The organism is Psychrobacter sp. TB20-MNA-CIBAN-0197 (genome assembly GCF_040309765.1).
GTDB lineage: Bacteria > Pseudomonadota > Gammaproteobacteria > Pseudomonadales > Moraxellaceae > Psychrobacter > Psychrobacter submarinus.
This window is the reverse complement of record NZ_JBEOPC010000001.1, coordinates 115,344-170,299: the sequence shown is the minus strand read 5'-3', so window position 1 is coordinate 170,299 and position 54,956 is coordinate 115,344. Positions and strand designations below refer to the sequence as shown.

The 54,956-nt window shown below is 45.4% G+C and carries 44 protein-coding genes, 2 tRNA genes and 2 riboswitches (1 of these 48 only partly in view); of the genes, 22 read left to right on the top strand and 24 right to left on the bottom strand.

Annotated elements, in window-relative coordinates; all coding sequences use genetic code 11:
- Nucleotides 1-72: 72 nt before the first annotated feature.
- From AAEY83_RS00710 to AAEY83_RS00700, 3 genes are all read right to left on the bottom strand, one after another.
- Entirely contained in the window at nucleotides 73-276 is a 204-nt protein-coding gene (locus tag AAEY83_RS00710; protein WP_351058251.1) for a hypothetical protein, read from the bottom strand.
- Between the two features lie 190 nt (nucleotides 277-466).
- Complete coding sequence (gene gyrA / locus AAEY83_RS00705; protein WP_025647097.1) at nucleotides 467-3,283, bottom strand: DNA gyrase subunit A; 2,817 nt, start codon at nucleotides 3,281-3,283, stop codon at nucleotides 467-469.
- 402 nt (nucleotides 3,284-3,685) lie between these two features.
- Nucleotides 3,686-5,398 carry an alpha/beta hydrolase family protein gene (locus tag AAEY83_RS00700; protein ID WP_025647098.1) on the bottom strand — a complete coding sequence of 571 codons (1,713 nt, stop codon included), beginning with the start codon at nucleotides 5,396-5,398 and terminating at the stop codon, nucleotides 3,686-3,688.
- A gap of 330 nt (nucleotides 5,399-5,728) precedes the next feature.
- Between AAEY83_RS00700 and AAEY83_RS00695 the strand changes: the two genes are divergently transcribed.
- Together AAEY83_RS00695 and AAEY83_RS00690 are read left to right on the top strand one after the other, a co-directional pair.
- Complete coding sequence (locus AAEY83_RS00695; protein ID WP_025647099.1) at nucleotides 5,729-6,004, top strand: hypothetical protein; 276 nt, start codon at nucleotides 5,729-5,731, stop codon at nucleotides 6,002-6,004.
- A gap of 82 nt (nucleotides 6,005-6,086) precedes the next feature.
- The gene (locus AAEY83_RS00690; protein ID WP_025647100.1) at nucleotides 6,087-6,965 is read left to right on the top strand and encodes a methyltransferase domain-containing protein; all 879 of its coding nucleotides are present in this window, start codon (nucleotides 6,087-6,089) and stop codon (nucleotides 6,963-6,965) included.
- 35 nt (nucleotides 6,966-7,000) lie between these two features.
- Here the strand turns inward: AAEY83_RS00690 and AAEY83_RS00685 are convergent, their stop codons facing one another.
- The 7 genes from AAEY83_RS00685 to AAEY83_RS00655 all read right to left on the bottom strand — a co-directional run bounded on the left by AAEY83_RS00685 (nucleotide 7,001) and on the right by AAEY83_RS00655 (nucleotide 17,301).
- Nucleotides 7,001-8,104 (bottom strand): ABC transporter ATP-binding protein, encoded by a 1,104-nt coding sequence (locus AAEY83_RS00685; protein ID WP_037059882.1) that lies wholly within the window; start codon nucleotides 8,102-8,104, stop codon nucleotides 7,001-7,003.
- A gap of 492 nt (nucleotides 8,105-8,596) precedes the next feature.
- On the bottom strand, nucleotides 8,597-10,261 hold the full coding sequence (locus AAEY83_RS00680; RefSeq protein ID WP_025647102.1) for an ABC transporter permease: 1,665 nt from the start codon (nucleotides 10,259-10,261) through the stop codon (nucleotides 8,597-8,599).
- A gap of 46 nt (nucleotides 10,262-10,307) precedes the next feature.
- Entirely contained in the window at nucleotides 10,308-11,417 is a 1,110-nt protein-coding gene (locus tag AAEY83_RS00675) for an extracellular solute-binding protein (protein WP_025647103.1), read from the bottom strand.
- 178 nt (nucleotides 11,418-11,595) lie between these two features.
- Nucleotides 11,596-12,348, bottom strand: a complete 753-nt coding sequence (locus AAEY83_RS00670) for a 16S rRNA (uracil(1498)-N(3))-methyltransferase (protein ID WP_025647104.1) — start codon at nucleotides 12,346-12,348, stop codon at nucleotides 11,596-11,598.
- Nucleotides 12,345-13,847 (bottom strand): 3-deoxy-D-manno-octulosonic acid transferase, encoded by a 1,503-nt coding sequence (locus AAEY83_RS00665; protein WP_413771583.1) that lies wholly within the window; start codon nucleotides 13,845-13,847, stop codon nucleotides 12,345-12,347. The genes AAEY83_RS00670 and AAEY83_RS00665 overlap by 4 nt, the downstream gene beginning before the upstream one ends.
- A 220-nt stretch (nucleotides 13,848-14,067) precedes the next feature.
- On the bottom strand, nucleotides 14,068-15,618 hold the full coding sequence (locus tag AAEY83_RS00660) for a tetratricopeptide repeat protein (RefSeq protein ID WP_025647106.1): 1,551 nt from the start codon (nucleotides 15,616-15,618) through the stop codon (nucleotides 14,068-14,070).
- A gap of 36 nt (nucleotides 15,619-15,654) precedes the next feature.
- The gene (locus AAEY83_RS00655) at nucleotides 15,655-17,301 is read right to left on the bottom strand and encodes a cardiolipin synthase (RefSeq protein ID WP_025647107.1); all 1,647 of its coding nucleotides are present in this window, start codon (nucleotides 17,299-17,301) and stop codon (nucleotides 15,655-15,657) included.
- Between the two features lie 244 nt (nucleotides 17,302-17,545).
- On the opposite strand from AAEY83_RS00655, the gene AAEY83_RS00650 reads away from it, so the two are divergent.
- The 7 genes from AAEY83_RS00650 to AAEY83_RS00620 all read left to right on the top strand — a co-directional run bounded on the left by AAEY83_RS00650 (nucleotide 17,546) and on the right by AAEY83_RS00620 (nucleotide 24,595).
- Nucleotides 17,546-18,622, top strand: coding sequence for an RNA-guided endonuclease InsQ/TnpB family protein (locus AAEY83_RS00650; RefSeq protein WP_351058244.1), 1,077 nt, complete (start codon nucleotides 17,546-17,548; stop codon nucleotides 18,620-18,622).
- Nucleotides 18,623-18,972: 350 nt separating this feature from the next.
- A tRNA-Val gene (locus AAEY83_RS00645) sits at nucleotides 18,973-19,048 on the top strand.
- Between the two features lie 50 nt (nucleotides 19,049-19,098).
- Nucleotides 19,099-19,175, top strand: a tRNA-Asp gene (locus tag AAEY83_RS00640).
- 367 nt (nucleotides 19,176-19,542) lie between these two features.
- Entirely contained in the window at nucleotides 19,543-21,279 is a 1,737-nt protein-coding gene (locus AAEY83_RS00635; protein WP_025647109.1) for a BCCT family transporter, read from the top strand.
- Nucleotides 21,280-21,824: 545 nt separating this feature from the next.
- Complete coding sequence (locus AAEY83_RS00630; protein WP_025647110.1) at nucleotides 21,825-22,643, top strand: DUF5020 family protein; 819 nt, start codon at nucleotides 21,825-21,827, stop codon at nucleotides 22,641-22,643.
- Between the two features lie 230 nt (nucleotides 22,644-22,873).
- On the top strand, nucleotides 22,874-23,863 hold the full coding sequence (locus tag AAEY83_RS00625) for a D-cysteine desulfhydrase family protein (RefSeq protein ID WP_025647111.1): 990 nt from the start codon (nucleotides 22,874-22,876) through the stop codon (nucleotides 23,861-23,863).
- A gap of 117 nt (nucleotides 23,864-23,980) precedes the next feature.
- On the top strand, nucleotides 23,981-24,595 hold the full coding sequence (locus AAEY83_RS00620) for a DedA family protein (protein WP_025647112.1): 615 nt from the start codon (nucleotides 23,981-23,983) through the stop codon (nucleotides 24,593-24,595).
- 42 nt (nucleotides 24,596-24,637) lie between these two features.
- Here the strand turns inward: AAEY83_RS00620 and AAEY83_RS00615 are convergent, their stop codons facing one another.
- Both AAEY83_RS00615 and AAEY83_RS00610 read right to left on the bottom strand, forming a co-directional pair.
- Nucleotides 24,638-24,937 carry a DUF4298 domain-containing protein gene (locus AAEY83_RS00615; protein WP_025647113.1) on the bottom strand — a complete coding sequence of 100 codons (300 nt, stop codon included), beginning with the start codon at nucleotides 24,935-24,937 and terminating at the stop codon, nucleotides 24,638-24,640.
- Between the two features lie 134 nt (nucleotides 24,938-25,071).
- A complete protein-coding gene (locus AAEY83_RS00610; protein WP_025647114.1) occupies nucleotides 25,072-26,055 on the bottom strand; it encodes a glutathione S-transferase family protein in 984 nt (327 codons plus the stop codon).
- Between the two features lie 492 nt (nucleotides 26,056-26,547).
- Here AAEY83_RS00610 and AAEY83_RS00605 point away from each other — a divergent pair, with 492 nt between their 5' ends.
- From AAEY83_RS00605 to AAEY83_RS00590, 4 genes are all read left to right on the top strand, one after another.
- Nucleotides 26,548-28,212 carry a glycosyltransferase family 2 protein gene (locus tag AAEY83_RS00605; RefSeq protein WP_025647115.1) on the top strand — a complete coding sequence of 555 codons (1,665 nt, stop codon included), beginning with the start codon at nucleotides 26,548-26,550 and terminating at the stop codon, nucleotides 28,210-28,212.
- Between the two features lie 127 nt (nucleotides 28,213-28,339).
- On the top strand, nucleotides 28,340-29,653 hold the full coding sequence (locus AAEY83_RS00600) for a glycosyltransferase (protein WP_025647116.1): 1,314 nt from the start codon (nucleotides 28,340-28,342) through the stop codon (nucleotides 29,651-29,653).
- Between the two features lie 38 nt (nucleotides 29,654-29,691).
- Nucleotides 29,692-30,915, top strand: coding sequence for a hypothetical protein (locus AAEY83_RS00595; RefSeq protein WP_025647117.1), 1,224 nt, complete (start codon nucleotides 29,692-29,694; stop codon nucleotides 30,913-30,915).
- Between the two features lie 21 nt (nucleotides 30,916-30,936).
- Nucleotides 30,937-32,028 (top strand): glycosyltransferase family 2 protein, encoded by a 1,092-nt coding sequence (locus AAEY83_RS00590; RefSeq protein WP_025647118.1) that lies wholly within the window; start codon nucleotides 30,937-30,939, stop codon nucleotides 32,026-32,028.
- A gap of 227 nt (nucleotides 32,029-32,255) precedes the next feature.
- Here the strand turns inward: AAEY83_RS00590 and AAEY83_RS00585 are convergent, their stop codons facing one another.
- The 5 genes from AAEY83_RS00585 to AAEY83_RS00565 form a co-directional block, all read right to left on the bottom strand.
- On the bottom strand, nucleotides 32,256-33,566 hold the full coding sequence (locus tag AAEY83_RS00585) for a lytic murein transglycosylase (RefSeq protein ID WP_025647119.1): 1,311 nt from the start codon (nucleotides 33,564-33,566) through the stop codon (nucleotides 32,256-32,258).
- Nucleotides 33,567-33,788: 222 nt separating this feature from the next.
- Nucleotides 33,789-35,030 (bottom strand): vWA domain-containing protein, encoded by a 1,242-nt coding sequence (locus tag AAEY83_RS00580; RefSeq protein ID WP_025647120.1) that lies wholly within the window; start codon nucleotides 35,028-35,030, stop codon nucleotides 33,789-33,791.
- Between the two features lie 81 nt (nucleotides 35,031-35,111).
- Nucleotides 35,112-35,969: an AAA family ATPase gene (locus AAEY83_RS00575; RefSeq protein WP_025647121.1), complete on the bottom strand. Its 858-nt coding sequence runs from the start codon at nucleotides 35,967-35,969 to the stop codon at nucleotides 35,112-35,114.
- Nucleotides 35,970-36,306: 337 nt separating this feature from the next.
- Complete coding sequence (locus AAEY83_RS00570) at nucleotides 36,307-36,966, bottom strand: hypothetical protein (RefSeq protein ID WP_025647122.1); 660 nt, start codon at nucleotides 36,964-36,966, stop codon at nucleotides 36,307-36,309.
- Nucleotides 36,967-37,321: 355 nt separating this feature from the next.
- Nucleotides 37,322-37,642, bottom strand: a complete 321-nt coding sequence (locus tag AAEY83_RS00565; protein WP_025647123.1) for a YcgL domain-containing protein — start codon at nucleotides 37,640-37,642, stop codon at nucleotides 37,322-37,324.
- A 268-nt stretch (nucleotides 37,643-37,910) separates the two neighbouring features.
- Nucleotides 37,911-38,032: riboswitch (glycine riboswitch) on the top strand.
- A gap of 63 nt (nucleotides 38,033-38,095) precedes the next feature.
- Nucleotides 38,096-38,235: riboswitch (glycine riboswitch) on the top strand.
- Nucleotides 38,236-38,503: 268 nt separating this feature from the next.
- Between AAEY83_RS00565 and gcvT the strand changes: the two genes are divergently transcribed.
- From gcvT to gcvP, 4 genes are all read left to right on the top strand, one after another.
- The gene (gene gcvT / locus AAEY83_RS00560; protein ID WP_025647124.1) at nucleotides 38,504-39,688 is read left to right on the top strand and encodes a glycine cleavage system aminomethyltransferase GcvT; all 1,185 of its coding nucleotides are present in this window, start codon (nucleotides 38,504-38,506) and stop codon (nucleotides 39,686-39,688) included.
- A 120-nt stretch (nucleotides 39,689-39,808) separates the two neighbouring features.
- On the top strand, nucleotides 39,809-40,189 hold the full coding sequence (gcvH, locus tag AAEY83_RS00555) for a glycine cleavage system protein GcvH (protein WP_025647125.1): 381 nt from the start codon (nucleotides 39,809-39,811) through the stop codon (nucleotides 40,187-40,189).
- A gap of 313 nt (nucleotides 40,190-40,502) precedes the next feature.
- On the top strand, nucleotides 40,503-41,273 hold the full coding sequence (locus AAEY83_RS00550) for a nitroreductase family protein (protein WP_037059828.1): 771 nt from the start codon (nucleotides 40,503-40,505) through the stop codon (nucleotides 41,271-41,273).
- 136 nt (nucleotides 41,274-41,409) lie between these two features.
- Nucleotides 41,410-44,310, top strand: coding sequence for an aminomethyl-transferring glycine dehydrogenase (gcvP, locus tag AAEY83_RS00545; protein ID WP_025647127.1), 2,901 nt, complete (start codon nucleotides 41,410-41,412; stop codon nucleotides 44,308-44,310).
- 70 nt (nucleotides 44,311-44,380) lie between these two features.
- Here gcvP and AAEY83_RS00540 read toward each other — a convergent pair whose 3' ends face one another.
- On the bottom strand, nucleotides 44,381-45,688 hold the full coding sequence (locus AAEY83_RS00540; protein WP_025647128.1) for an RNA-guided endonuclease InsQ/TnpB family protein: 1,308 nt from the start codon (nucleotides 45,686-45,688) through the stop codon (nucleotides 44,381-44,383).
- Nucleotides 45,689-45,762: 74 nt separating this feature from the next.
- Here AAEY83_RS00540 and tnpA point away from each other — a divergent pair, with 74 nt between their 5' ends.
- Nucleotides 45,763-46,161 carry an IS200/IS605 family transposase gene (gene tnpA, locus AAEY83_RS00535; RefSeq protein ID WP_025647129.1) on the top strand — a complete coding sequence of 133 codons (399 nt, stop codon included), beginning with the start codon at nucleotides 45,763-45,765 and terminating at the stop codon, nucleotides 46,159-46,161.
- Nucleotides 46,162-46,521: 360 nt separating this feature from the next.
- Here tnpA and orn read toward each other — a convergent pair whose 3' ends face one another.
- The gene (gene orn / locus AAEY83_RS00530) at nucleotides 46,522-47,109 is read right to left on the bottom strand and encodes an oligoribonuclease (protein ID WP_025647130.1); all 588 of its coding nucleotides are present in this window, start codon (nucleotides 47,107-47,109) and stop codon (nucleotides 46,522-46,524) included.
- Nucleotides 47,110-47,259: 150 nt separating this feature from the next.
- On the opposite strand from orn, the gene rsgA reads away from it, so the two are divergent.
- The 4 genes from rsgA (at nucleotide 47,260) to secB (ending at nucleotide 49,995) form a co-directional block, all read left to right on the top strand.
- Entirely contained in the window at nucleotides 47,260-48,363 is a 1,104-nt protein-coding gene (gene rsgA / locus AAEY83_RS00525) for a ribosome small subunit-dependent GTPase A (RefSeq protein WP_025647131.1), read from the top strand.
- Between the two features lie 121 nt (nucleotides 48,364-48,484).
- Nucleotides 48,485-48,937, top strand: coding sequence for a rhodanese-like domain-containing protein (locus AAEY83_RS00520; protein WP_025647132.1), 453 nt, complete (start codon nucleotides 48,485-48,487; stop codon nucleotides 48,935-48,937).
- A 283-nt stretch (nucleotides 48,938-49,220) separates the two neighbouring features.
- A complete protein-coding gene (grxC, locus tag AAEY83_RS00515; protein WP_025647133.1) occupies nucleotides 49,221-49,484 on the top strand; it encodes a glutaredoxin 3 in 264 nt (87 codons plus the stop codon).
- A gap of 58 nt (nucleotides 49,485-49,542) precedes the next feature.
- Nucleotides 49,543-49,995 (top strand): protein-export chaperone SecB, encoded by a 453-nt coding sequence (gene secB, locus AAEY83_RS00510; RefSeq protein WP_025647134.1) that lies wholly within the window; start codon nucleotides 49,543-49,545, stop codon nucleotides 49,993-49,995.
- 119 nt (nucleotides 49,996-50,114) lie between these two features.
- On the opposite strand, the gene adk is transcribed toward secB, so the two are convergent.
- From adk to AAEY83_RS00485, 5 genes are all read right to left on the bottom strand, one after another.
- Complete coding sequence (adk, locus tag AAEY83_RS00505) at nucleotides 50,115-50,768, bottom strand: adenylate kinase (protein WP_198013365.1); 654 nt, start codon at nucleotides 50,766-50,768, stop codon at nucleotides 50,115-50,117.
- A 252-nt stretch (nucleotides 50,769-51,020) separates the two neighbouring features.
- The gene (gene ccmI, locus AAEY83_RS00500) at nucleotides 51,021-52,301 is read right to left on the bottom strand and encodes a c-type cytochrome biogenesis protein CcmI (protein ID WP_025647136.1); all 1,281 of its coding nucleotides are present in this window, start codon (nucleotides 52,299-52,301) and stop codon (nucleotides 51,021-51,023) included.
- The gene (locus AAEY83_RS00495; protein ID WP_413771584.1) at nucleotides 52,298-52,828 is read right to left on the bottom strand and encodes a cytochrome c-type biogenesis protein; all 531 of its coding nucleotides are present in this window, start codon (nucleotides 52,826-52,828) and stop codon (nucleotides 52,298-52,300) included. The genes ccmI and AAEY83_RS00495 overlap by 4 nt, the downstream gene beginning before the upstream one ends.
- Before the next feature lie 32 nt (nucleotides 52,829-52,860).
- Nucleotides 52,861-53,454: a DsbE family thiol:disulfide interchange protein gene (locus AAEY83_RS00490; protein ID WP_025647138.1), complete on the bottom strand. Its 594-nt coding sequence runs from the start codon at nucleotides 53,452-53,454 to the stop codon at nucleotides 52,861-52,863.
- A gap of 1 nt (nucleotide 53,455) precedes the next feature.
- A protein-coding gene (locus AAEY83_RS00485) for a heme lyase CcmF/NrfE family subunit (protein WP_025647139.1) crosses the window boundary here: on the bottom strand, nucleotides 53,456-54,956 show its 3' portion. 527 nt of this gene lie beyond the right edge of the window; the window shows 1,501 of its 2,028 coding nt (coding positions 528-2,028); its start codon lies off the right edge, out of view — the gene reads right to left on this strand; its stop codon occupies nucleotides 53,456-53,458.

Here is a 54,956-nt window from a genome sequence, read left to right as displayed (position 1 = left end):
TAAAAACTTTGATGCTAGCGCATCTAGGTCTTTTTTTCACCTTGCATTTGGTATTGCACTTCATGTGTTAATCTAAGAATCAAAAACATGCTGCCACTGCTTCGTTAAGCTGACCAATATTGTTAGGCTGATCAGCATCATGATGACCCGCCATGACGCTACTTGCGTGCCCGTTAAAGGCTGCATCAATAAACCAAATAAGAATAATAGCGAGAATAAAAAACTCGCAGACGCGCCAGCTACCGTTCCTTGAAAAGTTTGATTGTTAGTTAGCATAACAACAGCCTTTTAGATTTACCGTCCTTATTAAAGCGATGACTTAACGCTTTAGAACATCGAATTAAAGAGTATTAAAAATACAAATAAGAAAGTTAAAAACCTCTAACGATAACGTTAGAGGTTCTATGTGAAATGTGAAAACCAGAATGACCCTGTTTAGATTGGCGACTTAACTCTCGCCCTTAACTTAGCTATCTCCATCGACACCAGTTTTTAAGTCATAGTCATTAGCGATATCGACCGTATCACTGATATCATCGTTTGCGCCGCTTGCGGTAGTGGCATCGATATCTATCTGCTCCTGAGCTTCAGCGCCAAAGGTACCATCCTCACGCATGGCTTCAATCAGCTCATTATCGTCCTCTTCGTGCTCGACCCTTGCCATAGCGACTAGCGTCTCATCTTTAGACAGACGAATCAAGGTTACGCCCTGCGTGTTACGACCAGCACTTGCGACGTGCTCGACTGGCGTACGCACTAAAGTACCTTTATCAGATATTAAGATAATATCATCTTCTGGATCGACCTTAGTTGCGCGTACCAAAGCGCCATTACGCTCACTGGTTTTGATAGCGATAACCCCGCCGCCGCCGCGATTTTGGGTATTAAACTCTTCAATGAAAGTACGCTTACCAAAGCCGTTTTCACAAGCAATCAAAATCTCGCGGACGTCATCTTCGATAACGACTAAAGATTTAATAAACTCATCATCTTTTAGACGCATACCGCGCACACCTTTAGCGGTACGGCCCATAGCGCGAGCATCGTTTTCATCAAAACGGATAGCTTTACCGCTTGAAGCAAATAGCATCACCTCTTGACTACCGCTAGTGATACGCGCGCTCACAAGCTTATCACCTTCTTCTAAGCTTACAGCAATCAAGCCATTAGAGCGAATATTGGCAAACTGCTTGAGCTCTACCCGCTTCACCGTACCATTCGCCGTTGCAAAGAACACAAAAGGCGGCTCGGCAGTCGTGCTGCCTTCTAACGAGTCATCGTCTGTCTCGTTTACAGTCAGCTCACTTGTAGCGGAGGACTCTTCTACCATCTTTGGAATAGGCAGTATCGTCGTCACTGACTCATCAGCACTGAGTCCAATTAAGTTCACCAAAGGACGACCGCGCGAACCGCGACTGGCAATCGGGACTTCAAAGCCACGTAAGCTAAAGACGCGGCCAGTATCTGTGAAGCACAATACGGTCGCATGAGTAGACGTGACAAGCAGATGATCGATAACATCGTCTTCTTTCATCGCCGTCGCTGACTTACCTTTACCGCCGCGTTTTTGTGCGACATAATCATCGATAGGCTGAGTCTTGGCATAGCCGGTGCGCGAAACGGTCATCACCACCGTCTGCTCTGGGATTAAGTCTTCGCGGCTAAAGTCACTGCGCGAATCGATAATATCAGTACGGCGCTCATCACCGAAGTTGTCTCGAATCTCAATCATCTCATTAGAGATAATAGTCATCAGCTTATCAAAATCCCCTAAGATAGCTTCTAGGTTAGCAATCTCACGTAACAAGTCTTGGTATTCTTCAGTCAGTTTGTCTTGCTCAAGGCCAGTCAAGCGATGCAACTGCATCTCTAAAATCGCATTGACCTGCTCAAGTGATAAGCGATAACTTTGCTCGCCTTTAGTCGTATCATCGATAAGCCCGAATGGCGCTTTAGGGTCTTCGCCTTCGATATACTCAGGACGTACCGATTGGCTACCGGCGGCCTTTAGCATAGCGACGACACTACCTGAGCCCCAAGTATTACCAAGTAAGCTCTCACGCGCTTCACCGCGGCTAGCAGATGCTTTTATCGTGGCGATAATATCATCGATATTAGCGAGCGCTACCGTCAAACCTTCGAGTAGATGCCCACGAACCCGGGCTTTGTTAAGCTCATATATAGTACGGCGCGTCACCACTTCTTGACGATGGCGCACAAAGGCAGCAATCAGTTGACGCAAGGTTAATAGCTTGGGCTGACCGTTATCAAGCGCCACCATATTGATACTAAAGCTGGTCTCAAGCGGCGTCTGCAAAAATAAATTATTAACGATGACTTCAGCGGTCTCACCGCGGCGCAAGTCGATAGCGATACGCATACCGTCTTTATCAGACTCATCGCGTATTTCAGTGATACCGTCGATCTTTTTATCACGAACCAGCTCTGCGATACGCTCAATCAGCTTGGCTTTATTGGCCTGATATGGCACTTCAGTGAACACAATGCGCTCGCGATCACGGTTGACACCGGTAGTACTCATTGGCTCAATATGATAGCGACCACGTACGTGTAAGCGGCCTTTGCCCGTGCGATAAGCGTCTTGAATACCCGCGCGGCCATAGATGATACCGCCCGTCGGGAAATCAGGACCTGATATATGCGTCATCAGCTCCTCACCCGAGATTTGCGGGTTCTCAGCGTAAGCCAAGCAAGCATTGATCACTTCGGTTAAGTTATGCGGTGCCATATTGGTCGCCATACCGACCGCAATACCGGTTGTGCCATTGACCAAAAGGTTGGGCACGCGCGCAGGCAATACGCTTGGCATACGCTCAGAGCCATCGTAGTTATCTTCCCAATCGACGGTATCTTTATCCAAGTCGCCAAGCATCTGATGGGTCAGCTTGGTCATGCGTACTTCGGTATAACGCATCGCCGCCGGTGGATCATCATCGATTGAGCCAAAGTTACCTTGACCATCTACCATTGGGTAACGCAAACTAAAGTCCTGCGCCATACGTACGATCGCATCATAGACCGCGCTGTCGCCATGCGGATGGTATTTACCAATGACGTCACCGACGACACGCGCTGACTTCTTATAAGGCTTGTTGTAGTCGTTAGAGAGCACATGCATAGCATACATAACGCGGCGATGCACCGGCTTGAAGCCATCACGGACATCAGGTAGTGCACGCGAGACAATCACACTCATCGCATAATCTAAGTAGGACTGTTTTAATTCATCTACAATGCCAATAGGACTGACCGACTCGCTCATATACACTCCTTCACTCATATCCACTTTATTAATTTTGCAGGCTTTATAGATCGCTCACCACACTAAGCTGACTTTGATAACCATCAAAGAATTAGCCAGTAAAGCAACACCATAAAGCATGAAAAATCTTGGGAAAATGATGATCGTTTTAGTAGTAAATAAAGAGGACTATTTTAGCACAAATCTGCAAGCTTAGGGGTATCTATATACCAATAAAATCAAGCAAAACAGCTGATTAGCGGGCTTTATTTTTACTTGACAAAACGCTAGTAATATTACTCTGATAACCTGTCTGTTTTTCTATATTTATAGCTGCTTTATCAACAAAAAAACTGCACCTTTTCGGATGCAGTTTTTTTTGTCTACGCTATTTAATAATTACCAACCACTATCTTTTTTAGCTTAAGAGCGCTCAAAGTCTTGCTTAAAGAATTCACGAGCCGCTTGCGTACAAGCAGTGCTAACTAGTTCACCGTGATAATTACTCAGGAATGCAGCTCCCGCTGCACGAGTTGCTGACTCAACCGCCAATGCATTAGCTTGAGCCTGGTCATTGCCAGCTTGAATTGCTGTGGCATAGGCTGCTTTATAAGCATTAGTGTAAGCAGTAGTCTGAACTGACTGCACTTTAGTAGCGAATCTACTTTGAATATTATCAATAATATCGGTACTCATCCAAGCGTTACTCATAGCACTACCGATTGCTGTCACTGTATTTTGATCGCGGTCATCATCATTGGTTGTATCTACATCTAAGACTGTGATATTTAAATTAACTGATGGCGAGGCGTTTGCCTGTTGCAATATGGCAGACATAGACCCTGTATTTACATCATAAAACACGGTTGGATCGTTATTACCGCCACACAGGAGCGTTGGCATTTTTGGTATATATCCACGCAAGTCGTTATCCTTTAACGCCTTACGAAGGTTGTTTTGCGGGTTTTGTGCTGGTAGAGCATTGGTAATTGTCGGAACTAAACCATCAGGATTCTGAATCGCGTCTGCGACAAAGGCCGCTCTAAAATCAGTTTTGATAAGATAGTCGGTATTATCGAAACCTAGTGCGGCGAATGGTAGTTCAGATGGCGGTAAAGCAACTAAAAGCGGGTTGCTAGGACTTCTTTCAAACAAGGCAAATTCAGGAAGTTTATCGGCTTTTACTAATTGATCAAAGCTCAATAAATTTGGTAATTTAGTACTAGCATATTGGGCAGTAAATATCTCTGAGGTATCATTATATATATTGTATTTCTCTTGCAACCCTATCGCTAATAATGGTGCAAAGCGCGTAGCACCAAGGTTAACATTGCCAGCAAAGATAGCATCACCAAAAGCTGCTAGAGCATAAGGCCCTGATAGCGGCGCGATTGCCGTTACTGTTTTGTTTTGCGACTCTAGTAATCTCGCAGTTGCCATAGCGACATGACCGCCTTGTGAGTAGCCTGAGAGGTATAATTTACCTGAATCATCGATGTTGGTGTAATTGTCATTGTTCGCCAGCTTTTGCTTGTCAATCACTGAGCGAGCACTCTCTAGCGCATCGACCATGTCATTCGACTGCTGTTCAGCGACTAGATACGGATGATAATCAAGCTCAGAATCATCGTAGCCAGCATAGTTTGGCGCGACAACGATATAACCTTGGGCGGCAAAGTTAGCGGCTATGAGTGTTGACTCGCCGACTGCTGGATTATTGACATTACCGACTTGGGTAAAGTCATAGCCTCTATCGGTAGTCGTACCATGAGCGTACAGCAGCACCGGACGCTCGCCTTGACATTCATCGCTATCGCCAGTGGGTAACATTAACGCTGCCGTCGCGTTAGTCGCCTCACCTGCAGCGCCAACAGTCGGATAGCTGACCTTTTCAATGGTGACGCCGCACTCAGCATCAGGAGTGTCAGCAGTATCGCCAATAAGAGTATCTATTTGATCTTGGCTAAAGGCATTTATAAACTCTGAAGTAGTTGGAGATTCTGTTGATATTGACGCATTAAAATCATTATCATCATCGCCGCAAGCCGTTAGTAGTAAGCTACTAGCGACAGCTACCGATAATAGACAGCGCGACATCGTTGGGATTTTAGACAGATTGGCATGGGGAATGGTCATATTCGCTATCCTTAGCATTGAGTGACAGGGTTTTAATGTTAATTTTAGAATATTAATACAGCGCAATAGCCACTTTATCAAAAACAGCTTTAGTGATTAATAATCTATAATGCATACACCTTACTGTTTATACCGTAAAAGAGCATAAAAAGATACTTCAAATCGATAATTCCGGCTCTTGTATAAGCTCTTGAGCTCTAAGCACTCTAATATCATTCATTCTAATATAATCATAGACAAAATATTCTTAATCGCTAAACTGACTACGGGTTTTGCCTAGGGTCTATTAAAGCTCAACCCTTAAACTATTATTTTATAGGTCAATATTTTATGGATATCGTTTTAGCTATTGTTTGGATTTTGGCAATGGTGCTCTATAGCTTCTCTAGTGATTATGCCCAGTACTTTCCTGATCATAATAATCGCGCACTGCCTTTTGTGCGTTGGGGTTCGCTATTAGTCGCGATGGGCTTATCTGCATACCTTGCTCAAGCCTATCAACAACACTTACAAGGCACTGGTATTTGGGTCTTTGTCATTGTCGTCTTCGTTATTATCATATTATCTAAACTCGTCTTTAAATGGGTGCTCAAACGCCGCCGCTAAAGTACAAAATAAAGCTCTAATAAAAGTAAACTAAACATAACTACGCAGCGGTAGTAAATTTAATAATAAAGAAAATCAATTTATGACAGACAACAAAAAAGATAACTCACAAAACCAGCAGAGAGCGACACGTACCGATCGTAGCTTTGAGCCGATTGCTGATCATTTTGAAAAAAAGGTCTACGGCGGTTTAAAAGGAGAGATTCGGCTTGCGGTATTGCGCCGCGATATTTTTGCTCATGTCAATGAGCACAGTCGACGCTTAGGACGTCCGCTGCGCATATTAGATGTCGGAGCCGGCTTAGCGCAAATCGCTATAGAGCTGGCAGCGCAAGGTCACACGCTTGTCATCAATGATATCTCTGCCGCTATGTTAGACAAAGCGCAAACTCATGCTGCCGCCCTTGAGACAGGCACCAAAACCAAGCTAAATATCAGTTGGCTGGTTTGCCCTTATCAGGAGCTTGCATCCAAGCTTGCTGCAGACAGTGCTGCAGAAAACAGCGATACTAAGTTTGATCTCATCCTTTGTCACGCGCTGCTCGAATGGCTGGCCAAGCCGGCTGAGGTAATGAGATTTTTTGATACTCAGCTACGCCCTCAAGGCGCATTATCACTCTGCTTTTATAATCCAGCGAGCTTCGATTATCGCAACCTAATTATGGGTAATTTTAATCTGCTAGATAGACAGCTTGAAGGCAACTATGCCGCCGACAATAAAAAAAGCCTAACGCCCAATCATCCAGTCGCCAGACAAGAGGTAGAGGCGTGGCTACAACAACATCATTATAAAGTAGTGCTTGAGAGCGGGCTACGTGTCTTTCATGATTACGCGCCGCTTAAGCGCGGCGGTCATAACGACCCTGAAGCAGTGATAAAAATGGAGCTACGCTATTCTCAGTTAGAACCGTACAAATGGCTAGGACGCTACTTGCATATCTTAGCGACTGCGAACGGCTGATATTGACTGATATGTTTACTCCTGTTTAAGCGCGCTCAATGTAATCTATCGTACTCTGACCACGTGGTGGCATTGACGTCTTTTTCATCGAACACCACCACATGCTCAAGTAACGGCAAGATACCGATATGGCTACCAACTGCGTGGTTATGGTGGCTCGCGACTAACGACAATACCGTCTGACCACTGTCTAATTGCAGCCGATACAGATAGTTAGCACCGCGAAACACTCGTCCAACGACTAATGCAGTTTGCGGGCTATCATCATCATGAATGATATCATCAGGACGTACGAGTACTTTGATGGGCGTGCCATTAGGATAGTCATACTCGCAGTATTGCGGCTGCCCTGAGGCATCGTACACCTCCATGCGCCGATAAATATCGCCAAGTGCCGTCTCGACATGACCTTCTTTGATAATGCCATCTATCATCGCGCCCTCGCCGACGAACTCAGCGACAAAAGGACTAACCGGCTCATGATACAGCTCGCTTGGCGTTGCCCACTGTACCAGCTTGCCTTGATGCATAACCCCGACTTTATCTGCGAGAGCAAACGCTTCGTTTTGGTCATGAGTCACTAAAATAGCAGTAGTATTGGTGCGTTTTAGAATATCACGCACGCTCATCGCTAATGATTCGCGCAGCACCACATCAAGGTTAGAAAAAGGCTCATCAAGTAATAGTAACTTTGGCTTAGGAGCCAGTGCTCGAGCTAACGCCACGCGCTGCTGCTGACCACCCGATAGCTCAGCGGGACGTTTATCAGCGTGCTCGCTCAGTCCCACCAGCTCTAACATCTGCGCCACGCGCGCTTTTTTATCAGCGCTAGACCATTTATTAAGACCAAATCCAATGTTTTTGGCAACGCTGAGATGACCAAATAGCGCATAGTCTTGAAACACCATACCCATACCGCGCTTGGCAGGAGCCACCGCAAAGGAATGGCGGTTATCTTGTTCGGTTAGACGCTGATGATTGAGCTCAATTTTGCCCTGGCGGATAGGCTCAAGCCCAGCAATAGCTCGCAGCGCTGTGGTTTTTCCGCAGCCGCTATACCCCAAAAAACAACCGATCTCACCTTGTTGCAGGCTCAATGACAAGCCATTGACAATAGTCACATCATCGTAGCCCACGATTAAGTTTTCTACTTTTAAAAAAGGCTCAGTATCGCTCTTTGAGGCGCGCGGGTCACGGTAGTTACGTTGCTCGTCGCTCTGCTCACTGCTGCTATCGCTACCCGTATCCGCTTCACCAAGCGTTTGCGTATTTTGCATAGTTTGGCCTTTTTGCGGTAACGCTGATACCGGGAGCACAGATGATTTTTTGCTCACTTCTAGCCTAGCTTTGGCTTTGATAAGCTTTGGATCTAGACCTTTTGTAAGGGATTGACGGTCTTTAGAAGAAGGCTGTTTTGCATAGCTCTCCTCGGTATCTAAAGTATCATTAGTCAAGTTGGTATACATAGAAGGTTCTCGTAAGCGATAAATAAATGAGACGGGCGATAATAAATATTAGGGATACTCAATATTAGAGGTGCTCGCTGCTATTTAAAGGTGACAAAATTAAAGGAGAAATCTAAAAGTGCTCATACTAACATGTTAATCATGAACGATTACCATTTATGCAGATTAGCTATGCTTTTCACTTTGGCGTAGTAATATCCATACAGGTATTAGCCCCACCAACACAATCAGCAAACTCGGTAGCGCCGCTCTCGCCCACATGCCTTCGCTTGTCATCTCAAACACTCGTACCGCCAGCGTATCCCAGCCTTGCCGACGCGTCATTAGGGTGATTGGCATCTCTTTCATCACCTCCACAAAGCCCATTAGCAAAGCCGTCAGCACTCCCGGACTAAGTACCGGCAATACCACTTGTCGCCAGCGCTGGAACGGACTACTGCTTAACAGTTCAGCGGCGGCTTCTTGATTGACCGTCAGTCGCTGTAATTGACGATCGATCGGCTGAAAGCTCACCGTCATAAAACGCGTTGAGAGTGCTAATAGCATCACAATGACGCTACCTGATAATACTTGCTTAGTGGTAATACCAAAAGCGATCAGCTGATTGTCTAGCCAAGCAATAGGAATAAACACGCCAACAGCAAGCACGGTGCCTGGTACCACATAGCCCAAATTAGCAAGCGTGGTCATCAGTTTCGTGCTCTTATCGGCATACTGACGCTTAATCCAAGCAATGATAATAGCGAGAAAGGCAATCAGCACTGTGGTCATGCTCGCAATAAGCAGACTGTTAGTGACAAAATCGATATAGCGCGCATCAAAGTCTTGGCGGTAGTTCATCGCCGTCCAATACAGTAGCTGCAAAAACGGTACTAAAAATGCCAATAAAAATACCAGACTACAAAGCAGCGTCATGCCCCATTTAGCTGCTGCGTTACTCGTCAGGCGCTTATTACTGCTTTGCGCGGTTATCGAGCCGCGACGTGCCTGCCAATACTGCTCAAATATCACCACGATAAACACTACGCCAATAAGTAAAGCCGCCAGTTGCGCGGCAGTAGTCAGGCTAAAAAAGCCAAACCAAGCCTTATAGATAGCAGTGGTAAAGGTATCGACATTAAATACCGATACCGCACCAAAATCCGCTAGCGTCTCCATGCTGGCAAGTAAAAGTCCACCAATAATCCAAGGCAGTGCTTGCGGCAGCGCCAAACGAAAAAACACGCGGCTACGACTGAGCCCAAGCATCTGCCCCGCTTCGATCGCGCGGTGACCTTGCGACAAAAAAGCTTGCCGCGCTAATAAGTAAACATAAGGATAAAAAGCAAGCGACAAAATAAAGCCTGCGCCCCAAACGTTGCGCACTGAGGGAATAGCAGTGGTCACGCCCAGCTCTCGCAAGCTCGTCTGCAAAGGCCCACTAAAATCAACCATACCGACAGTGACAAAGGCGAAAACATAGGCGGGTATTGCAAGCGGCAACATCAGAGCCCAAGAAAAAAACCGCTGACCTGGGAAGCGGTACATACTCGTAACCCAAGCCAGCGAAGTACCCACGCTACCCGAGATGACCGTCACCATCGCTAATAAGATAGCGGTATTTTTTAGTACTTGCGGCAGCACATACTCGCCCATATGTGGCCAGATATCAGCCATCGGCTGTGTCCAAGACAGTAGGACGATCAAAATCGGTATCAGCATAAACAACGAAATCAGTCCTAAGACTGATTTCGATAAAACACGTTTAAGAAGGGTGCGATCCTTAACGACGATAAGGTCTGGAGCCCCTATATCGTCTGCATGTTCGCACGCTTTTGGTATCGTTACCATATTACTACCATCTTCTACCCTCTATAGCGACGCTAATGAACAAGCCTTACTTATAGCCTGCTTTGTCCATCATTTGAATCGCTTGAGTTTGTAGCGAGCCAAATTTTTGAACATTGATATCATCTTGTTTAAAGCTGCCCCAAGATCTGAGCATCTCTGACTCATCAACGCCCTGTTTTACTGGATACTCTTTATCGGAGCTGGCATAGATACCTTGCGCTTCATCAGACGACAACCACTCCATCAATTTAAGCGCGCCATCTGGGTTGTCTGCTGCCGCAACTACGCCCGCGCCAGAGATGTTGACATGGGTGCCAGTTGTGTCTTGATTGGCCCAAAATATCTCTACTGGAAAATCAGGGTTTTCATCAAGGATGCGGCCATAGTAGTAGCTGTTAGCGATACCCACTTCACACTGACCAGCCGCAATAGCTTCTAGCATACTCGTATCATCGCTGAACACATCAGTGGCTAGATTATCTACCCAGCCGCGAATCACTTCTTCAGTTCTTTCAGCGCCCAAGTGCTCAATCATACTAGCGACTAATGACTGGTTATAGACCTTTTTTGAAGTGCGCAGGCATAGCTTGCCTTTCCACTTTGGATCAGCCAGATCAGCATACGTCGATAGCTCCTCAGCATCGACTTTGCTAGGGTCATAAAAGATAGTACGAGCGCGTAGCGACAGACCTGTCCAATTACCCGCTGGATCACGGTACTTCGCCGGAACGTTAGTATTTAGAGTTTCTGATGCTATCGGCTGCAATAAGCCCTGCTCTCCTGCTTGCCATAAGTTACCGGCATCAACGGTTAATAGCATATCAGCTGGGGTGTTATCACCTTCTGCTTGTAGACGCGCCATCAGTGGGCCTGTTTTATCAGTTACCAGCTCAATCTCAACGCCAGTCTCTTCGGTATAGCGATCTAATAACGGCTTAATCAGCTGCTCATTACGCGATGAATAAATCGTCACCGACTGATCGCTATTGGCCGTTGCCGCTTCAGTTGTTGATGCCTCGTCTTCAGCCGTCTGTTCAGGTGTCTGGCTTTGATTACAACCGACCAAACCTAACATCATACTAAACATAGCCACAGATAACGTGGTCTTTATGGGCTGACTTACCGCAACTGAATCATTAAGCGCTTGTAACGACATGGCTTTCTCCAAAGCTGGATTATAAACAAAAGAACATCGATAGGGGGTTATAAATAACGAGATAAACGGCTTAAAACGAGCAAATACATACTAATAGAGATGATATTAATTATCAATAACTTTATGCGACTCGCTCATAAGAGCAGAAGCTATAATGTGCTTGATGTTGCAAGGTTTGTTAATGAGGTAACAGCCACTGCCCGACAATGACGTTGACTGCCGCTTCAGTACGCAATATTCTTGAGCCTATAGTAAGCGCTTGACAGCCTTGCGTAGCTAGTAGCTCAATCTCATAGTCGATCCAGCCGCCCTCGCTACCGATAAAAACTATCTTAGGTAAGCTATCAGTAGACGCTCGCTGTAAGTAAGCTGATAGCGATAACGCACCGTAAGGATGAGCAACGATCGCCTGTCCATCTATGTCTGTGAGCAAACGCGGTAGCTTGTCTTCCACAAAAGGTTTAAAGCGTTTTTCTAAGGTGATAGTCGGCGCAATAGTATCAACGGATTGTTGTAGTCCTTCGAGTACAAACTCGTCAAGACGGCCAAGCATCGGGCTTTGCCAGTAGCTTTTTTGGCTGCGATAGCTGTTTATTAAGATGATGTGTGCCACCCCAAGCGCTGTCATATCCATAATTAATCGGCGCAGCACTTTTGGGCGTGGCAGTGCTAAAACAACGGTGAGGTCTAACTTATTAGGCGGTGCAAGAGTAAGCTGCACCTCGCGTAGCTGAATGACAGTTGGTGTCATATCATCGATAATCGCGCTGCCCAGCTTGCCGCCTAATTGTCCAATCTTTAAGCTATCGCCTACCTGCAAGCCTAATACCTTATGGATATGATCGATTTGTTTAGGGTCGCTGATATAAGCTTGAGCGCTTGTAGCGTCAGCATTTGAGAAATTATCGATGGGTAATAGTAGACAGTTCACAGCACTTCTCTACCCGTTACTCCTTGTAATGACTGACTAATGACCGTCTCAATCATCTCAAGTTGCTGCGTAAGCACCGCTTGTTGCTCACTTGTCAATTGCGCGCCTGCCTGCCCTGCGCGCTTAGCGGCTGATAAATCACTCAGCCAAAGCTGTAACTGGCTATACATCTTAGCCTGATCTGATGAGTTTGCGCTCTTACTAGTGTTTGATGATTGGCTTTTACTAGTCTTTTGCAGAGCATCATTCTTTGAATTTTGAGAGAGCAATTGCTGATGGTCTTGATAAAACTCATTATTAGGCTGATAAAGCGCCCCTACCTCTACCAGTTTATCCACCACACTCTGACAAGACTGCGTATATTGGCCCATTAGCACAGGCGTCGCTACGCTCGCAGGCTCAACAGGATTATGACCGCCGATATCTACCAACGAGCCGCCGACCAAAGCCACATCCGCTTGCTCATACCAGTGCATCAGCTCGCCCATCGTATCCGCAAGATACACTTGGGTCTGTGCAGTGATAGGCTCATCCAAACTACGCCTTGCCATAGTCAGATTAGTGGCTTTGATAAGCTCAGCGACCTCAGCGAAACGTTCAGGATGTCTAGGTACGATAATCAGTAGCGTATTGGCAAGCTTAGGATCTGACAGCAACTGCTGCTGCCATGCCAGCGCAATACTCTCTTCGCCTGCATGGGTACTTGCTGCTATCCATATCGGCCGATTGAGACCCTTTAGCGTCATACTATTTGTAGACTCTTGCTCTACTTGCATATTTGTGGCTACTGGTTTTGGCGTGTTAATCACCCATTTTAATGAGCCGGCTACTCGTATCTGTGAGCTTAATGCGCCAAGTTGGCGAAAGCGTTTCGCCGACTCATCGTCCTGCGCGATAATCAGCGTTAGATTTTGCATCATGCTCGCGCTGACCGATTCGATCTTTTGGTAGCTTTTGAATGAAGAGGCGGATAAGCGTCCATTGACCAAAATACTAGGGATTTGCTGAATCGAGAGTTTGGTTAAAATATTGGCCCAAAGCTCAGTTTCGATAAACAAAGCGGCCATCGGCTGTACGTGACTTAAAAACTTATCAATGACAGCCGGACTATCTACCGGCACGTAGCTATGAGTCAGCCGTCCTTGCGCGATATCGTCAGCAAAACGCTGAGCGGCACGCGCAAAGCCCGTCTGCGTGGTATTGGTCAACCAAATCTGGTAGCCCTTCGCTAGTAAAGCGTCTAATAAAGGCGCGGCGGTGTTGGTCTCGCCTAAAGACACCGCATGACACCAAATTATTTTTTGAGTCGAGATATCTGCCGTTGATGGAGCTGCGAGCGCCGGATACTGCTTACCAAAGCGCTGAGCCACTTCTTGCTGATAGTTGTCGCGCTTATGCGAGCGGCGCCAGACTTGCAGACGATATAAGGGTTTGAGAATACCAATCACCACCCGATAATACCAAGGCGGGCTTTGCGGAGTACGCATAGCAAGCTTCATCGGCTCAGCGTAAACTTCGACTAAATCGACGCTAGGCTCCTGTGTCTCTATATCTGTTGAAGACGGCGGGGTATAAGAGGACGGCATGACATGAGACCCGTTCAATAAGGGATAAGACGGCAGCAAACACAGCCGACACGTTAACTTAAGCAGACAAGACGAAAAACTAAAAATGAGCGTGACAATTTTACCGTAAACTTTAGTCAATGAGAATTAGCCATTAGACAAATATAATTAATAAAAGCGCCGCTACCACTATCGCGCCAATAAGCCACTGATATCGCTTTAAGCTGTGCTGCTCTTGCGCTTTAGTCGTCATCAAGAGCTGTGCTTGCTGCCACTCTTGATTGATAGTTAGCGCTTCAGGATGACCGTTGTCCGCCGCCTGCTCGAGCCAATATTTGCCCATGTCTATATCTTGCGTCAGCCCAAACCCTTGATAGTACAGCTTACTTAACAAGCGCTGGGCGCGGCTATCATTGGCGTTAGCGGCTTGTTTGACTAAGCTTATACCCTTCTCCTTACTCGCCTGATCTATGCTAGCCCGATCTGTACTAGCTTTGTCCTTATCAGACTCGCTATCCATATTTAACTTAGCGGTGCCTTCGCCTAATAGCTCATACATCGCGAGTCGGAGCATAGCGGCAGTATGGCCGGCGTTAGCTGATTTTTGTAGTAAGCCTAATGCCTGCAGACGAGCGGCTTGATGAGTATCAGAGAATTTAACTTGCGCGCGTGGTTTGTTTTGTTTTGCGATATGACGCTCGAACTGATCGAGTATATGACAAGCTTGCTCATATTCCTTGTTTCCAGCATTTTGCGGTACTTTAATCTCATTGAGCTCGTTTAACAAACGAGTAAAGATCTCAGGCGTCGGTTGGGCGTTTTTATTAGCAACTTTATTATTTGCGGTCTGGCTATTAGGGCTTTTATGAGCAGGGTTATTAACTTCATTATTGGTTGCAATTTTAGGATGGTTATCGCTATCCGTTGGCTTTAACTGCGCTGTGGTTGACGATAAGACAGGCTGAATAGGCGGCTTAGCGTTTATCTGCACTGATTCATCTTGTCCTAAGTGTTGCTGATATTCTGAGTTATTTTCCGTATTCGCTGGCAGCCTTTGAGTCTCTACTGTGGTATTCGCCGACTGAGATGTTTGAGATATTTGCGAAGACACTTGAGGCAAGCGCTCTTTGACCGCTTGATATAGACCGCTAGCAATCTGTCCTCCTTGAGCGGCGACAAACTGCCTATCAATATGACCAAATAGGCGCAAACCGATTGGCTCTAAAGCAAAAAATAACGCCGCTGCATGAGCGCTTACCTCATTTAAATCATCGTTTACCTGAGCACTGTCTTCTCGATAAGCTACTGCCATGTCTTGATAAAAATCATCGGCAGATAGGCTCAGCTGAGGATATCGGCGGCGTAGATCAGACTGACTGTACCAATGCGGCAAGCTTTGCCACTCACCGGCTAAAATGCGGCCGGCATAAAACGCAAGGAACCATAATAGATGGCGAAAGCGATCATCTGCCAATAAGTGCTGCTCTGTTACTGCGTTTTTAGCATTATCTCGGCGTATCTGTAATAGTAGCGTGTCCACGCGCTGCAAACTCGCTAGCGTCTCATCTAACTTACAAGCCTGCAGCTCAGCCTCATAAGCGACACCGCCTGCGATAGGACGCTGAGCCAAAAAGTCCTGCCAGTACCCTTCAGCGATATAATCCAGTGAAGTCTTGGCTACAAATGAATCAGAGCTGACAGACATAGCGAAACGTATCCTATGGGTGAATAAACATGCAAATTATAATAAGGGACTAAACAAGCGTATCACATTATCGAACAAGCTTTTAGAACGAGGGCGCTGCTGCCAATAATGCAGCTCCAAAAAATCACAATTCTCCAAATAAGCGTTTTGGCAGCTCAGAACTTGCGCCACCATCTCTGGGGTATAAATCGCCAAAGTCACCTCCATATTCAAATAAAAGCTACGCATATCGATATTCACTGTACCAAACAGGCAGTAATCATCGTCAATGACCACGGTTTTGGTATGTAGCAAGCCGCCTTCAAAGCGTGCAATCTTCACGCCCGCCTCTAACAGCTCTTGATAATAAGCCTGCGAGGCATGCTGTACCAGAAATGAATCTACTTTCTTTGGCACAATCAACGTCACATCGACGCCGCGCCTTGCAGCTGTAGTTAGCGCCCCAGATAAGGCTTCGTCTGGCACGAAATAAGGCGTAGTAATCTGAATGCGCGTATTAGCACGGTGGATAACCGTGACTAGCGTATTATAAATGACATGCCCGGTCAGCTGCGGCGCTGATGGGATCAGTTGAGCGATAACGTTATTGACTATTGGCATAGGCGCAATATCTATCAAGTTTGTCCCCGCTAATGGCTGCACGGCACTCTCTTGCGTATGCCCCTGCTCATCAAGCAATTGCACCCGACTGTTCAGATCGTTGATAGTAGGATGCATCACACAGAGCTTACGCGTGTAATTATTTACCCGCTTATCAAGCTCATAGAGATTATCTTGACTCTCAGCGCCGATATCGGTGACCACCACTTTACTCATAGCCGTCGCGATACTAATCGGTTGCACGCTTGTGCTCCGAATCATCACATCGATCCACTGGCCGACGTTTTTATCTTGTTTAAAATAGTTAGGATCAACCAGATTGAAGCTACCGGTATAGCCTATATACTCATCGATGACGATAATCTTGCGATGATTACGCAAGTCTGAGCGCTTAAACAAGGTCTTAAGTAGACCTACTGGCAGTGACTGATAAACAAAGACACCGGCATTTTCTAAAGCTTCTTGGTGCTTACGATTAAAAAACCCTAGACTACCAACACTATCCGCTAGGATGTGACACTCTACCCCGCGCCTCGCGGCACTCATTAAAGCCTGCAGTACTTCAAGCACCTGGCCTCTCGGGTAGATAATATAAAACTCCATATAAATAGTGTGAGCAGCATTATGAATATCAGCAATAAGCTGATCAAAAATAGCGCTTGGACTCGTCAGCAGCTGCATTTGATGACCAGCAAATACGCCAAAGCCGGTCTTTCGCGTCCCGATAGAGCTCACCCCGCGATAATGATCGGACAATAGATCTTGGCCTTGATCAAATACCAAACGCTCGCGCGCTGCCATATCGTTGGTCAATAGCTGCGCTTGGTCAACGCGCTGCCGATAGCGCCGCCCAATCATCGGCTCACCTAATAATAGATAAGCGATAAAGCCGACTAAAGGCAGCGTGTAGAGCATAGCAATCCAAGCAATAGACACGCCAATATTGCGCTGCACTGTGACGATACGCAGCGTCATAACGACCATCAAAGTAATATGCAATACTAAACCAAGACCGGCCAAGTCGATCCAGGACCAAGGCGCAAGTGTCTGTTGTGTCGCTAAAGGGTCTATAATACTCTCCAATGATTAAGGTGTTCTAAGCTTGCAGCATCTATTAGCGTTTATGCAGCTTATATAGCACGTCTATCTATAGGTATGAAAAACAAACTGCTATGGTAAGCCTCCTTCCTATAATGTATCAAATGTAATTTATCATCCAACGCCGTAAAACCACATCCTTCTAGGGCGTGGATATCAGGCGTCAATCGTTGTCGCCCAGTATAGCGAACCCCTTGATAACCAAATACATTGAGATCATAATTATCCCATGAAAACGCTCAAGCTACGCATCAAAGACAAACATGCCACTCAGCTTAATATCTTGGCTGGGTCAGTTAACTTTGTCTGGAATTACGTCAATGAGCTTAGTTTTAAACATTTACAGCGCACAGGCAAATTCTTTTCAGCCTATGACTTGGCCGCTTATACCAAAGGTAGTGGCGAGTATTTAAACTTGCACAGCCAAACCTTGCAAGCGATTAGTGAGGTTCACGCTAAATCCCGTAAACAGTTTAAAAAAGCCAAACTCAACTGGCGCACCAACAACCCAAAGGCCAAACGTAGATCTCTTGGCTGGATTCCTTTTAAAAAGACCGCCATTAAGCATATCAGTACGCGCCAAAGCGGTAAAAAGTCTTTAAAAAGCACCCTGCAATTTAGCTTAGCTAACCGTCAAAAGCTCACAATAGACCTATGGGATAGCCATAACCTCTCGCTCTACAGCATCAATACTTGCGAATTGGTGCAGGACAATCGTGGTCACTGGTATGCCTGTATCACCGTTAAAGAATTTCCAAAGATTAAGTGCGGCACTGGCCAAGTCGGTATTGATTTAGGCTGTAAGGATTCAGCGGTCAGTAGTAATGGCGATGTTCTAACCACTAAGCTGACCCATCAATACGCCGAAAAACTGGCAATTGCCCAAAGAGCCAAGAATAAAAAACGGGTCCGTGCCATTCACGCCAAGATTAAAAATACCCGCCAGGATTTAATTCATAAATTCACATCAAAGCTTGTCAAAGCCAACAGCCTAATCGTTGTTGGAAAGATTAAATCAACATCATTCACTTCATCCAAACTGGCCAAATCCGTCTATGATGCTGGTTGGTTTGAGATTAAGCGGCAACTGGATTATAAATGCGCGAACGCAGGTTGCCACTATATCGAAGTCAATGAAGCGTACAGCACCCAAACCTGCTCGTGTTGCGGCTCTCGCCAAGACAGTCCGAAAGGTAGATCAGGTCTTGGTATAAGAGAGTGGTTTTGTCGTTCTTGTAAAACGACCCATAACAGAGATGTTAATGGAGCAAAAAACATTCTCGCGGTCGGGCTTGGCCGTCTTTAGTAGGAATCCCCGTTCCTTTAGGTCGGGGAGGAAGTCAACAAATAATATTGCCTACAAACCACTATTATAATTCGCTTTTAGCCAGTTACATTATTTATTTGTCGAATTTATAAAATAGTATTTGACAGGCATCACCAAATCTATATAATACACACCCACAGCAAGGGGCTTTATTGGTTCTGAGTTGTTAGAGGTTTTATAGTTTAAAGCGGTGACAGCTTTAAACGAGTTAGAAATTCTAATTTAAGGATTTCAGTACCTAGTTTAGGTACATAACTTCTAGAAAATTCCCTTTAAGGAATTTTCTCTTGCGAAGCTAAAATTGCAGTGCAATTTTTTAACGCTTCTCAGGGTGATTAGCTCAGTTGGTAGAGCGTCTGCCTTACACGCAGAATGTCGGCGGTTCGAATCCGTCATCACCCACCACTTATTAGCAAGTGAGCCTTTTATAAAGGCAAGATGCTAAGACGACCTAAGCAGCGGTAGTTCAGTTGGTTAGAATACCGGCCTGTCACGCCGGGGGTCGCGGGTTCGAGTCCCGTCCGCTGCGCCATATTTGAAAAATACATTTAACCACAAGGTTTAAACGATTTTCGCCTCAAGTATTCATTTACTTGGGGTTTTTTTGTTTTTAGGCTTTGACGCATTATAAATAAGGCGTACTCATCGTCATAGAGTCGTCTTCTGCTTCGATAAATATTATCGCTATTATTCCATCACTACCCCTCTAAAGCTTTGCTATTAGCACTTAATCGTCTGGTCAAAGCACCCCTTCTAGTCAATCGTGACCCATCTATTATGAGTATTCAGTAGTGCCCAAAAAACTACTCATAACAACTACTCATATGGCCACCACTGATTGCTCTTTTTCATAATTATCAAACCCTGCGGTAGCTATTATCGCAAGTCAAGGAAACGCTATGGCTTTTCGCCCTCCGTTAAAACATCTGCATATAAAGACTCAGGACTCAGGATTTTTTGAGGGTCTTAATCGCTTTGTGGCCCTGAGCGCTCTACTACTAATATCTTTAGTTGTAATTTGGATATTAAGTGATATCGAGCGCTCCGGTATCGTCCTCAGTGCTATAAAAAACTGGTCTTATGCTAATCTTAATGGCTATTATATTTATGCCGTTTCCTTCTACATCATTGTCTGCCTGACCGTCATATTATGGCCCTCGTTTGGGCGCACTAAGCTTGGAAATGATCCCAATGCAAAACCTGAATTTTCAAACTTCTCATGGTTTTCAATGATCTTTGGAGCCGGCATCGGTATCGGGGTATTGACCTATAGCGCCGCCGAGCCGCTTTGGCATCTGTCCAGTAACCCCGAGACTATCATGTCAAAAGACTTGATTATGGCAACGCTAAGTAATAACGGTATTAGGCTGCCTGAAGGGGCGGATGTCTTTGCTGTTTATCAAGAGCAAATTGCGGCCAACACGATAGCCCCTATTGATGGTGTAGTGCTACCCAGAAGCGAGGAGGCATTATCTGCCGCTTACCGTTACTCTTTTTTGCATTGGGGTATTAGTGTCTGGGCGACTTATAGTTTAGTCGGTATCTGCTTGGCGTTTTTTAGTTACGCACGCGGCTTGCCACTAACGATGCGCTCTGCTCTCACGCCACTGTTTGGTAAGCACTTAGAGGGCAAGCTTGGAGATATCATCGATATCTCAGCGGTGATTGCCACTATCTTTGGTATTTCGCAAACTATTGGAGTGGGGCTAAGCACCTTTGCCTCAGGCTTATACAGCATTACCGGAGCTGAGTGGCTAGTGACTAACACGGCGAGTCCTGAACCGACCACTGGCGCGCTGCTGTTATCGTTATTTATCGTGATGTGTCTATCGACTGCTTCTGCGCTATCGGGAGTGGGACGCGGGGTGAAATGGCTCAGTAATATTAATATGGTATTGTCGATCTTATTACTGGCTTTCTTCTTGATCTTTGGCGCAACGATGTTTGCCTTAGAGATGCTCGGTAAAGGTATTTTTAACTATATCGTCAATCTACCGGCGATGATGTTTACGGTTTGGGATCCAAATACAGAGCTTGGCAGTTGGCAGACCAGCTGGTCTATTTTTTATTGGGCGTGGTGGATCGCATTTGCGCCATTTGTCGGTATGTTCTTAGCGCGCATCTCTAAAAACCGTACTATTCGTGAGTTTGGCCTGATAGGTATCGTCGCGCCTAGTCTGACGCTATTTATTTGGTTCACTTTAATCGGTGGTACGGGTATCGATTTGGAGCTCAGCGGCGTCGCAGGAGGTCAGATATTCGACTCAGGCTTAACCGCTCAGCTGTTTGAGATTATAGGCTTTATGCTGCAGCCAGCGATGGCTATCGGCGTCTCCGCGATGGTTGTGGTCCTCTTGCTTACTTATTTGGTCACCTCAGCCGATTCAGCGATATTAGTGATTAATCTCATCAATGCGGCAGGTAAGATCAACATTAAGAATAGAGCCAAGCATATTCTTATTTGGATTGTCGCTTTGACCGCGGTGATTGCTGCATTACTTCTCGCAGGTGGACTAGATGCCATTACTTCTGCCATGATTATCGCGGCGGTGCCCTTCTCGTTTATTATTATCTTAATGGCGATCAGCTTATTAAAGGCGCTTATTGTCGATCTAGTACAAGCGCGTAAGTCTTAAAGTTTTAGCGTTAACGGTGTAAAGTTTAAGTATTTTCAACCTCAAACAGTGATCTGTTTGGGGTTTCTACTTTGGTTAGATGGATTATCTTTCACATCCGTACAGCGAACTATTTATTATCGTTAATGATCAAAAAGATCCAAATACCCCTTCTCTTCCTAAATGCTCTGTTTCATTTACAAAAAAGCAAAGCTGACCATTTGGTCAGTTATTCTTTATAAATCATAAACTTAGTGAACCCTTTTCTTAAACACTGCCTATATAGCTGATTTTGTTCGCTAATTTTCCATTGTCAGCGCCTTTAGAACGTGCTTAACTGTTTCAGATTGTTAATAAATATTGTAATAAGTAACCACGTGACGCCTCAATCAACTGTGATTTACGTGATTACCTTACTAGGCATTTCCCTTTATAAACGGCTACAGCGAAAGTAAAAAACTTTGCATTTAGAGATCAGCTTTTAATGAATGCCGTTATTATAAGTTAAGCCTGTTTTCGATAGTTAACTATGTTTCGCCAACGACTGTACATAAAGGAGTATTACTGTGCGTCATCCTCTCTCAATTGCATCAACCTCTGTGACCGAGATCAAAAAACCTTGCCTAAATATTAAGCGCTCTGTTGCCAAACCATTAGCCACGGCTGTTATCGCTACACTAGCACTAGGAGCGTTTAGCAATGCGCAGGCTAAAGTGCTGTTTTCAGATACTAGCGTCTCACTGCTATACGGTGAGGATTATGAGCTAGCAAAAGATGGCGAGCTGACTACGCTCACGCTTGAGCATGCCTCTGCGCATACTTGGGGCGGCGTGTTTTTCTTCGTTGATCGCTTGCAAGGCGCGAGCGATAATGAGAAAAGCCGAGCCAAAGACATCTATGGCGAGCTTGCGCCTAAATTTAAAGTCGCAACCTTTAATGATAGCTTTATCAAACAAGTCAATTTTGCCGCTCAATACGAGTTTGGCTCCAACTCTAGCGGCTTTAGCCAAGACAACTATCTGGTTGGAGTCGGTGCGGATCTCGATGTGCCTATCGGAGGTATGAAATACGCTTCCGCGTCCTTGTATCATGTATTCAATAACAACTCAGGCCCTAATGACGCTGATGATCAGCAAATTACTTTGACTTATGGTTGGGAGAAAAACAACTTCGTCGTTGATGGCTATATTGATTACTCATTTAACAATGATGATTTAGAAGATCAGCTACATATTAATCCGCAAATTAAGTACAATTTGCAAGAGGCGCTAGGCATCGATAACCGTATTGAAGTGGGTTTGGAATACAGTTACTGGCGTAATAAATTTGGTTTGGATGGCGTCAATCAAAGCGTACCTAGTGCCTTAGTAAAAGTGCATTTCTAAATCTCAGTAGCCTCATTATAATAGCGTTAGACAATATCCAACCCTCATTCAAGCTTAATGTTGAATGAGGGTTTTTTATGAGTACAGTTTGATAAAATAAGTAAACTTATGAATCTCGATGCTTATCATTGTAGAATAACAAGTGTGACGAGCAGCTCATATTTCACGCTAATACTAAATGTTTGTTTCGCTTGAAGTGACTATAAATCACTCTTAAAAATGGACTTTTTATGACTCATAACCTCCCTAAAGCGTCGCTAGGCTACTTCCCTACGCCCTTGATTGAATTGACACGTTTAAGCAAAACGCTTGGCGGCCCCAATATCTATATGAAGCGCGATGACAATACGGGACTCGCCCTCGGCGGTAATAAAACGCGTAAGCTTAAATACATTATCGGTGATGCGTTAGCCAAAGGCGCGGATACGGTGATTACTGCAGGTGCTATTCAGTCCAATCATTGCCGGCAAACGGCAGGGGCTGCGGCAAGCCTCGGGCTTGAGTGTCATCTCGTCTTAGGCGGCGAAGAGCCCGAGCAGCCGCAAGGTAATCTACTACTCGATAAAGTCTACGGCTGCCATATCCATTGGGCAGGCGAGAACCGTAAGGGGGAAGATATTCCAGCCCTCGTGGCACAGTTAAAAGCTGAGGGCAAAAAACCTTATGTCATTCCTTACGGCGGCTCTAATGAATTAGGTGCGGTGGCCTTTATCGAGGCGTACAAAGAGCTTAACGCGCAGCGTGAAGCGTTAAAGGTAGATTTTAGCCATATTATCTTCGCTTCTAGCTCTGGCGCGACTCATGCCGGCTTAATGCTTGGCAATAAAATACTGCAGACTCATAGTCAAATAGTCGGCATCAATATTGATAAAGGTGAGATGGATAAAGTGCCTTTTGATGAGCATATCGTGAGCCTAGCCAACAGCACAGCGCAGTTGATTGCAGCCGATTATCAGTTCACTGCGGACGATCTGATACTCAACTCTGATTATGTTGGCGACGGTTATGGGGTGATCGGCGAGCTTGAAAAAGAAGCGATTGCATTGACTGCGCAAAACGAAGGTATTTTGCTGGACCCTGTTTATACGGGACGCGCGATGGGCGGACTCATCGATATGATACGCACCGGGCAAATCAAAGCAACCGATAACGTCTTATTTTGGCATACCGGAGGCGCGCCGGCACTATTTGCCTACGCTGATGATTTAGATATACGTTAACGAAACTTGCACAGCGCGTAAAACCTTCTAAATTGAAAAACCAGTGATGAGCTAGTATCTTTTGCCTAAATATTCGGCTTAGCAGCAGTATTGTTCATTCTATTTTAAAGGTTTTTTATGGGTCAAATCAGTGACTGGGTACTCTCTATCACGGCGAAGTTTGGCTACTTTGGCATTATCTTTGCCATGTTTGCCGAAAACGTCTTTCCGCCTATTCCCTCTGAGGTCATTATGCCTGCTGCTGGGTTTGCCGCCTCAAATGGTGAGCTTAATCTCATACTTGCCATACTAGCAGGGACGCTTGGCGCGGTACTTGGTGCGTTACCACTGTACTATTTAGGCCGCGTGTTTAATGAAGAGCGCTTGATAGCCTTAACCAAAAAATATGGCAAATTTGTTTTTGTAAAACCTGACGATATCAAAGCTACCAATGAATGGTTCGATAAGCACGGTAAAAAAGCGGTATTCTTTGGTCGTATGGTGCCTGGTATCCGCTCGTTTATCTCGATTCCTGCCGGTATGAATAATATGCCGATGCTACCGTTTTTGGGGCTCTCCGCACTTGGTGCAAGCATTTGGACGACAGGTCTGACGCTCGCGGGTTACTATATGGGCCAAAACTACGAGGTTATTGAATCGACGCTCGCCCCTTACTCGACAGGTATTGGCATCCTTATCGTTGTCATTATTATTGGCTGGTTTGTAAAGCGGCGTTTATCTGATAAACACTAACAAACGCGCAGGCCGATAATCACTAAGTGCTAACGCCTTGATTTACTTGTCGATAGCGTCCAACCCTAAGCGCATCCAAGTAATCGCCTGCTCTTGATGCTCTGTCATCGCATTCCAAATACCGTCTTCGCTAAAGATAGAATGAGCCTCACCAGAGTGCTTAATCGTGACATCAGCCTTGCGATCTTGCATCCACTGCGGACTTAAATAGTATTCTTGTACCTCAGACAGTAGCGCTTCTGCCTCTCTCCAATCTTGCTGCGCCTGTAATAACTTTGACTGTAGAGCAGACCAACGCTCAAATTTGTGTTGTATGTCTTGTGGATCGACTCTATCAGTCATTTTTAGCTCCTAACCATTTATCAAAAGTTCAATTTCAAAGTATCACTTGTGCGAGTGTATAAAATCCACTAGCTTTTAGATAGTGGGTTTCTGCAAAAATGAATAAGCTAATATATCGGTTTTAAAGCCGCTATTTATGCGCTCATCTGCTCACGGTTATGCGGCTCGTTAAAGTCAATAACTGGGCCAAGTGGTATGATCTCAGTCGGATTGATAGTGTCATGACTGGTATAATAGTGCGCCTTAATGTGTTCCATGTTGACAGTCTCGCTGATACCGGGCACTTGATATAGCTCTTTGAGATAGTTCCAAAGGTTAGGATAATCAATAATACGGCGAATATTACATTTAAAATGACCGACATAAACCGCATCGAATCTTACCAAAGTGGTAAATAGTCGCCAATCGGCCTCAGTAAGTCTATCGCCTACTAAATAACGGCTCGTTGCCAGACGCGCCTCTAATTTATCAAGGCCGTCAAACAACTCGGTTACCGCCTCTTCATAAGCCTCTTGCGTTGTCGCAAAGCCTGTTTTATAGACGCCATTATTGACTGATGAATAGACCTGCTCATTAATCTCATCAATCTCGTTTTTTAGATCATCTGGTAGTAAATTAAGCGGTGTTGCCCCGACTTCATCAAAGGCGGAGTTGAACATACGGATGATCTCAGAGGACTCATTACTGACGATAGTATGGTTTTTTTTGTCCCACAATACAGGGACTGTCACGCGGCCGGTATAGTCAGATTTTGCTGCGGTATACACCTCATACATATAATTGGCATGGTTGATCGGATCTTGAATGACACCGTCGCTGTCTTTAAAGGTCCAGCCGTAATCGCGCATAAACGGATGCACTACCGATAGCGATATCATATCCTCAAGCCCTTTGAGCTTACGATAGATAGTCGTGCGATGCGCCCAAGGACAAGCTAAAGACACATATAAATGATAACGGTTTGGCTCAGCCTTAAAGCCGCCCTTTCCTGTTGGGCCTGCGCCACCATCTTTGGTTACCCAATTGCGAAAGCCCGACTCTTCGCGTTTAAAGCGGCCGCCAGTAGCATCCGTGTCATACCACTGGTCTTGCCACTGTCCTTCTACTAATAATCCCATCATCTTATCCTTATCAAAACATTATGCTTTTTAACGAACTCTATAAAATTCTGCTTATGCTCATTTAGGCAAAGCACTAAGTGAATATACGTTCATGTTAGCTTGGTCCGACTATAACACTTTACTCGCCAGCTATACATTAGAGTAAACAAATATGACTCTGAATCATAAAACCTGTCTGCTGACTAAATGCAGGTGCTAGAAATCAGTAGAAGACGATACAGCAACTAATCTGGACGCTAACCACCTAATAACTAACACTTTCTTACCTAAATTACTCACCGTTACACTTAGGCTATTTTTACGACAATTCTTGTCTAATTTGAGCTATTAAACCATATTATTATGACTTTATAACTGAGTATAGCTTTACTATTAATAGCTCTGTTCTTACATGACTGACGCCTAAAATTATAAAAATAACTTTAAAATTATAATTATCAATACTTAACCCTATTAGCCATAAGTTACGTGGATGCTCAAGGATAGATCATGACCGTTAATGAAGTGACTGCTTTTACGCCTAATTTCACTACTTATCATTCAAGCCGCAGCTCTTATGCTGAAGGTTTGGATAATGAGGATACGGTTAGTTTAAGTTTTCAGATTATGACTCGTGCTGAACCGTTTGAGGTTGTCACAGCGACTATTGAGTCTTTGCTAGCCATTAAGTCCGCTAATGACGAGATTCTCATTATCGATAACAACCATACAGATAAAGCCTTGTACGAGCCTTTGGCCGCTTATTGCGCCAGTTTGGCAAGTGAGCTTAAAGTACGTTTTTATCATGTGGATAAAGTCGCTAACTTTAAATCAGGAGCGCTGAACTTAGCGCTAGAGTTGATGGACGCAAGCTGTAGTCATATTGTGGTAGTCGATAGTGATTATCAAGCGCTCCCTTATGCTAGAGAAGCTATCGCTCAAGCAATAGTAGACTATCCTACTCATGCTTTGTTGCAGTTTCCGCAGTTTTATCGCGATAAAGGCCTAATAGATGTGCATAGCGAATTAAACCATTATTTTAATTATCATCTGTACCGCCCTTTCAACCGTCAGCGCGCGTTATCAACGGGTACTTTTGCAGTTATTCGCAGGCAAGCCCTTACCCAACTAGGCGGCTGGTCTGGCGCGTCTATTACTGAAGATGCGCAAATGGGTGTCTTGATGCACCGGCAAGGGCTGAAGAGTCAGTTTATCCCTAAAGTGATAGCGACAGGCCTGTTGCCCAACACTTTGCCGGATCTTATCTGTCAAAGACAGCGCTGGATTTATGGCAATATGCAAGTGCTGAGCTCTTATTTTGCTACTGATAAGCAAGCGTCGGTAGCAGAGAAAACACCTTTTAAAGCTCAACAAAACTCTGAGCGCCTATCTTATATCAGAGCGCATCTCTCGCAGCTTAGCGCTTGGGTCAACTTCACTGGCTTATTTATTTTGCTGCAGCTAGCGTGTGTCCTGATGGTTACTGGCGCTTTATTACTTAATTTTGCAGCAAATTTTCAGTTATTACTCGCGCCTTTGTATGCCGTTTTTGCCAGCTACGCGCTGTTTTTAGGCAGACGCTTTTGGGCTTATAGTCATGATAGCGCCCCTCTTAACCAGCAAATACATAGCGCTAAACAAACTAGCCATAAGCCTGCCTCTCTTCTACAAAAATATAAACCGTTAAAAAAACAAACGCGAGCTTGGCTGCTGCACCTGAATTTTTGGGAGTTTGGCGCTTTATCGTGGATGCCAGTACTTTGGGGCCGTGACAAACCTTTTATTTGTACGCCTAAACAAGCTAATAGTAGTACCTCTCGCTCGACCTTTATAGCCAATATCAGGGCGCTACCTAAACTGCTATTGATGCTTAACTTGGCTACTTTGCTACTAGTTGCGCCTTTTTCTCCGCTTTATTCGCCGGTGTTGTTTATTGCTGCTTTAGTGATTTGTTTGATAAAAGTGTTTGCTGCCAGTGTGGCGCTAGACAACTATCGTTATCAGCGAACAGAGGGACAAATTATTAACTTTAAAACGCATAGCCAGTATAAAGCTGGGCGTAAGCCAAGCAAAACGGCTACCTCACTAGCAAAAGCTAAATCTATTCCATCAACAGCTATGAGCCGTCACTCTATTAATAAAGCTTGCGCGGACAAAGAAGCCGCAAGCTCATAGCTGTTTTTATTCAGCTTGTGCGGCTATTGATAATAAAAGCTATAACGAACGTTTAAACCGATATAAATATAATACCGGTATAAATACAATACTTACATTCTCCTTATCGCCCCTTACTGGACACATTATGTCACTGACAAATCCTAAAGCTTCGATGCAGATTCGCTCTGCGCCGCTCATGCATGCGCCTCTAAAGATCGCTATCATCGCTCATTCGCTCTATCCGATTGCACAGCCTTATGCTGGCGGTTTGGAGATGATTACTCAGCTACTATGTGATGAGCTAGTCGCGCGCGGTCATGACGTACTGCTCTATGCTCATGAGGACAGCCAAACGCAGGCTAACCTACAGCCGCTCATGACTCGCGAACAGTTTGATGCTTTAGTTTATGACAATGAGCACGACTCTGTCGGCATGAGCCGTGAGGATATGTATCAGTATCTTGTATATCAGCAGGCGCTTAGCGATATCATTGCTAGGGACAAACGCGGCGAGATTGATATCATCCATAACCATAGTCTGTATCACGTACCTATGCTAACGGGTCAGGCATTTGGTAAGCGTTTTTTTACTACCTTTCATACGCCTATTTTTCCACATATACGCTTAGCTTTATTAACCCTGCAGCAAGGCACTGCCACGCAATTTACTTCAATCAGCGCTCACCAGCAGCAGCTGTTTGACGAGTTTGTGCCATCACATGTGGTCTATAACGGTATCGATGTCGACTCTTTTACAGCCAATATTGAGCCTATTAACGAGGAGGTTTATTTTTGGTATGGGCGTATTTGCCCCGAAAAAGGCACACACTTAGCGATGCAATACTGTCAGACAGCGGGTAAACACTTGATTATCGCAGGTCCCAAAAGTAATCAAGAGTATTTTGATAGCAAAGTTGCGCCACTACTGGCAGCGGATGCCGATAAGGCAGATGGCGAGGCGCTATTCACTTACGTGGGTCACTTAACCAAAGATCAAATCAACGACTATTTGTGTCAAGCAACCGCCATGCTATTTACGAGTACTTGGGATGAGCCGTATGGCCTCACTTTGGCTGAGAGCTTAGCCTGCGGTACGCCAGTGATAGGCTTCGACGTAGGCGCTGCGGCAGAGATTATCAACGATGAGACAGGTATTATCGTCCCTAAGTGTAATGAACAGGCCTTTGTAGCAGCTTTTGATACTATTAAGACTCGCTCAAGAGCGGCTTGTCGTGCGCGTGCTGAGCAGTTTTGTTCGGTTACGGCTATGGTCGATGGCTATGTCGATTTATACAGACAAGCGTTATCGCTAGAACCTTTAGTATCAGATAGCGCTAATTGTAAAGCTAGCAATACTGTTTCAAATATAAATCGTCAAAATAGTGTTAATAATCCAAGTGAAACGACTACTCAAAATAAAGACGAAACTAGGAAGCAAAAAGTTGAAAGAGTCGTTTAATTTTTACTCTAAACCTTTATATAATTTTTGGAATTTTTATGCGCATTGGCTATTATGCTCATCACCACGGCTCAGGTCATTGCCGACAAGCGGATAAACTAGCCGCGCTTATGCCTATCAGCTTACGTAACAACTTTATCGTTTTTACCAGCCTTACCATAGACGCTTATACTTTTACGACTGTCAAAAATGACCAAATTATTCGTCTTAATGCAGAGGATGAGCGAGAGGATGATATTTTGGCTGGCCGTGCAGGCAAGTACTGGCAGCCGGCAAGTCTGCATTACTCTCCTGTAGGTAATCACGATATCCAAACTCGTAGCCTACAACTCTTAAATGCTATTCAGCAGCATAGCATCGATCTAATGATTATCGATGTCAGCGTAGAAGTCGCTATGCTCTGCCGCGCTGCTAGCGTGCCTTATCTTTACGTTAGGCTTGCAGGTATTCGCGATGACGATCCGCATCTCAATGCTTTTGCCGGGGCCCTAGGCTTACTTGCGCCCTACCCGAAAGCCTTAGAGACGTCTGAGACCGACGACTGGCTTCAACAAAAAACCTTATACTTAGATTTTTTGCCTGAAAAGAGCGCCAAGTCCATCTCTTATGATGCATTTATAGTATCGCTAGCCGATCTAATCAAAGACGATAATAATGGCTCAAACCCTGCTACAAAGTTTAATCTAACCGATGAAGCTGAACAAAACCCAAAGATTATTACAGTGATTAAAGGCTATGGTGGCCATGAAGCGATTGACGCTAAGCTGCCGAAACTGCGAGAGATGCACCCTGATGCCTTGATTATATCGCTTGGGCTAATCGCTGATAACAAACGTAGCTATGTTGATATCGCCGCGCAAGTAACCGATGTCTCGCCTTTTCTTATGCATAGCGATCTGTTGATAATGGCGTGCGGACTCAATGCTATCGCCCAAGCTTATCATCACAAGACGCCATTAGTAGTGCTACCAGATGAGCGGCCACATCGTGAGCAAGAAGTAATGGCAGAGGCGCTTATCGCACAAGGGCGGGCGATGAGTTGGCAACAATTTGTAGACGTGTCAAAAAACCCTCCTAGTCTCGGCAGTTTACTCACTTCATCTGCTAAGCCAGACAGCAACCGAGTGAGTAACAATACGGTAGATGAAACAAACACTAAAACCGCGGCCCAAGCCTTGATGGACAGCTTTGTTGATTATCCGGCTACTAAATCCTGGTTTCAGGACTGGTTATTACCAAAGCTAGATATGACTCCTAAATGATTAATACGATAAAAATAAACTATGAATCAAGCAAACCACCCTCGACCCAAAACTATCGATGTCAGCGTCATTACCACTTGCTATGGTCGTAATCGCCACCTTTATAATCTCCTTAGTAGTTTAGCTAACGGTAGCGTGCAGCCTGCTGAGGTCATTATCGTCAACGATGATACTGAACCTAAGCGCTTAGCTGAGTATCCGCTCAATATCGTGCAAATCCCTACTTTGGACAGTAAAGAGACTGATTTAGCAGCAGCTAGTCAAGAAGATCTGCTGTCGGACAACGAAAACGACGCTATAGAAAAAACAGGGTTCGATATTGGCCGAAACCGCAATCTTGGCGCAGCTAAAGCCAGTTATGAGCAGCTGATATTTTTGGATGTCGATTGTATCGCGTCGACGACTTTTGTTGAGCAATTAAGCGCGAAGCTAGCCGCGCATCCCAGTGCCCTGCTGATGGGTCAGCCGCTCTATCTGACGCGTCCGCTAACCGATAATGAGTCTGGTAAATTACAACAAGGTGATTGGGGCAATGGTGAACTAAATGCTCTCGCGGTGACTAATCCTTATCGTCATAACCTTGTTGAACAAGCGGTTGAACAAGCGGTTGGGCAGGCGGTTGAACAAGCTGCCGAATCCACTGACAGTATAGAATTAGAGTCCGCGAAGATAACTAACAGAGCGAAAAGAACAATTGAGCGTACGCAAGACTATGGTGCGTTTTGGAGTTTATGCTTTGCCATTAGCCGTACTCAATTTGAAAATATCGGCGGTTTTGATACTCATTATGTCGGTTATGGCGCAGAAGACACGGACTTTGCTTTTATGGCACGCGAACTAAATATTGAGTTTTATTTGACTGGTGATATTATCTATCATCAGCAGCACAGTGTCTATCGTCCGCCGCTCAATCACCTCTCGAGTATCGTTGTCAATGCCAATCGCTTTTATGAGAAGTGGCAACACTGGCCCATGGGCGGCTGGCTTGAGAGCTTCGCCGATATGCAACTTATCAACTGGCAGCCTGAGCAGCAAAGCGCCATCACTATCACTCGTCAGCCTACAGATAATGAAATTAAGGCTGCACATTGCCCTGACGCGCCCTACGTTTAGACTATCACCTAACCAAAAGCACCTAACCAAAATCACTTAACCCAAATCATTTAGACTTTACAAAAAAAGCACCCTAACTCGGATGCTTTTTAGCTTTTGCTTCATTTTAGAAAAAACATTTAATCGTTAAGCTTTGATCTATGCCACTTTAATTTATGCCACTTTAATTTATGCCACTTCAATTTATGCCAATAGTCACTTTTAAAAAAAGGCATAATCAGATCCGCTCACCAGCCAGTTAAAGATATCGCGCTACGCTGGGTGATAAAACCATCTGGCGTTTGTCCATTAGCCGCTTGCCAGCGCTGAAAAGCCTTGCGCGTATTGGTACCGATGATACCATCAGCGCCCTTGGTATCGTAGCCTGCGCTAGTCAAACGGCGCTGCAAATTTTTGACTTGTACGGTCGATAGCGGACGCTCGTATCGCGGCCATGATGTGCGTAGGCCACTTTGACCCGTTATCGCTTTGCCAAGTAGACTTACGCCCAATGCATAATTTGAGGAGTTGTTATAGACTTTAATCACATCAAAGTTTGGGCTTAGCAGCAAGATTGGACCATCTTTACCGGCTGGTAACCACAGCTCCATCATCGTATTGGCATCTAGATTGACATCTTCTATAGTGTCTAGACCCATCGACGCCCATCTTGCCGCTGTTTGCTTCGTGCCGACTAAAGAGTAATCGAACGAGGCAGGAAGCGTCGCTTCATAAAACGGCGCCAGACCGCGTACCCACCCTGAAGCATTTAGATAATTGGCCGTGGAGGCGAGCGCATCTTTGGTAGACCAAGGGTTACGATGACCGTTATAATCGCCATCCACACCATAATCGAGCCAAGTCTTTGGGATGAACTGCGTCTCACCCATGCCGCCAGCCCATGAGCCATCGAGCTGCGACCAATACACATCACCGCGCTGCAATAAGTCAGCCAATGCTAAGAGCTGCTCTTCGGCAAACGCTTGGCGGCGGCCATCATAGGCAAGGCTGGCAAGCGAGCTTGGTATATAGCTGTTACCTGTCACTGCGCCAAAAGACGACTCCATACCCCAAATCGCCGCTATTATCTCAGCCGGAACACCATAACGCGACTCAAGGCTAGATAAATAAGAACGCTGCTCATTAAACTTGCGCTGGCCAGTACTGACTCTACCACTTGATACGGCGGAGTCGGCATAGTCCCATGGCATTTTAGAAAATTCTGGTTGGCTCGAGTCTAGCGAGATGACTTGTTGATTGAGATTAGCTGAGGCTAATAAACGCTGAATATCGGCAGGGTTTTTGCCGGCAGATATCGCGCGCATACTGAAGTCTGACTTCCAGTCTGAGAAACTAGTATAGCTTGGTTTTGGTGCAGGCGTTACCACTTGCGGTCTGACAACTGGCTTTGGCTTAACCGTGATGGTTTGCGTTTGGGTGACTTGCACATTACCTTGGCGTACCGGCTTAGTCGGCTGAGTGGCAGGCTTTTGGCTAGCACAGCCTACAACCATAAGCGTAGGTAGCAAGATTGCGATGTGATGTTTTTTGAAAATCATGAGCGTCTCGAGTATTAATAACAGGTGAAATAAGGCAAATATAGGACAATATAAAACGAAGGCAGCAGTAGCACAATCCGTTGCTCGCTAAAAATCACTTTAGCAACAAATAATAATAAAGTCGATGATATCAATAAATATTATAAATGATAAAAAAGGTCGCTATCTGTGGATATCGACCTTTATACCATTACGTTTATGGCTATACTTTTTGACGAGAAACTACCTTGCCAAATAAGCGGTCATATCCTCTACCCCATGCAAAGTCATCGGATACATGTGGTTGTCAAAGATCTGTTTTATCTCAGTGATGGTTTGCGTATAGGACCAAAATGCGGCTTCTTCTGGGTTAAGCCAAGCGACTTTATCGAAGTGCGCGAGCACACGCTTTAGCCAGACTACTCCCGCTTCGTTGTTCATATACTCAACGCTGCCGCCAACTGAAAACAGCTCATACGGTGACATAGATGCGTCCCCTACAAATATCACTCGGTACTCGCGCCCGTACTTATTAAGCAGCTCGTAAGTCGGCATAGGATTACTATGTCGGCGATTATTATCCTCCCACACATAGTCATACAGACAGTTATGGAAGTAGAAAAACTCTAAGGTTTTAAACTCGTTTTTCGCCGCTGAAAACAGCTTCTCTAAGGCTTCAACATGGATATCCATACTGCCGCCGACATCGAATAGCATGAGTACTTTGACGCGGTTACGGCGCTCAGGCTGCATATGAATATCGAGCACGCCTTTTTTGGCGGTACGCTTAATGGTCTCATGAATATCTAGCTCATCCTCGCTACCAGTACGTGCAAACTGACGCAAGTTGCGTAGCGCCATTTGGATCTGGCGCGTGCCAAGCTGTTTATCATCATCAAGGTTACGATACTTACGCTGCTCCCAGACTTTGACTGCACTGCCCTTACGCGACTCACCGCCGACGCGTACGCCTTCGGGATGATCGCCATAAGCGCCAAAAGGAGAGCTGCCGCCAGTGCCGACCCATTTACTGCCGCCTTGATGACGCTCTTTTTGCTCTTTAAGACGCTCCTCTAGCGCTTTCAGCAGCTCCTCTAGCGAGCCATACTTATCTAACAAACGGCGCTGCTCATCGGTTAGGTTTTTGGGATCGAGCTTGAGATCGAGCCACTCTTTGGGGATATCGGTCAGCTTATTCATCAGCTCATCGATATCTAAGCTATCCACGCCTTCGAAGTAATCTGCCATCGCCCGATCGAACTTATCAAAGTGACGCTCGTCTTTAACCATGCAAAGCCTTATCAGCCGATACATATCCTCGCGACTGGCAAAAGTCTGCAGCTCTGGATACTCTGAGTCTGCTGAGCTCTCAGGATGCGGCTGCATCATTAGCCCTTTGTCGAGCGCGGCATTGAGATCGAGCAGCTCGCGAGTCGTGACGGGTACGCCGTAAGTTCGCAGCGTATAAAAGAGTTTTATAAACATGATTGTCTCTCACTTATTGACAGGCCTAGCTAGCAAAATGGCTCATACGAGCTTATCGTAAACGCCCTACAAAGCTCATGATTAACGGCGCATCATATTGGCAAAGCGCTGTAATAAATTGACGTCAGCTTCGTTCTTGAGTAGCGCGCCATATAACGGCGGAATGGATTTTTCGCCGCGCAAGTTTTCTTCGAGCTCTTCTTGTGCCATATCGTCAGCTAACAATAGCGTTAACCAATCGACCAACTCAGAGGTCGAAGGCGGCTTTTTAAGACCTTGCAAATTGCGCAGTTTATAAAAAAGATCGAGCGCATCATTGACCAACTTTTCTTGGATATTAGGGAAATGCACCTCGATAATTTGACGCATGGTTTGCTCATCAGGAAAGTCGATGTAGTGAAAGAAGCAGCGACGCAAAAACGCATCAGGTAGCTCTTTTTCGTTATTAGAGGTAATGATGACCACTGGGCGCTGCTCAGCTGAGATGGTCTCGCCTGTCTCATAGACATAAAATGACATTTTATCGAGCTCATGCAATAAGTCATTAGGGAATTCGATATCGGCTTTATCGACTTCATCAATAAGCAGCACACTACGCTCCTCACTAGTAAACGCCTCCCACAGCTTACCGGGCTTGATATAGTTGCCGATATCATAGACTTTATCATCGCCAAGTTGCGAGTCGCGCAGACGTGATACTGCATCATACTCATACAAGCCTTGCTCAGCTTTGGTCGTGGACTTGATATGCCAAGTAATCAGCGGCATACCTAGACTCTCGGCTACCTCTTCAGCGAGCAAGGTCTTACCTGTGCCCGGCTCGCCTTTTATCAACAGCGGCTTTTGTAGCGTCATCGCCGCATTAACGGCGAGCTGGAGATCGTCAGTGGCGATATAAGTATTGGTACCGGTAAAGTTCTTTTGGTTATTGTCTGCCATAAAGTTAAATCTCAATATTAGTGGTTAGGATGTGTTGAAAATAAAGGCGTTTGATAGATGCTAAATTTAGACACTAACATGCAATAAAAGCCATGCAATATAAATAATTTAAGATTAGCATAACCGGTGTTAATGCCAAAATACTGATGGGTTTGCAATTTTTAGTTACGATAGTCTATGCCTTATAAAAAACAAACAATGAAACGGATATAAAACCGTATATTTGAGCAAGCTAATTTGGATGTAAAAAGTTATAGAAAGAAAAAAAGACACTAATAAATAGTGTCTTTTCTTTAATGCTAATACCATCCAAAATAATGTTTACTGAGTATTGCCATTAGTCTTTTTTATCTACGTGCGACGCCGCTTCATTACTTGGTTTTTTACTATAAAATCCTTTCACAGGCTTTTTGGTAGGGCTATCAGACGCTTTAGGCTCAGCTGCAAGGTCGTTTGTTTGTGCGGTTTGTGCTGTTGGTACTGGCTCGCTATGTTTTTTTTCTAAGTAGTTGCCTGATGCCAGTTGCATATTGGCTTCGGTGTCTTCAGCACTATTGCGCCGCGCCTTATCGAGACTGGACTCAAAAGCGCCGCGGATCAGTTGCCAAACAAAACCGATAAACAAACCAACCACTAGCACCACCAAGATAGGCAGGGAGTTGCTCACCGCTGAGGCAGTATCCTTCATCAATAGTGCATAAATCACGCCGATACTAGCAGGCGCGATCTCGCCTTGTTCGCCAAGCGCGGTACCGGGCGCTAATAGTACGGCAAAGATAACCATCCAAATCATACCACCAAGTGGCTTTGGCAAAACGCGTGCAACCAAAATCCATAATAGCAAGACGATGACCGTCCCGCCTAGATAAGCGTACATAGGTAAGTCGGCAGGTGGTACGTTTTTGACCATCTGACTCCACCAAATCACAATCTCACCAAGAATATCGCTGAGCTGCTCAAGTGGCAAAAAATTTAAAATACCTTTCAACCAATCCATGCTTATTCAATCACCTACGTTTAGTGATGCCGATGTCAAACGACGTCTAAGTTAAAAACTCTGTTAAAAAACTATATTAAAGAACTATGTTAAAGAACTATGTTAAGAAGTTATGCTAAAAGCCGGTGTCAAAAACCTTTGCTAAAAACCTTCATTAAAAATATTCTTTGAACACTGCACTAAAGCACTATGTTAAAAAGCACTATAGTCGAACCACTATTAAAGTGTTACAGCGTTAGACTCGTTTAGCCTACTACTGTAGTACTTGCACTCGTCTGCCTTGTACCACTTTTAATATTGATTGACTATATGTTAAAAGGCTATTTTATCACGACTTGTGAAGGTACGACATGTTCTAATCATACTTATTGTCTTGCGCTTCTTTTGCGCGCATCTCGGCCTGCCGGCGCATCACGTCCGCAGGCGGCATCTGTACAAAATATCCTTTCTCTTGTAGCTTAGCCAGCACTTCCTCTTTATCGACTCGTGCAAGCTTCTTGGTATTACTAAGGTCTAAATGCATCACAAACTTGCTCGTGCCTAGCCCTGCCCGAAAGTCTTTGGGTAGTACACTGAGCCAATCTTTGATCTCGTCGGTGTCATCTGGGTAATCAGGGCGCGCTATGTAAACGTACATATCTGGATGTTTAGGGAATTTATAAATGTCACAATGCATAACCATTACCTATCTGTAAAATATTTATCAAAGTTATGGCTGTAGCCTAGCATAATTTGACTAATTATCTGTAGTGGCTTTACGTTTTATTGCGCGAAACGCTGAGCTGATAGCAGCTCAACCGCACTGCTAACCCTAAAACAATATCTGTAAAGGACAACCAGCCTCTTAACGTCTCAAAAAAAGACGGTTAAATGATTCATTTTGATTAAACGCTTAATTAAACACCAAGATGCCTTGTAAAACAGCGGGGAACCTTTCATAATAAAAGGGTTTTTCAGGAGAGAGTTTTATCATTATGGCAATAGCCTGTAGCTATGACCAATGACAAGACCACCGAAGGCGCATCCACCCTGCCAATCGCTCAGGTAAAAGGACTGAAAAACTCATGCCTATTATTACGACTTGATAATAGCTTAAATATCCAAACTATTATCACAGCACACAACTGGGCATAACAAATCTGGAGAGCGGTGAAGACTTATAGAGCTTCATCCACCGAAGGGGAGAAAATACGCTGTTGCCTTTTCACTATAAAAGTGAGGACTCAATAGCGTATTGAAAATCTCAGGTCACAGGACAGATAGGGCTTATATGCAATTGACACTGCTAGTGTTTTTGCGTAGCTTTATTTTGTGCCACCCTTTTTATTGCCAACGGTGTCGTTGGTATGGTTACCTCTCATTATGGTTTACTTGCTTCCTTTATACTATTAATCAATAAATTGTCATTATTGGATCGCTCACCCTAAGATCCACTAGTAATGACTTTGATAACTCTGTAATCGTCATTAGCTTGATTATTATTGACTTACGATTTGACTGATAAATAGTAGAGGCGGCGTAACTACAAGGATTTGTTATGACTGACTCTAATACTCAAAACACTGACTCTGCAACACCTTCAGCCCCTAAGCGCACCCCTCTGTATCAGTCGCACGTCGATAGCGACGGCAAGTTGGTGGACTTTTCAGGTTGGGAGCTACCTATTCATTACGGCTCACAAATAGAAGAACATGAAGCGGTGCGTACCGATGCTGGGATGTTTGACGTCTCGCATATGGTCGTCGTCGATATCAGCGGCGCTGATGCTAAAGCTTGGCTACAAAAGCTGCTAGCGAATGATGTTGCTAAACTCAAAACCGTGGGTAAAGCGCTGTACTCGCCGATGCTAAATGAGCAAGGCGGTATTATCGATGATTTAATCGTCTATCTAATGAATGAGGCCGAAACTGAGTACCGCATCGTCTCTAACGCCGCCACTCGCGACAAAGATATCGCTCAGTTCCATAACGTTGCTGAAGGGTTTGAGGTCACTTTAACAGAACGCCCAGAGCTTGCCATGATTGCGGTACAAGGTCCAAAAGCGGTTGAAAAACTAGCCAAAGCCAAGCCAAGCTGGTCAGAGACACTATCAGGTCTTAAGCCTTTTGTTGGTGCGGATTTGAGCCATATCGAAGGCCAAGATTGGTTCGTTGCGCGCACCGGCTACACCGGTGAAGATGGCGTTGAGGTCATTATGCACGGTGATGACGCGCCGGCCTTTTTTGACTTATTAAAAGATAATGGCATTAAGCCTGCTGGCCTCGGCGCTCGCGATACCCTACGTATGGAAGCGGGTATGAACCTTTATGGTCATGATATGGATGATAATATCAGTCCTTACGAGTGCAATATGGGCTGGACGCTGGCGCTAAAAGACGAGCGTGAGTTTGTCGGCCGCGACGCTTTGGTCAGTAAGCGTAAGCAGGCAAAAAAGAATAATACCGCGATGAAGCAAGTTGGCCTGCTTATGACTAGCCGCGGGGTGCTGCGCGAAGGTATGGAAGTGACCATTAACCAAGGCACTGACAATGAGCAGACCGGCGTCATCACTAGTGGCACCTTTTCCCCTAGTCTCAAAAACTCTATTGCCATCGCTCGCGTACCCGCTAGCCTCTCAGAGGAAGATACGGTACAGATCGACTTGCGCGGTAAAGGCAAGTTTGTCGATGTACGCGTATTAAAGCTACCTTTTGTGCGTAACGGTCAGCAGCAATTCGACTAATACTATTTGTTTTGCCAGTCCCATCACTGATAATATTACAGTCAGCTTTGGCTATCCGCTTTATCTGATGATAAAGTTTGCATTCATTATAAACCACCCGCTACTCTTTAGGAGAGAACTATGAGTAATGTCCCAGCAGAACTAAAATATATCGCCAGCCACGAATGGCTACGTTTAGAAGACGACGGCACGGTTACTGTCGGTATCACTGACCACGCCCAAGACTTGTTAGGTGATGTGGTATTCGTTGAGCTACCTGATGTTGGCGATACTATCGCTGTTGATGATGAGATCTCAGTCGTTGAATCTGTCAAAGCTGCCTCGGATGTCTACGCTCCTATCTCAGGCGAAGTCGTCGCTATCAACGAAGCCTTAGAAGACGATCCGGAAATCATTAACTCAGACCCGTATGGCGAAGGTTGGTTCTTTAGAATGAAGCCGGACAATATGGACGACTATGAAGCGCTACTAAGTGCTGAAGAGTATGAGAACGAGCTGTAAGTCTTAAGCCCTCATAGCTTATATAAAAGGTTTTGCAGGTATTGGTGTCAGTAGGTTCTATACCAGTAGACTCTGAGGTCAATATCTGCCCTTATTTTTAAACCTTTTGTACATTTGTACGTTTGAGCTTATAAGTCTGCTGCGTAATACCTACCTACTAGATAAATAGTATACGCAAGCACTATCTAAATATTACGTGTTATCACGTTTTATCATAATACAGCTTAGGTTTTGAACGCCTACCCCTATCTTATCTATACATGCCGGACTTAGGCATTTTGCCCACTTTAACGACACTTGCACGGACTTTGACATGAGTACTGATAATAAAAGCGCCAACTCTACTAAAGACACCTTAGCCATGCCGGAGCATACTCCTCAACTACAAGCTTTTACTCAAGTAGTCGAGTCGCGCCGTTCAGTGCGCCGCTTCACTGACACGCCTATTCCTGATGAGGTTATGGCTGACTGCTTACGTTTGGCGATGCTAGCGCCGAACTCAAGTAACTTACAGCCGTGGGAGTTTTATGTCATTGACAGCCCAGACAAGCGTAAACGCGCCGTTAAGAATTGCATGAATCAAAACGCGGCGAAAACTTCCGCGCGCTTGATAGCCGTCGTGGCACGTACCGATATTTGGCACGATCATGCCAAACAAATCCTCGATGAATATCCAGATAAGCCAGTGCCAAAAAAGGTCAAAGACTACTATACCAAAGTGGTTGCACTAGACTTCTTACGTGGTCCTGCCAATGTCATCTCTGCTGCCAAATGGAGCGCGACCAAAGTCTTTAGACAAGTCAAAGGCCCTATCAAGACGCCTTATTATACCTTTGACGATGTCAAAAACTGGGCGACGAACAATACTGCCCTCGCCGCCGAAAACCTCATGCTAGCTCTCAGGGCGCATGGATTTGATAGCTGCCCGATGGGCGGTTTCGATGAGCCGGCGATGAAGCGACTACTTAAGCTGACCGACGATCATCACATCATTATGATGATAGGCGCCGGTGAGCGCGCTGATAACGGCATCTACAGTTCGCAGTTTCGCTTCGAGCAAGAGCAATTTGTACATTACGTTTAATAAAATGAAGTCGCATTATTGATCATAGCGATATTGCGACGCTGAGCTCGCTTTTACTACTAAATTACTAACAACAAGTCGCGTAATAAATGACTTTATCTTTCTACCCTTACTTTAAACGCTAATAAGGACTGTCATGACCACTTCTCAAAAACCGACGTTCGATACCTTTAAAGGTTTATTTAATGAGTCTGAATTTGTCTATCGCCACTTAGGCTCAAACGAAACCAAGCAAGCTGATCTGTTGAGCGCCATTGGCTATCAAGACATGGCAAGCTTTATTAACGATACGGTACCAGAGCCAGTACGTTTGCATAAAGATCTTGATCTACCACTGGCGATGAGTGAGCATGCGGCGCTTGCCAAACTGCGCAAGATGGCAGATAACGTCACTGTGAATAAGAGCTATATCGGTCAAGGTTACTCGCCAGTACGTATGCCAGCGGTCATTCAGCGTAACGTGCTCGAAAACCCAGGTTGGTACACCGCTTACACGCCGTATCAAGCCGAAATTGCTCAGGGCCGCCTAGAAGCTTTATTAAACTTTCAGCAAGTGTGTATTGATCTGACGGGTCTTGAGATGGCGGGCGCCTCCCTACTTGATGAAGCGACGGCAGCTGCTGAAGCGATGGCGATGTCTAAACGCATGAGTAAAAGCAAGTCAACGCAGTTCTTTGTTGATGAACGTATTTATCCGCAGACACTAGACGTTATCCAGACTCGCGCTAAGTACTTTGGTTGGGACGTAGTCGTTGGCGACTTTGAACTGGCAAAATCAGGCGATTACTTCGGTGCGATCTTCCAATATGTCGGCAAAGAAGGCGATGTTCAGGATTTAACCGACGTTATCAGTGCCATTAAAGAAAAGAAAACCTATGTCAGCGTCGTCAGCGATATCATGAGCCTTGTGCTGCTAAAGTCGCCTGCCGATATGGGCGCAGATGTCGCTTTAGGTAGTACGCAGCGTTTCGGTATTCCGATGGGTTATGGTGGTCCACACGCCGCTTACTTTGCTTTTTCTGACAAAGCCAAACGCTCAGCGCCGGGCCGTATCATTGGTGTCTCAAAAGATGCGCAAGGTAACACGGCGCTACGTATGGCACTACAGACTCGTGAGCAGCATATCCGCCGCGAAAAAGCCAACTCAAACATCTGTACCTCACAAGTCCTACTCGCCAACCTCGCTGGCATGTACGCTGTCTATCATGGTCCAAGCGGTGTCAAACGTATTGCAACGCGTATTCATGCTTTTGCCACTGCCTTTGCAGAAGTCATCAGACAGGCTAATGGCGAAAATAAACTTAGCGTTGTACATGATCAGTTCTTCGATACTGTTGTCGTTGATTGTGGTTCAGAAAAGCTAGCGACCCAAATTTTTGAGAACGCTGATAATATTGGTTATAACCTATGGCGTTTTGACGATACTAAAATCAGCGTCGCCTTTAGTGAAACCAGCGATGAAGAAGACTTCAAAGTATTGACTCAGTTGTTTGTTAATACCTCTCATCAGCTACCAGAAACCGCTAGCGTATCACTAGATCAGACGTATCTGCGTAACGATGATATCTTAAGCCATCCGGTGTTTAACTCGCACCACACTGAGCACGAAATGCTACGCTATCTAAAATCTTTAGAGGATAGAGATTTGGCGATGAACCGCAGCATGATTGCGCTAGGTAGCTGTACGATGAAGCTGAACGCCACAAGCGAGATGCTGCCAATTACTTGGCCTGAATTCGCCAATGTGCATCCTTTTGCGCCGCTAGATCAAGTCTCAGGTTACATCGAGATGATCGATAGCTTACAAGAGCAGCTAAAAGCCATCACCGGCTTCGATGATATCTCTATGCAGCCAAACTCCGGTGCCTCTGGTGAATACGCCGGTCTGTTAGCTATCCGCCGCTACCATGAGTCTTTAGGCGAGACCAATCGTAATATCTGCCTAATTCCTATGTCAGCACACGGAACCAACCCAGCAACCGCTATCATGATGGGCATGCAAGTCGTCGTAGTCAAAACCGATGACAACGGCAACGTCGATATCGATGACTTAACGGCAAAATGTGAAGAGCACAGTGCCAATCTAGGCGCGTTAATGATTACCTATCCATCGACCCATGGCGTCTTTGAAGAAGGTATCCGTGACATCTGTGACCTCATTCATAAGCATGGTGGTCAGGTCTACATGGATGGCGCCAACATGAACGCGCAGGTAGCTATTATGCAGCCTGCTGATGTCGGCGCAGATGTGCTGCACATGAACTTGCATAAGACTTTTTGTATTCCGCATGGCGGCGGTGGCCCTGGTATGGGTCCTATCGGTATGCAGGCGCATTTGGCACCGTTCAAAGCCAACCATGCCGTGGTTCCAGTACATAATGCACTAAACGCCTGCTCAGCGGTATCCGCAGCACCGTATGGCTCAGCTAGCATCCTACCGATTTCATGGATGTATATTACGATGATGGGCCGCGATGGTTTGCTTGAGGCGACCAATCTGGCTCTGCTCAATGCCAACTATGTCGCTGATCAGCTCAAGTCTGACTATCCGGTCTTATATGCCGGTAAAAACGGCCGAGTGGCGCATGAATGTATCATTGATATCCGTCCGCTAAAAGAAGACACCGGCATCACTGAGAGCGATATCGCTAAGCGCTTGATGGATTATGGCTTCCACGCGCCAACGATGAGCTTCCCTGTCGCCGGAACGCTGATGATTGAGCCGACTGAGTCTGAGTCTAAAGAGGAGCTAGATCGTTTCATCAATGCGCTCAAATCTATCAAAGCTGAGATCATGAAAGCCAAAGCTGGTGAAGATGGTTGGACATTAGAGAACAACCCAGTCGTTAACGCGCCGCATACCGCCTCTGTGATCACTGATGAAGAGTGGTCCTATCCGTATAGCCGTGATGTTGCGGCATTCCCGCTATCGTACGTGCGCGCGCACAAATTCTGGCCAAGCGTCGGCCGTATCGATGATGTTTATGGCGATAAGAATCTTATGTGCTCATGCCCAAGTATCGAAAACTATATGTAGTTTTTGATATGTTGACATACTCCCACCACTTTCGCCAAGCTCAAGTGGGGGATTCTAAAAGCAGATGCTCTTAGGCGACTTTCTCACGAAGGTCGCTTGTTTTCTGTTTCAACGGGCGACCTTTACTGCATCCTCCCTCCGCAGACAAAACGGCATGTCCTGCCGCTAATATGTTACGAGCTGCATTAATATCAGCGTTCGCAACATACCTACATTTGACGCACTCAAATTTTGCCTGAGTTTGTCTGTTTTCCTTGGCGATATGATTGCATTCAGAGCAGGTTTGGCTAGTGTAGCGTGGGTTTACCTTAACCAGCAACCCACCGCGCCACTGCTGTTTATACTCAAGCATATTGACCATCATGCCCCAACCTTGATCTAGAATGGATTTATTTAATCCTGACTTGGCTTTGACATGACGACCTTTGTTCTCCACCGTGCCACTGGCTGATTTCGACATATTGGCGACTTTCAAGTCCTCACAAGCGATCATGGCGTGGCTTTTGCTGATGCTGGTGGTGATTTTATGCAAGTAGTCGTGTCTGATATTAGCAATGTGGCTGTGGAGTTTTTGAATCTTGCGGTTTTGCTTTTTCCAGTTTTGGCTAAACAGAACCTTTCTGCTTAATTGACGCTGTAATTTGGCCAGTTTTACTTGATTGGCTTTAAAGCTGTTCTTAGGTTTAATGTACTGACCGTTTGAGGTGGTGAGTAGTTTGCTGATACCCATATCCAAGCCAATAGCGCTTGTGGCAGGGTGGCGAGGGTTTTCAGTCAGTTCGCGCTCTGTGCCAAACGACACGTACCAGTGCCCTGACTTCTTGCTGATGGTGATGTTTTTAATCGTGCCAATGATGTCTTGCGATTTTCTAAACTTCACCAGACCAATGCCATTAGGCAGTTTTACTCGATTGCCCTCAACACGGCAGTATTTGTCAAACTGAACCAAGCGAATTGAGTCATACCCATCTGATTTGCGCTTAAATTGTGGCATCAACGGTCGTCGTTGAATCTCTGTGCCATCAGCCAGTTTAAAGAACTTGGGTTTGCGAGGTTTCTTTTTATTTTCTTTCAATCTGGCATGTGCTTTAGGATCAAAGAAACGTGACCAAGCTGATGCCAGATCACGTACCTTTTGTTGTAAAGATACAGCGTTTGAGCTGGTTTTTAAGAACGCGAAATCAGGGTTGCTCTTTAGATCCATGATTTTATTAACAAGGTTCGTGGCATTGATAAACTCATCTTTAGCAAACATCTCAAATGAGATTGCCAGCATTTGATTCCAAACAAAACGTGCAGAGCCGACAAGATTATTTAAAATAATCTCTTGCTCCGCATTAGGCTCAAGCCTAAATTTATACGCTTTGTTGATTTTCATAAATGCGTTCTTTGTTAATGAGTGTGTGTTTGGTATTATGCTTGTAATACTAGCATTTGAGGATATTTATTGCAATGAGTGAGATACATAAAAACCGCCATGCTGCCTTTAACCTCCACGTTCATTTGGTTTTTATCACTAAGTACCGAAAAAAAGTTTTAGGTGAGCTGCATCACGAGTATTTCAGTGAGTGTGCCGCTGAGGTGTGCAAGAGTTTTGATGCTGAGTTAAAAGAATGTAACGGTGAGGCAGATCATATCCACATGCTTATCCAGTATCCGCCAACGGTGCAATTAAGCAAATTGGTTAATAACTTGAAGTCAGTCACAAGTAGACGAATGAGGGGTGATTTTATTGATTTAAGAGCAGCTTATTCCAAGCCTGTGCTTTGGTCACGCTCCTACTTTGCAAGCTCTTGTGGCGGTGCGCCATTAGATATTATTAAGCAATACATTCAGAACCAGCGAGGTTAGCCAGTGATGCGAAATTCACCTCCACCCTAATGTCGGGTGGAGTCCTCTTTCGCTTTTTTGATAGATGGCATCGAAAACTATATGTAGCTTTCACGATTTAGAATAAAATAAACCTTCAAGTCAGTAGCTGGCTTGGAGGTTTTTCTTATTAAGCTGCTTTTGTTACAGTCAGTTCGAAATAAAAGTGTTATGAATTTAGAGACGCTACTGGTATAAATTTTACTTGCGTGCTGCGTTCCTTCGATGCTGCGCAAAATTCATCCCAGCAGCGCTATACCATTTTTAGAGCGAATCGACTATAGCGCTGCTATAACTAGCGTTGCCATAAGATAAAATAAGTGCTCTAAGTTAAAGCTTGCACTACTCCATTAGCTTAAAAAAGTGCTGACGATAGTGCTTCAGCTCGCGAATAGAGTCGCGGATGTCATCTAACGCTAAATGGCTACCGCCCTTCTCAAAATTCTTTAAGATGTCTGGCCGCCAGCGAAAGCACAGCTCTTTTACCGACGACACATCTAAATTGCGATAGTGAAAGAAGCGCTCAAGCTCCGGCATCTGGCGCGCCAAAAAACGTCTATCTTGGCAGATAGAATTACCACACATCGGCGACTTACCACTATCAACCCATTTATTCAAAAACTTAATCGTTTCCGCTTCAGCTTCTGCTAGTGTTACTTTGCTACGGCGCACCCGATCGACTAAGCCTGATTGGCCATGCTGCTTAGTATTCCACTCGTCCATCTGATTGAGCCTTTGATCCGATATTTTGATCGCAAATACCGGCCCCTCAGCCAACACATTGAGATCCTCATCAGTGACCACAGTTGCAATCTCGATAATCTCATCATTGAGCGTATCGAGTCCAGTCATCTCAAGGTCTATCCAGACCAGCCCCTTTTTGCCTTGATTCTTAATTTTTATCTTATTGGGATGGTCATCGCTACTCATAAGGCGTCCTATTATTAAGGTTTAAAATATCTCGTTATTTCTTTCGCTTCAACGGTGTTTACAATGTTACAAAACCCCTGTTAAGCTTAAGCTGTATGGTAGCAAATTTTCGCGCTACACTGAGCAATATTTTCGTTATAGGCAGCACTCATGGCATTGATTCGGCAACGCAAACTCACCAAACAACAGATTCGGCGCATAGACAAGCAGCAACTAGAGAGTCAAGATAGTATTGATGATAGCTTGATGGATGGTGTGGTCATGGCGCACTACGGTAAGCAGCTAGAGGTGCAAGTCACCAGCTTACCGGCCGTTATTGCTGAGCCGCCAGAGATTGGTCCCGACGACCCTGAGCCTTTTTGGCAAGAGCTTGCACTTGGAGACATTTGGCGCTGTCATGTACGCACCAACCTGCCGATGCTCGCCGCTGGCGACCAAGTACGCTGGACGGCTGACTCTAATACCGGCTTTGGACGTATTGAGTCCGTCAAGCCGCGCACCTCTTTAGTCTCGCGCCCAGATCGTTACCATAAGCTCAAACCTGTCGCCGCTAATGTCGATATTTTGGCGATTGTTTTTGCGCCGCTGCCAGCTGCTGCGCCTTCATTGATTGACCGTTATTTAGTCGTTTGTCATCACGCTGGTGTGAAGCCGCTACTGGTCTTAAATAAAGCAGACTTATTGGCGCAAGATGACTACGCTGACACCCGTGAGCTACTCACTCAATATGCCGCATTGGGCTATGAGAGTGTGCTGACCTCTGTTGATTGCCCTGAAAATATCGCTGAGAGCGCCGAGCAAATAGGCCTCAGTGAGCTCAAAAGCTATATCGATCATAAGCTTGTTATTTTCGCCGGTCAGTCTGGTGTTGGTAAGAGTAGTCTTATCAACGCGCTGCTGCCGGAGTCCGCGCAAAGCGTCAATGTCATCTCTGAGAACTCACAATTGGGTCAGCACACCACGACGACCAGTCGGCTATTACCCTTCAACCCTGATGATTTGACTGCTGGCGGCATCGTTGATACGCCCGGTATTCGCGAATACGGCATCTGGCATCTGACCCCTGAAGATATTATTTCAGGCTTTATTGAGCTGGCTCCCCTAGCAGGCTATTGTCAATTTCGCGACTGTCGGCACACTTATAACTCCAAAGGCTGCGCGCTATGGCAAGCGGTAGCAGATGGGGAAGTCTTGCAGCGCCGCGTTGAGAATCTGGTCACTTTGCGAGAAGAGGCGGACACTAAGCCATACTAGCGCCGGTTTGCTCTGATCGGCCGTTTACTATAACGAGTCTTATCGGTATAATAGCGCCTGGTTCGATATGGTTGGGCTGTATTCGCAGTCTGCTAGAGCCCTAATTTTTTGGAGGTCTGTTGTGGATCGTGCGCTTGAATTTGTAGGCAATCACCCTTTTTTATTTGGTATTTTGGCGGTATTAGCTATATTGTTTTTTACCATTGAAAATAAACGTAGTGGCAAAAAAATATCTCCTAACACGCTTGGGATGCTGGTCAACTCGCAAAATGCGCAATTGATCGATATTCGTACCAAAAAGAAATTTGAGACCGGCTATATTCAAGGTAGCCGCAATATTCCTTTTACTGAAATAAAAGATCGTATAGAAGAAATCCGCGCAATCGAGCAGCCTGTGATTATCATTTGTGATATGGGCGTGCAAGCGGGTGCGGCGATACAGATGATCGGCAAAGACAACGTTTATCGTCTAGAAGGCGGCGTTGGCGGTTGGCAAGGCGCTGGTATGCCATTAGTGAGCCCAAAAGATGCGCAAGCCAAAAAAGGCAAAGCTAAGCCGAAGCTCAGTAAATAGTAGATCCCAATCTTACAAATTTGTGGTTTAGCAAGCTTTGTATTTACCAATTATGTATTCGCCAAATATCAAGACATCATAGCTATCGTAAAAAGCTATGATGTCTTTTTTTACAAAAGTAGCAATCGCAGTTATTGTGAACTTTTATTACATTTATCGCTATCCGCTTGAATTTATACCCGAGAGCCCCACTTCATAACTGAAGACAATGAAAACGACACTGCTCAATAATGGCAGCTGATATTCATCATAACGACTCATTTATTATAAATAAGGATTTATTATGACGGTTCCTGTAAAAGTATATACCACGCCAATCTGCCCCTATTGCACAAACGCCAAACAATTATTACAATCTAAAGGCGTCGACTATGAAGAGATTGGTATGCATGATATCAGCAGCGATGACCGCCGTGCTTTGATGCAAAAAACCAATAATTACCGCACCGTGCCACAGATCTTTGTGGGTGATACTTTTATTGGCGGCTTTGATGAGCTTAATCAACTTAATCAGCAAGGCAAGCTTGATGAGCTATTAGTAGGTTAAACGGCATAACTTCGCATTATTTTGAACGACTAATTTATTAATTTTTAGAGGAAATACCATGGCTGAAGAACAAGCACAACCCCAACTGGCGTTAGAGCGCATTTATGTCAAAGATATGTCGCTTGAAGTACCTGGCGCTGATGTATTCACCAAAGAGTGGAACCCAGAGCTAGATATCAACCTATCAAGCAATGCTGAGAAGTTAGACGACGACCATTATCAAGTGACTCTAACCGTTAGTGTCAATGCTAAAAACGCAGAAGCACCAGCGTTTATCGCCGAAGTACACCAAGCCGGTATTTTCTTATTAAAAGATATTCCAGAAGACCAAATCGGACAAATCTTAGGCGCGTACTGCCCTAACGTCTTGTTCCCTTATGCGCGTGAAGTGATCAGCGACATCGTCACTCGTGGTAGCTTCCCGCAGTTGCTACTAGCGCCGGTCAACTTTGACCAAGCTTATGCCCAAAGCCAAGAGCAAGCTCAAGTAGACGCACAAGGTAAAGCGTAAGCCTATATTAAATAGACTCGTTTAAACCGATTAATCGGTAAAATAAAAACCGCCTAACTCATGAGTTAGGCGGTTTTTTATGCATTGATATAAGCAAGTATGAGCTTATTGCTAGCTGTTTAGTCTTTTAATGCGGCTAAGATTTGCTCTCTGACTTCATCAATCGCTTGGGTACCGTCAAACTTATCGTAATCAGGAGTATCCGCGCCTTCTTTGGCTTTGTCTTGATAAAAACCGACCAAAGCAGAGGTTTGCTCATGATAAGTGGCTAGACGCTCACGAATGGTCTCTTCTTTATCATCTGGACGCTGAATAAGCGGCTCACCTGTTACGTCATCGATGCCTTCAACTTTTGGCGGATTATGGTCAATATGATAGATACGGCCTGAGTCAGCATGCTGACGACGACCAGAGAGACGCTTGACGATTTCGTCATCAGGAACGCTAATCTCAATCACATGATCGATAGCGACATTTGCTTCAGCTAACGCTTGCGCCTGTGGAATGGTGCGCGGGAACCCATCTAATATGCAACCATTGGCACAATCAGGCTTAGCGAGACGTTCTTGCACTAAGTTGATGATAAGATCATCAGAAACAAGACCACCTGCATTCATCACGCCTTGGGCTTGTTTACCAAGCTCAGTGCCTTCTTTGATCGCAGCGCGTAGCATATCACCTGTGGAGATTTGCGGGATATCATACTCTTTAGAGATGAACTGGGCTTGGGTGCCTTTACCAGCGCCAGGGGGACCTAGCAAAATAATACGCATCATTATACGTTTCTCCTCAATAGATGGGTTTTCGAAATTCTAAAAAATTACAAAACATAGGGATTGGTGAATTGCAAGCCATACCTTACCTTGTGGGTTTATAAAGCTCAAGTTTTTTTATCTTATATTGCCAAAGTTGCTATGACTTTACTGTTCATGTAAAGCAATTGCGTGCCAATATGACTCGTCAAATAATGAGCTTTGACACGCTGTTTGTAATAACCATAAATATTAACCGTAAGACCATTTAGCTTAAGGTACTTGCTGATTAATCTCGACATTGACTTGGTTTTGGTCGGTGCTGATCACCACCGGATTACCGGATAAATCTCCAGATTCAGCAACTGCATTACCACTATGACTAATACGAGCAATTACTACCAGCTGCGTTTTTTGCTCGCGAGCTGAGGCTAAAGTGCGCTCAGGCATCATAGCGTCCAGATCGCTCAAGCTGATATTGGCTTCGCCTTGCTTAATCACCGATATGGGTAGACGCTTGGCAGCGAAAGGTGGTCCGCCATTGACATCACGTATCGCCACAAAGAGCACATCGTCCCCTTTTACTAGCGGCAATAAGCTTGAGTTGACCACAACCGTAACATCGACACCTTGCGCCGCTTGCGCTTTTTGCGCGTTAATATTGGCGCTGAGCTCATCTAGGCTGGCAAGCGCTCGGCTATGATCGCCAGGCTTAGCAGCAATGCTGTTTCGCAAACGGCTAATCCAGCCTTGCGCTTCATCGAAGTTACTACTACGCGCCTCGCCCATGGCCATTAGCATCTGCGCGCCTTCGTGCTGCGGGTTATCGACAAGCACGTCTTGCAGTACTCTACGGATATTGGCATCAAGCCGGCCTTCATTGGCAAAGAAACTAATCTGCGCGTAACTCGTTGCAATCTCTTCGTTTTCAGGCGACAAGCGATAAGCTCGAGACAGCGCTTCTATCGCAGAAGGCGTCGCTTCTAGCGATAAGAACAGCTCTGATAAGCGCATCCAGCGATCTGGGTCATCAGCGTGGCGATAGACATTGGTCTGCATCGCGCTGATAAGCTGTCTGCCATCTTCAATCGCCCAAGCAGGCGGCTGATCGATTTTACCGGTCAACAGATCATCAGCGACTTGACCGACTTTGTCCTCGCTTGCCCATAGCTCAAATACTGGGGTACGATTGCCGATCAACAGATACGCCATAGCGGCTAATACTGGCACCCAAACCATCACAATCAGACGGCTTTTGATACCTGGCGCAACCATAGGCGTGACTTCTCGCTGCGCATCTAACAACTGACGCTCAAGCTCAAGCTTTTGGTTTTGATAATGAGTGTCGTCAATCGTTCCACTGTCTTTATCGCTTTTTAGCTCAGCCAAACGCTCACGGAATACCGCGACGTTGATATCGAGCAGCTGATTGTCTACTGGGTTCGATTTGATACGCGCGGCGCGTAGCCACGGAGTAATAGCGATAACCGCCAAAATCAGCGCCATAAATAAGCTTAGAGCAATAAATAAGCCGATAGTAGAAAATAGGGTCATTTTTTGTCCTCTGGGCTTGAGATATCATGGTCGGTGCTATCAGTACTGGTACTATTACTATCACTGGCACGTGATAATAGACGATCTAGTTCTGCTTTTTCTGCTGGAGTAAGCGCCGCAGCGGTACTCTCGACCTTCACTCGGCTTTGACCGCGAGCAGCAGCCTGTCGGCGTTTACTTTGCCAAAACCAACCGCCGATAAGCACGATTAGCAATAATGGCGGAAAGAACCATAGAATCCAAGTCGATGGACGCACTGGCGGCTTATAACTGATAAAGTCGCCATAGCGCTCTTGCATGTAACTGCGAATCTCACCATCGCTGCGCCCTTCTTTAACCAAGTCAAAGGTCTTTTGCTTGAGGTCTTGGGCAATAGGGGCGTCAGAGCCTGCCAAGTTTTGGTTCTGGCACTTTGGACAACGCAGCTCTTCGATAAGGCCGCGATACTGCGCTTCTTGCTGCGTGGATTCAAAATCATAGACATCAATGGCCGCATAGCTTGATAGGCTAAACAGACAAGCGAGCATTAGGCCGGCGGCTTTCAGAATTATATGAGTCATTATTGACAGGCCTCCGTAACTTGACTGGCCTCAGGGACCGCATTGGTCTTATTGGCTTCATTGAGTACCATCAAGCAAGGAGTGATACGGTCTTGCCAGTTGGCTTCATTAATCTCGCCAATAATATGCTGACGAATAATGCCATTACCATCGACTATAAAGGTCTCAGGCGCGCCCGTTAAACCCAAATCTAAAGCAAACTGACCCGTTAAGTCCTGAATAGACATCGAAAAAGGATCGCCGCCGCGGTTTAGATAACTCAGCGCGTCACCAATTTCATCTTTATAATTGACGCCGACCAGATTAACACCGCGCTCCTCAAGTTCCATCAAGAAAGGATGCTCAACGACGCAAGTGGGGCACCAAGAGCCCCAAACATTCATCAAAAAAGGCTCATCAGGCAGATTATCGTTCGTCACAATACGGCTAGTATCTGATAATAAAGGCAGCTCAAAGGCAGGTACTGGGCGCTCAAGCGCAGTATTCATCACCACTTCAGTCGGCTTACCTAGCTGATTGCCTAGCAGATAAAGCACCCCAATAAATACCAGCAGCGGAATCAAAAACCATATTTTTAACTGTTTTTTCTTCATCTTACTTCTCCTTCGCACTTGCTGCTAGCGTTGCCGTATCTACCGTACGCGCGGTGTCGGTACTACTGGTTTCTAATAAAGCACCTTTGGATTTTTTGATACGGTAGCGCTTATCGAGCATACTCAGCAGCCCGCCTAAAGCCATAATAATCGCGCCAAGCCAAATCCAGCGAATCAGCGGCTTAACATAGATACGTAACGCCCATTCGTTACTGCCCTCAGCGATAGGCTCGCCAAGCGCTACATAGACATCACGCATTAAGCTGGGATCAATCGCCGCCTCGGTGGTCGGCATGGTACTGATAATATACGTACGCTTTTCTGGCGTCAGTGTCGCCACTGCTCGGCCGTCTTTGCTGACAGCCGCTGTTGCTTGTGTGGCATCAAAGTTACTCGCTTTGATCTCTTGAAAGTCCACTAAATTAAAGTCGTAGCCTTGGACATTAACAGTATCACCTTCAGCCATCGCGACATCGCGCTCGATGCTCAGACTGGTCGTAAACGCCACCCCAATTACCGCTATCAGCACACCAATATGGGCGACTTGCTGTCCCCAATAGCTCAGGCGCAGCTGACGCAGACCTTTAAAGAGACTAGGTGCGTTTTTAGTTTTATCTCTAAAATCAATCACCATCCATAAAAGCACCCAAAAGCTCACTGCTAACGTCACACCGATATTGAGCATAGAGGACGGATGAGCAAAGTAGGCAATGATCGCTGCGAGCACTAAACTACTGACCGCGATGACCATCCCCACGCCTAATAAAGGCCGCTTGTCTTTTTTCCAGCGGATATTAGAGCCCATGCCCATCGCTATCAGCAGCAGCCAAGTTAACGGAACAAACAAAGCGTTAAAGTAAGGAGGGCCTACAGAGACTTGGCCTAAATTGAAAGCGTCAGCGATGATAGGATATAGCGTGCCTAAAAGCACTACTAAGGTTGAGATCAAGATAATGACGTTATTAATCACCAAAAACGATTCGCGCGATATCAGCTGATATTGGCTCTCAACCGTCAAGCGCCAACCGCGTACCGCAAACATCAATAGGCCGCCACCGATGATAATACCTAAAATCGCCAAAATCACTAAACCGCGAGTCGGGTCAGCGGCGAACGAATGCACGGAGGTGATAACCCCAGAGCGCACCAAAAACGTCCCTAATAAACTCAGCGCAAAGGAAAAAATAGCCAACATAATAGTCCAAGCTTTAAAGACCCCGCGCTTTTCGGTGACCGCCAGCGAGTGCAACAGCGCAAGCCCTGCCAACCACGGCATCAAAGATGCGTTTTCTACGGGATCCCAAAACCACCAGCCGCCCCAGCCAAGCTCGTAGTAAGCCCACCAAGAGCCAAGAGCGATACCAATCGTCAAAAAGCCCCAAGCTGCTAGCGCCCAAGGACGCGACCAACGCGTCCATACCGCATCGAGTCGCCCTTCCCATAATGCTGCCATACAAAACGCAAAAGGCACTACCATACCGACATAACCCATATAAAGCATA

What these genes read in the sequence shown, in the direction of transcription:
- gcvH (WP_025647125.1), top strand. Translation starts at nt 39,809, where the DNA reads ATGAGTAATGTCCCAGCAGAACTAAAATATATCGCCAGCCACGAATGG.
- AAEY83_RS00635 (WP_025647109.1), top strand. Translation starts at nt 19,543, where the DNA reads ATGGCTTTTCGCCCTCCGTTAAAACATCTGCATATAAAGACTCAGGAC.
- AAEY83_RS00625 (WP_025647111.1), top strand. Translation starts at nt 22,874, where the DNA reads ATGACTCATAACCTCCCTAAAGCGTCGCTAGGCTACTTCCCTACGCCC.
- adk (WP_198013365.1), bottom strand. Translation starts at nt 50,768, where the DNA reads ATGCGTATTATTTTGCTAGGTCCCCCTGGCGCTGGTAAAGGCACCCAA.
- AAEY83_RS00595 (WP_025647117.1), top strand. Translation starts at nt 29,692, where the DNA reads ATGCGCATTGGCTATTATGCTCATCACCACGGCTCAGGTCATTGCCGA.
- gcvP (WP_025647127.1), top strand. Translation starts at nt 41,410, where the DNA reads ATGACCACTTCTCAAAAACCGACGTTCGATACCTTTAAAGGTTTATTT.
- AAEY83_RS00550 (WP_037059828.1), top strand. Translation starts at nt 40,503, where the DNA reads ATGAGTACTGATAATAAAAGCGCCAACTCTACTAAAGACACCTTAGCC.
- AAEY83_RS00665 (WP_413771583.1), bottom strand. Translation starts at nt 13,847, where the DNA reads ATGAAGCTTGCTATGCGTACTCCGCAAAGCCCGCCTTGGTATTATCGG.
- AAEY83_RS00605 (WP_025647115.1), top strand. Translation starts at nt 26,548, where the DNA reads ATGACCGTTAATGAAGTGACTGCTTTTACGCCTAATTTCACTACTTAT.
- tnpA (WP_025647129.1), top strand. Translation starts at nt 45,763, where the DNA reads ATGAGTGAGATACATAAAAACCGCCATGCTGCCTTTAACCTCCACGTT.
- AAEY83_RS00570 (WP_025647122.1), bottom strand. Translation starts at nt 36,966, where the DNA reads ATGGATTGGTTGAAAGGTATTTTAAATTTTTTGCCACTTGAGCAGCTC.
- AAEY83_RS00680 (WP_025647102.1), bottom strand. Translation starts at nt 10,261, where the DNA reads ATGGTAACGATACCAAAAGCGTGCGAACATGCAGACGATATAGGGGCT.
- AAEY83_RS00565 (WP_025647123.1), bottom strand. Translation starts at nt 37,642, where the DNA reads ATGCATTGTGACATTTATAAATTCCCTAAACATCCAGATATGTACGTT.
- ccmI (WP_025647136.1), bottom strand. Translation starts at nt 52,301, where the DNA reads ATGACCCTATTTTCTACTATCGGCTTATTTATTGCTCTAAGCTTATTT.
- AAEY83_RS00615 (WP_025647113.1), bottom strand. Translation starts at nt 24,937, where the DNA reads ATGACTGATAGAGTCGATCCACAAGACATACAACACAAATTTGAGCGT.
- AAEY83_RS00660 (WP_025647106.1), bottom strand. Translation starts at nt 15,618, where the DNA reads ATGTCTGTCAGCTCTGATTCATTTGTAGCCAAGACTTCACTGGATTAT.
- AAEY83_RS00690 (WP_025647100.1), top strand. Translation starts at nt 6,087, where the DNA reads ATGACAGACAACAAAAAAGATAACTCACAAAACCAGCAGAGAGCGACA.
- AAEY83_RS00590 (WP_025647118.1), top strand. Translation starts at nt 30,937, where the DNA reads ATGAATCAAGCAAACCACCCTCGACCCAAAACTATCGATGTCAGCGTC.
- AAEY83_RS00490 (WP_025647138.1), bottom strand. Translation starts at nt 53,454, where the DNA reads ATGAAGAAAAAACAGTTAAAAATATGGTTTTTGATTCCGCTGCTGGTA.
- AAEY83_RS00495 (WP_413771584.1), bottom strand. Translation starts at nt 52,828, where the DNA reads ATGCTCGCTTGTCTGTTTAGCCTATCAAGCTATGCGGCCATTGATGTC.
- AAEY83_RS00610 (WP_025647114.1), bottom strand. Translation starts at nt 26,055, where the DNA reads ATGGGATTATTAGTAGAAGGACAGTGGCAAGACCAGTGGTATGACACG.
- AAEY83_RS00675 (WP_025647103.1), bottom strand. Translation starts at nt 11,417, where the DNA reads ATGTCGTTACAAGCGCTTAATGATTCAGTTGCGGTAAGTCAGCCCATA.
- AAEY83_RS00695 (WP_025647099.1), top strand. Translation starts at nt 5,729, where the DNA reads ATGGATATCGTTTTAGCTATTGTTTGGATTTTGGCAATGGTGCTCTAT.
- AAEY83_RS00580 (WP_025647120.1), bottom strand. Translation starts at nt 35,030, where the DNA reads ATGTTTATAAAACTCTTTTATACGCTGCGAACTTACGGCGTACCCGTC.
- AAEY83_RS00650 (WP_351058244.1), top strand. Translation starts at nt 17,546, where the DNA reads ATGAAAACGCTCAAGCTACGCATCAAAGACAAACATGCCACTCAGCTT.
- AAEY83_RS00710 (WP_351058251.1), bottom strand. Translation starts at nt 276, where the DNA reads ATGCTAACTAACAATCAAACTTTTCAAGGAACGGTAGCTGGCGCGTCT.
- AAEY83_RS00600 (WP_025647116.1), top strand. Translation starts at nt 28,340, where the DNA reads ATGTCACTGACAAATCCTAAAGCTTCGATGCAGATTCGCTCTGCGCCG.
- AAEY83_RS00700 (WP_025647098.1), bottom strand. Translation starts at nt 5,398, where the DNA reads ATGACCATTCCCCATGCCAATCTGTCTAAAATCCCAACGATGTCGCGC.
- gcvT (WP_025647124.1), top strand. Translation starts at nt 38,504, where the DNA reads ATGACTGACTCTAATACTCAAAACACTGACTCTGCAACACCTTCAGCC.
- AAEY83_RS00585 (WP_025647119.1), bottom strand. Translation starts at nt 33,566, where the DNA reads ATGATTTTCAAAAAACATCACATCGCAATCTTGCTACCTACGCTTATG.
- grxC (WP_025647133.1), top strand. Translation starts at nt 49,221, where the DNA reads ATGACGGTTCCTGTAAAAGTATATACCACGCCAATCTGCCCCTATTGC.
- AAEY83_RS00540 (WP_025647128.1), bottom strand. Translation starts at nt 45,688, where the DNA reads ATGAAAATCAACAAAGCGTATAAATTTAGGCTTGAGCCTAATGCGGAG.
- secB (WP_025647134.1), top strand. Translation starts at nt 49,543, where the DNA reads ATGGCTGAAGAACAAGCACAACCCCAACTGGCGTTAGAGCGCATTTAT.
- gyrA (WP_025647097.1), bottom strand. Translation starts at nt 3,283, where the DNA reads ATGAGCGAGTCGGTCAGTCCTATTGGCATTGTAGATGAATTAAAACAG.
- AAEY83_RS00575 (WP_025647121.1), bottom strand. Translation starts at nt 35,969, where the DNA reads ATGGCAGACAATAACCAAAAGAACTTTACCGGTACCAATACTTATATC.
- orn (WP_025647130.1), bottom strand. Translation starts at nt 47,109, where the DNA reads ATGAGTAGCGATGACCATCCCAATAAGATAAAAATTAAGAATCAAGGC.
- rsgA (WP_025647131.1), top strand. Translation starts at nt 47,260, where the DNA reads ATGGCATTGATTCGGCAACGCAAACTCACCAAACAACAGATTCGGCGC.
- AAEY83_RS00620 (WP_025647112.1), top strand. Translation starts at nt 23,981, where the DNA reads ATGGGTCAAATCAGTGACTGGGTACTCTCTATCACGGCGAAGTTTGGC.